At 64.9% G+C, this 57,671-nt stretch carries 44 protein-coding genes (2 of these 44 cut by a window edge); 27 read left to right on the plus strand and 17 right to left on the minus strand.

Features of this window, described 5'->3' with window-relative positions; genetic code table 11:
• The 7 genes from LH390_RS00260 to LH390_RS00290 form a co-directional block, all read left to right on the plus strand.
• Positions 1–169 carry the 3' portion of a transposase gene (locus LH390_RS00260; protein WP_227281146.1) on the plus strand. Its footprint begins 89 nt before the window's first position, so the window shows 169 of its 258 coding nt (coding positions 90–258); the start codon falls outside the window, past its left edge; it ends in the stop codon at positions 167–169.
• A 1,190-nt stretch (positions 170–1,359) separates the two neighbouring features.
• Positions 1,360–2,100 (plus strand): hypothetical protein, encoded by a 741-nt coding sequence (locus LH390_RS00265; RefSeq protein WP_227281145.1) that lies wholly within the window; start codon positions 1,360–1,362, stop codon positions 2,098–2,100.
• A gap of 138 nt (positions 2,101–2,238) precedes the next feature.
• Positions 2,239–5,226, plus strand: coding sequence for a DEAD/DEAH box helicase (locus LH390_RS00270; protein ID WP_227337377.1), 2,988 nt, complete (start codon positions 2,239–2,241; stop codon positions 5,224–5,226).
• A 9-nt stretch (positions 5,227–5,235) separates the two neighbouring features.
• Complete coding sequence (locus LH390_RS11605) at positions 5,236–7,974, plus strand: DNA methyltransferase (RefSeq protein ID WP_346344288.1); 2,739 nt, start codon at positions 5,236–5,238, stop codon at positions 7,972–7,974.
• A gap of 6 nt (positions 7,975–7,980) precedes the next feature.
• On the plus strand, positions 7,981–9,867 hold the full coding sequence (locus tag LH390_RS11610) for an Eco57I restriction-modification methylase domain-containing protein (protein WP_346344289.1): 1,887 nt from the start codon (positions 7,981–7,983) through the stop codon (positions 9,865–9,867).
• Positions 9,864–16,250, plus strand: a complete 6,387-nt coding sequence (locus LH390_RS11555) for a DEAD/DEAH box helicase (RefSeq protein WP_269961713.1) — start codon at positions 9,864–9,866, stop codon at positions 16,248–16,250. The genes LH390_RS11610 and LH390_RS11555 overlap by 4 nt, the downstream gene beginning before the upstream one ends.
• 29 nt (positions 16,251–16,279) lie before the next feature.
• The gene (locus tag LH390_RS00290) at positions 16,280–18,583 is read left to right on the plus strand and encodes a 3'-5' exonuclease (RefSeq protein ID WP_227281142.1); all 2,304 of its coding nucleotides are present in this window, start codon (positions 16,280–16,282) and stop codon (positions 18,581–18,583) included.
• A gap of 359 nt (positions 18,584–18,942) precedes the next feature.
• On the opposite strand, the gene LH390_RS11635 is transcribed toward LH390_RS00290, so the two are convergent.
• Both LH390_RS11635 and LH390_RS00300 read right to left on the minus strand, forming a co-directional pair.
• On the minus strand, positions 18,943–19,428 hold the full coding sequence (locus LH390_RS11635) for a DUF4411 family protein (RefSeq protein ID WP_227281141.1): 486 nt from the start codon (positions 19,426–19,428) through the stop codon (positions 18,943–18,945).
• A gap of 1 nt (position 19,429) precedes the next feature.
• A complete protein-coding gene (locus LH390_RS00300) occupies positions 19,430–20,566 on the minus strand; it encodes an ImmA/IrrE family metallo-endopeptidase (protein ID WP_227281140.1) in 1,137 nt (378 codons plus the stop codon).
• A gap of 216 nt (positions 20,567–20,782) precedes the next feature.
• Here LH390_RS00300 and LH390_RS00305 point away from each other — a divergent pair, with 216 nt between their 5' ends.
• Positions 20,783–21,391, plus strand: coding sequence for a DUF3558 family protein (locus LH390_RS00305; RefSeq protein WP_227281139.1), 609 nt, complete (start codon positions 20,783–20,785; stop codon positions 21,389–21,391).
• Positions 21,392–21,772: 381 nt separating this feature from the next.
• The gene (locus LH390_RS00310; RefSeq protein ID WP_227326832.1) at positions 21,773–23,311 is read left to right on the plus strand and encodes a hypothetical protein; all 1,539 of its coding nucleotides are present in this window, start codon (positions 21,773–21,775) and stop codon (positions 23,309–23,311) included.
• On the opposite strand, the gene LH390_RS00315 is transcribed toward LH390_RS00310, so the two are convergent.
• Positions 23,312–24,364 carry a LacI family DNA-binding transcriptional regulator gene (locus LH390_RS00315; RefSeq protein ID WP_227281137.1) on the minus strand — a complete coding sequence of 351 codons (1,053 nt, stop codon included), beginning with the start codon at positions 24,362–24,364 and terminating at the stop codon, positions 23,312–23,314.
• Between the two features lie 221 nt (positions 24,365–24,585).
• Between LH390_RS00315 and LH390_RS00320 the strand changes: the two genes are divergently transcribed.
• Positions 24,586–25,938: an MFS transporter gene (locus LH390_RS00320; protein ID WP_227281136.1), complete on the plus strand. Its 1,353-nt coding sequence runs from the start codon at positions 24,586–24,588 to the stop codon at positions 25,936–25,938.
• Between the two features lie 2 nt (positions 25,939–25,940).
• Entirely contained in the window at positions 25,941–27,413 is a 1,473-nt protein-coding gene (locus LH390_RS00325) for a glycoside hydrolase family 32 protein (RefSeq protein WP_227337378.1), read from the plus strand.
• A gap of 40 nt (positions 27,414–27,453) precedes the next feature.
• On the opposite strand, the gene LH390_RS00330 is transcribed toward LH390_RS00325, so the two are convergent.
• Entirely contained in the window at positions 27,454–27,891 is a 438-nt protein-coding gene (locus tag LH390_RS00330; RefSeq protein WP_227281134.1) for a hypothetical protein, read from the minus strand.
• A gap of 709 nt (positions 27,892–28,600) precedes the next feature.
• Here LH390_RS00330 and LH390_RS00335 point away from each other — a divergent pair.
• Both LH390_RS00335 and LH390_RS00340 read left to right on the plus strand, forming a co-directional pair.
• Positions 28,601–30,226: an AbgT family transporter gene (locus LH390_RS00335; protein WP_227282676.1), complete on the plus strand. Its 1,626-nt coding sequence runs from the start codon at positions 28,601–28,603 to the stop codon at positions 30,224–30,226.
• Positions 30,227–30,365: 139 nt separating this feature from the next.
• On the plus strand, positions 30,366–31,757 hold the full coding sequence (locus tag LH390_RS00340; RefSeq protein ID WP_227281133.1) for a M20 family metallopeptidase: 1,392 nt from the start codon (positions 30,366–30,368) through the stop codon (positions 31,755–31,757).
• Here LH390_RS00340 and LH390_RS00345 read toward each other — a convergent pair.
• Positions 31,702–32,292 (minus strand): DNA-3-methyladenine glycosylase, encoded by a 591-nt coding sequence (locus LH390_RS00345; RefSeq protein WP_399524751.1) that lies wholly within the window; start codon positions 32,290–32,292, stop codon positions 31,702–31,704. The two genes, LH390_RS00340 and LH390_RS00345, sit on opposite strands and share 56 nt — an antisense overlap.
• 27 nt (positions 32,293–32,319) lie before the next feature.
• Here LH390_RS00345 and LH390_RS00350 point away from each other — a divergent pair, with 27 nt between their 5' ends.
• Complete coding sequence (locus LH390_RS00350) at positions 32,320–32,901, plus strand: nitroreductase family protein (RefSeq protein WP_227281132.1); 582 nt, start codon at positions 32,320–32,322, stop codon at positions 32,899–32,901.
• A 522-nt stretch (positions 32,902–33,423) separates the two neighbouring features.
• Here LH390_RS00350 and LH390_RS00355 read toward each other — a convergent pair.
• The 7 genes from LH390_RS00355 to LH390_RS00385 all read right to left on the minus strand — a co-directional run bounded on the left by LH390_RS00355 (position 33,424) and on the right by LH390_RS00385 (position 39,820).
• Positions 33,424–33,840, minus strand: a complete 417-nt coding sequence (locus tag LH390_RS00355; RefSeq protein ID WP_227281131.1) for a hypothetical protein — start codon at positions 33,838–33,840, stop codon at positions 33,424–33,426.
• Positions 33,841–34,596: 756 nt separating this feature from the next.
• Positions 34,597–34,890 (minus strand): hypothetical protein, encoded by a 294-nt coding sequence (locus LH390_RS00360; RefSeq protein WP_227324328.1) that lies wholly within the window; start codon positions 34,888–34,890, stop codon positions 34,597–34,599.
• Between the two features lie 346 nt (positions 34,891–35,236).
• Positions 35,237–35,638, minus strand: coding sequence for a phage holin family protein (locus tag LH390_RS00365; RefSeq protein WP_227281129.1), 402 nt, complete (start codon positions 35,636–35,638; stop codon positions 35,237–35,239).
• Positions 35,638–36,168 (minus strand): GNAT family N-acetyltransferase, encoded by a 531-nt coding sequence (locus LH390_RS00370; RefSeq protein ID WP_227281128.1) that lies wholly within the window; start codon positions 36,166–36,168, stop codon positions 35,638–35,640. Before LH390_RS00370 ends, LH390_RS00365 begins: the two co-directional genes overlap by 1 nt.
• 19 nt (positions 36,169–36,187) lie before the next feature.
• Positions 36,188–37,471 (minus strand): dicarboxylate/amino acid:cation symporter, encoded by a 1,284-nt coding sequence (locus LH390_RS00375; protein ID WP_227282674.1) that lies wholly within the window; start codon positions 37,469–37,471, stop codon positions 36,188–36,190.
• Between the two features lie 242 nt (positions 37,472–37,713).
• Positions 37,714–38,916, minus strand: coding sequence for an ROK family protein (locus tag LH390_RS00380; protein ID WP_227281127.1), 1,203 nt, complete (start codon positions 38,914–38,916; stop codon positions 37,714–37,716).
• 118 nt (positions 38,917–39,034) lie between these two features.
• Positions 39,035–39,820 carry an NAD-dependent deacylase gene (locus LH390_RS00385; protein WP_227326833.1) on the minus strand — a complete coding sequence of 262 codons (786 nt, stop codon included), beginning with the start codon at positions 39,818–39,820 and terminating at the stop codon, positions 39,035–39,037.
• Positions 39,821–39,875: 55 nt separating this feature from the next.
• On the opposite strand from LH390_RS00385, the gene LH390_RS00390 reads away from it, so the two are divergent.
• Both LH390_RS00390 and LH390_RS00395 read left to right on the plus strand, forming a co-directional pair.
• Positions 39,876–41,558, plus strand: coding sequence for a DUF885 domain-containing protein (locus LH390_RS00390; protein WP_227281125.1), 1,683 nt, complete (start codon positions 39,876–39,878; stop codon positions 41,556–41,558).
• 101 nt (positions 41,559–41,659) lie between these two features.
• Positions 41,660–42,073, plus strand: a complete 414-nt coding sequence (locus LH390_RS00395) for a helix-turn-helix domain-containing protein (protein ID WP_227281124.1) — start codon at positions 41,660–41,662, stop codon at positions 42,071–42,073.
• A 62-nt stretch (positions 42,074–42,135) separates the two neighbouring features.
• On the opposite strand, the gene LH390_RS00400 is transcribed toward LH390_RS00395, so the two are convergent.
• Complete coding sequence (locus tag LH390_RS00400) at positions 42,136–43,176, minus strand: AbrB family transcriptional regulator (RefSeq protein ID WP_227281123.1); 1,041 nt, start codon at positions 43,174–43,176, stop codon at positions 42,136–42,138.
• Complete coding sequence (locus LH390_RS00405) at positions 43,173–43,931, minus strand: hypothetical protein (RefSeq protein WP_227281122.1); 759 nt, start codon at positions 43,929–43,931, stop codon at positions 43,173–43,175. Before LH390_RS00405 ends, LH390_RS00400 begins: the two co-directional genes overlap by 4 nt.
• 32 nt (positions 43,932–43,963) lie before the next feature.
• On the opposite strand from LH390_RS00405, the gene LH390_RS00410 reads away from it, so the two are divergent.
• Positions 43,964–44,785: a TSUP family transporter gene (locus tag LH390_RS00410; RefSeq protein ID WP_227281121.1), complete on the plus strand. Its 822-nt coding sequence runs from the start codon at positions 43,964–43,966 to the stop codon at positions 44,783–44,785.
• 70 nt (positions 44,786–44,855) lie between these two features.
• Positions 44,856–45,182, plus strand: coding sequence for a hypothetical protein (locus LH390_RS00415; protein ID WP_227281120.1), 327 nt, complete (start codon positions 44,856–44,858; stop codon positions 45,180–45,182).
• On the opposite strand, the gene LH390_RS00420 is transcribed toward LH390_RS00415, so the two are convergent.
• The 3 genes from LH390_RS00420 to LH390_RS00430 all read right to left on the minus strand — a co-directional run bounded on the left by LH390_RS00420 (position 45,179) and on the right by LH390_RS00430 (position 50,274).
• On the minus strand, positions 45,179–47,608 hold the full coding sequence (locus LH390_RS00420; RefSeq protein WP_227281119.1) for an ATP-dependent helicase C-terminal domain-containing protein: 2,430 nt from the start codon (positions 47,606–47,608) through the stop codon (positions 45,179–45,181). The two genes, LH390_RS00415 and LH390_RS00420, sit on opposite strands and share 4 nt — an antisense overlap.
• 166 nt (positions 47,609–47,774) lie before the next feature.
• Positions 47,775–49,196, minus strand: coding sequence for a hypothetical protein (locus LH390_RS00425; protein ID WP_227281118.1), 1,422 nt, complete (start codon positions 49,194–49,196; stop codon positions 47,775–47,777).
• Positions 49,197–49,638: 442 nt separating this feature from the next.
• Positions 49,639–50,274 (minus strand): sugar O-acetyltransferase, encoded by a 636-nt coding sequence (locus tag LH390_RS00430; RefSeq protein WP_227281117.1) that lies wholly within the window; start codon positions 50,272–50,274, stop codon positions 49,639–49,641.
• A 37-nt stretch (positions 50,275–50,311) separates the two neighbouring features.
• On the opposite strand from LH390_RS00430, the gene LH390_RS00435 reads away from it, so the two are divergent.
• From LH390_RS00435 to LH390_RS00475, 9 genes are all read left to right on the plus strand, one after another.
• A complete protein-coding gene (locus tag LH390_RS00435) occupies positions 50,312–51,034 on the plus strand; it encodes an SDR family oxidoreductase (RefSeq protein WP_227281116.1) in 723 nt (240 codons plus the stop codon).
• A 12-nt stretch (positions 51,035–51,046) separates the two neighbouring features.
• Entirely contained in the window at positions 51,047–51,688 is a 642-nt protein-coding gene (locus tag LH390_RS00440; RefSeq protein ID WP_227281115.1) for a LysE family translocator, read from the plus strand.
• A gap of 61 nt (positions 51,689–51,749) precedes the next feature.
• Complete coding sequence (locus LH390_RS00445; protein WP_227281114.1) at positions 51,750–52,037, plus strand: RNA-binding S4 domain-containing protein; 288 nt, start codon at positions 51,750–51,752, stop codon at positions 52,035–52,037.
• A gap of 3 nt (positions 52,038–52,040) precedes the next feature.
• Complete coding sequence (locus tag LH390_RS00450; RefSeq protein WP_227281113.1) at positions 52,041–52,862, plus strand: VOC family protein; 822 nt, start codon at positions 52,041–52,043, stop codon at positions 52,860–52,862.
• A gap of 46 nt (positions 52,863–52,908) precedes the next feature.
• Complete coding sequence (locus tag LH390_RS00455; RefSeq protein ID WP_227281112.1) at positions 52,909–53,781, plus strand: hypothetical protein; 873 nt, start codon at positions 52,909–52,911, stop codon at positions 53,779–53,781.
• 1 nt (position 53,782) lies between these two features.
• Positions 53,783–55,132 carry an MATE family efflux transporter gene (locus LH390_RS00460; RefSeq protein WP_283095033.1) on the plus strand — a complete coding sequence of 450 codons (1,350 nt, stop codon included), beginning with the start codon at positions 53,783–53,785 and terminating at the stop codon, positions 55,130–55,132.
• 79 nt (positions 55,133–55,211) lie between these two features.
• Positions 55,212–56,399, plus strand: a complete 1,188-nt coding sequence (locus LH390_RS00465; RefSeq protein WP_227281111.1) for an ABC transporter substrate-binding protein — start codon at positions 55,212–55,214, stop codon at positions 56,397–56,399.
• Entirely contained in the window at positions 56,396–57,469 is a 1,074-nt protein-coding gene (locus LH390_RS00470; protein WP_399524741.1) for a FecCD family ABC transporter permease, read from the plus strand. The genes LH390_RS00465 and LH390_RS00470 overlap by 4 nt, the downstream gene beginning before the upstream one ends.
• Before the next feature lie 4 nt (positions 57,470–57,473).
• Positions 57,474–57,671, plus strand: the start of a protein-coding gene (locus LH390_RS00475) for an ABC transporter ATP-binding protein (RefSeq protein ID WP_227281110.1). Its footprint extends 549 nt past the window's final position; the window shows 198 of its 747 coding nt (coding positions 1–198); it begins with the start codon at positions 57,474–57,476; its stop codon lies beyond the right edge, outside the window.

Here is a 57,671-nt window from a genome sequence, read left to right on the forward strand (position 1 = left end):
CGAGGAAATCTTGGCGCTCTTTGGCACCGGAGCATCCAGCGGTCCCGACGAAGGGATCAATATCAGAGGCGATCACCTGCAGGGAAGCGCCCTAGGTTTCCGAAACATTGGGCACTACATTCTGCTGTCCCTCTTTCACTTCGGAGGTCTGCACGCGGACACCAATTAACTCCAAAAGCCGAAGAACCAATTAAATGGATACTTCTTTCGGGCTAGACTCGAGGAATGACGTCATTCTTTTAATATTCTGGGCCGGAGGCAATCGACTTCGCGGCTTACCTTATTTACCCAAAAAGAAGGTGGACCTTTCTGATGTATGCAGGTGGGAGGAAAAAACGGCTTTCTCCTCCATATCCAGAGGTTCCAAGCCAATCTAGTACGCGCCCCTCAAGGTACGATGCCCATAACTGGCGCGATTCGACAAACTTCAAATGAGCCATGCTTTCCTTTCCTTAACGTAGTTGATTGAAGTAGCAGCGTTAGATAATACAAAAATATAACCTGTTGGATGAACCCAGGGGAGGGCTTACGCCATGAAAACCTATCGTTGTGTGGTTATGGTTCTTGACTGGGCCTAGGATTGCGCCTGTTTGCAGGGGCCGAGCTGCTCCCTCAAACACGGACCTGCTATCGAGGACTTAAAAACTTGCGTCATGTACGCCGTGGGTGCTGTAGAGTATCTGATACAGAACCTGGATCCCCTGCACACACACCTAATCCGTGTAGGTCTTTCTGGGAGGCGACGTTTCGATAGGGGAGACCTGTGAGTGCATTATTTAAGGACGATGAGGGCGCAAAACTCAGTGCAGCCAACGAGAACATTTTCAACGGAGGCATATTATGGGCTTTGGGTATCTTTCTTTTCTTAGGTTTGTTTGATACACTATTTGGGGATCTTTATTCACCTACATGGCGTTCTAAGGCATCCGACATTTTCGGGCCAATGACCCTATGGGTGACGATTGCGGTGGCGCTAATAGGTGCATTTCAAATCTTCTTAAGTCGTGAACTTGCAAAACGTGGCAGCGATTACGGCAATGTGTCTAAAGCAATACTGGTTTTCCTTACGATACTTCTATTTATCCTCATAAGGTACTCAATGGTACGCGAGACTAGGTTAGTCGGTTGTTCTCCATGGGATTTAGCCGAAAGGTACCGGGGTGAATGGGGCACAAGATACGGGTGCTTTATAACACGTTTGCACGAGTGGGATCTTTCACAAATAGTTTGTATATTTGCAGGGGCTTTTATACTTTACACGTCTTTAGAAATGGCACAGGGATATTGGTTTCGAAAATTATCGCTCGATGAGAAAATTAAGCAGGCCGCAAAGGATGATTTTCTGCCATTTGCTACTTTATGTCCTATACTCAGGTTTCGACGATTCAGGAGATTGCGGATATTAACCGCGAGGAATGGAAACGCGTTAAGGCCAAAGCGAGGTTTCTTCAGTCGGGTGGATTGCTCATAAACTGGGATAAACGCTTCCATACAGTGGCAATTCCTCTCATTTTAGGAGGAGCTTTCGTTGTGTCTTTTCTTGTTTTTCTAGTTTTAACATTTGTTTATCATCAAAAGTATGACTTGGGAAGCTTGGCACGGAACGCACTTTTTATATCATCGTTGTGTCTTCTATATTTATGTGCGACACTCTTGTTGTGGCGACCAATAGTTTTGTTCCGGCTCCTCAAAAAAGAGAAGGCGGCCTTGGCCGACGAACAACCAGTTCCGGCGGATGATGTGGCAAGGCTCGGTATGGGCCTACTGATTCGAAACCTAAGAAGTCAGATGTCCGGATTTTGGCTGGAATTTCTTTTGGGAGTAATGATCATCATGGTATTATTGCTGGACATCGGGTCATGGATTTGGTTTTCAAATAATAGAGCCGCTATTGCCGTAGTCTATTTACTACCGATTATTTCTACCGGTATAGCCTTTCATATTGCGGCTGGGCGGTACATAATTAGCGATTCTAAACTCAAGAGGGAAGCGGCATACTACAACATTTTTGTGGCGATCGCAGGAAATAATTGGCCGCACGTTTTGGAAGGATTGATCTCTGATAATAATTGCCAAGGGATAGGTGCAGAATCTGAATAAAATGTTTGCTGTTGCTGCACTTGCATTCCCTAAGTGAAAATTCATTTTGGCGCCTATTCCTGTAAAATTGAAGGACTTCGTCCTGTCCAAACCCCATCCCCCTGCGCCACCAAAGTGTGACCCACTACCCTAGACCGCATGACCCGTGAGACCCCTACAACCAGCTTCCTTGACTCGCTAGCCCCCGGGGCGCTGGTCCTAGCCCGCGACGAGGAATGGATGGTCACCTCGGTGGGCCCATCAGAAGATGGGGGACAGGTGGTGCACGTGCGGGGGATGTCGGAGTACGTCAAGGATCAGCAAGCAACGTTCTACACGGCCTTGGAGCCCACGCTTGAGGTGCTGGATCCGCGTGAGGTGACGGTGGTGGCGGATGAGTCGCCGCGGTATCGCAAGTCGCGGATCTGGGTGGAGTCAATCCTGCGCAACACTCCGGTGCCGCTGTACCAGAGTTACCTTGAGGTCTCGGGGGAGATGCTCATGCACCCGCTGGGGTATCAGCGCGATGCGGTGCGTAAGGCGCTGTCCGTGACTAATATTCGTCCGCGCCTGCTGTTGGCGGATGCGGTGGGCCTGGGCAAGACCCTAGAAATCGGCATGATCCTTGCCGAACTTGTTCGAAGGGGGCGCGGGGAGCGCATCTTGGTGGTCACGCCTCGGCACGTGCTGGAACAGTTCCAGCAGGAACTGTGGGCGCGGTTTGCGCTGCCGCTGATCCGCCTGGACTCGCAGGGCGTGCAGCGCGTGCGCCAGAAGCTTCCGGCCTCGCGCAACCCGTTCACGTACTTCCCCCGCGTGATCGTCTCCCTGGATACGTTGAAGTCCCCGAAGTACCGCGCCCAGCTGGAGAAGGTGCGTTGGGACGTGGTGGTGATGGATGAGATCCACAACGCCACTAACCGCTCTACGCAGAACAACCAGCTTGCTCGGACGCTGGCTGCCACGACGGAGGCGTTGATCCTGGCTTCGGCAACCCCGCACAATGGTGACCCGGATTCCTTCAAGGAGATCCTGCGCCTGCTGGAGCCCACCAGCGTGGGCCCGGACGGGACCATCGACCAGGAGGTGGCCCAACGGTTGATTATTCGCCGGCATCGCCACTCCCCGGAGGTGGCCAATGAGGTCGGCGCGGACTGGGCAGAGCGCGCAGAGCCGCGCAATATCCTCGTGCCCGCCTCCCCGGAAGAAGACGCCGTGCTGGCGGAGCTCAAGCACACGTGGATGGATAACCCAGCCACCACGGGCGCGGACCGGCTATTCCCGTGGACCCTGCTCAAGGCGTTCTTGTCTAGCCCTGCCGCGCTGGAGGAGACGGTGCACAACCGGCTGCGCACCCTGGGGCAATCACGCCCGCAGGAGGCCCAAGCATTACAAAAACTCCAAAAACTCAACGCAGAAATCACGCCGAAAAAGTCCGCGAAGTACCAGGAGTTGCGTGCCTACTTGGACGCGATAGGCGTCGGCAAGCATTCCCCCACGCGGGCAGTAGTGTTTTCGGAGCGCGTGGCCACGCTGCGGTGGTTGCAGGACAATTTGAGCAAGGATTTTGGTCTTGGTGCCGGTGCGGTAGAGATCATGCATGGCGGAATGAACGATCAGGAGCAAATGGCGGTGATCGATTCGTTCAAGCGGGAGGAGTCGCCGATCCGCATTTTGGTCACGGGGGATGTGGCCAGTGAGGGCGTGAATCTGCACGCGCAGTGTCATGATTTGGTGCATTTTGATATTCCGTGGTCGCTGATTCGCATTCAGCAGCGCAATGGGCGTATTGACCGTTATGGGCAGCGCACAAGCCCGGCGATTGCCACTTTGTTGTTGGATCCGCAGAATCCGGATATGCCGGGCGATGTGGGCGTGTTGGCGCGCCTGGTGGAGCGCGAGCATGAAGCGCACAAGCTGCTCGGGGATGCGTCTCCGCTGATGGGGCGGTATTCCGAATCCGGGGAGGAGGCGGTGATCCGCGATGTGGTGCGCGGGCAGCGTGATTTCAACGCGGCAGTGGCCACCCCGCAGGACTTTGCTCATGGTGACTTTGAGGATGAGCTGTTGGCTTTGCTGAATAACAAGGAGCTGGCCAAGCAGAACAATGCGGCGCTGGGGCAACCGGACAGCGCATCAAGCGACGCGCCGGAAGAAGAACTCCAGCGCACCTCCTTGTTTGAGCACCAGATTGATTACCTGACGGACGCGCTAGCGGAGGCCTTCGATGATCCGTCGAGAGGCCCAGACTATGGGGGAGTCTCCTTCAAGGTTCACAGTAATGGCACCGCTAATTTGCGCCCGCCGGTGGATTTGCAGCGCCGTCTGGATTTCCTGCCGCAGGACTACGTGCGCGAGCGCCGCGTCAAGGAGGACTTGGCGCTGGCCACCACGCCTGAGCAGGGGCAACTGCAATTGGACATGGCGCGGGCGGGAAAGTCCTCTACAACCTGGCCGCTGGCGCATTTCTTAGGCCCGCTGCACCCGGTCACACAGTGGGCGCAGGAGCGCGCGCTGTTGTCCATGGGCCGTGGGGAAATTCCCGCGGTCAGCTTGGCCACAAATGAGCATTACCATGGCGAGCGCATTCTCATTGCGCTGGGCACCATCACAAATGTGCGCGGCCAGGTGGTTACGCGCTCGTTCATGCTGGTCAAGGACGATTGGTTTGGCCCGGAGGTGACCGTGGTGGAAAACGCCACCGAAACCTTAGAACAGTTGGGCTTAACGCAGCAGGCAATCAACACCGGGGACACGCAGATCCCGGAAGACACAAAGAAGTGGGTGCGCGATGCCTGCGATGCCGCAAGCGGGCGAATGGAATTGCCCCGGTACGCCGCCACGCAGCAGGCGGATAAGCGGATTAATGATTATCTTCGGCGCGCCGAGCGGTGGGAGGACAGCGCCGAAGGCATGACTCGCATTCCGGGTTTGGTGCGCCGCAGGCAGCAGGTTGAGGCGGGCCGTGCGCTAGCGGAATCGCTCAAGCCCAAGGACACGTTTGTCCGCCCGGTGCTGGTCATCCTCCCGGCAGCCGAAAGCACCGCCGAAAGCACCGCCGAAAGCACCGCCGAAAGCACCGCCGAAAGCACCGCCGAAAGCACGGCAGCCGAGAACACAGCAACAACCCACACGCAGGACTTTTAAGGAACTCTCATGGCGCATTCTGATTCCATCATCAACGTTGAAGAGTTTATTAGCGATTACTACCTCACCACCGATGACAAGGGGAAGTCTTTCGGCGCGCGGGTGGACGCCTGCATCAAGGAGTGGAAGGCGCAGGATCAGCCGGGCGCTTTTGATCGGCTGAAGTCCCAGCGCTCCACGTTGCTTAATGCCATGACTTCGGGTGACGCCGCGACCATTAATGCGCAGTTGCGCGAGGTGTTGGGCTATGGGCAGCCGACTCCGACCACGGTGGAGACCGCCCACGGCACCTTCCTGACCACCCCGCTGTGGCGTGCCCCGGGTGTGATGGCTTTCGACGCCCCGGTGTTGACCTCCGAGGAGGCGCTGTCCGATGAGGCCGCGGCCATCGAGGTGGCGGTGAGCGCGCGCCGCCCCAAGCAAGCCACGTCACCAGAGCCCACGCAGCCCGAGCAGCCACCGCAGCAAGACGAAAGCACCAAGCACGAACCCCGCACCCCCGCCGCCCTGATCGGCGAGCTGTTCCTCAGCGTGGAGGCCCCGCAGCTCATCGTGGTTTTCGCGGGCCCGTTTGTGTTCTTGGCGCATAAGGATTCGTGGCATTTGGGCCGCTACCTGGCCTTTAACGTGGCTCTTGCCCTGGAGCGCGGGGATACTAAGGTGCGCGGCGAGTTGGCGCGCATTGCGGTGGCGTTGAGTCGGGAGAATGTGCAGCGCGGCCCGCAGGGGACGGGTATTGAGTCGTGGTGGCAGGTCACGCTGGATGAGTCGTTGGAGCATTCGGTTCAGGTCTCTGAGACGCTGCGGGTGGCGGTGCGTGAGTCTATTGAGGTGTTGGGCAATGATGTGTTGTCTCGGGTGGCCCGCCAGGGCGGCGATCCACTGAAGGTTGATGGGGCGCAGCTGACGCGGGAGGCGTTGCGCTATTTGTATCGGATTTTGTTTGTTCTTTTTGCGGAGACCCGCCCGGAGTTGGCTATTTTGCCGGTGGGTACGCCGGAGTATGACTCTGGTTATGGGTTGGCGCGGATTCGTGAGTTGATTGTCCATGAGCCGGTGGGTGTGGCTCAGGAGGAGGGCACGCATCTGTATGAGTCGTTGCGGGTGTTGTTCAGGCTTATCGACGCCGGCTCTCCCGAACCCCCAGCTGATCCGGTTGAGGGTGCTGCCCCGGCGCTGCAATTTCGTTCGTTGAAGGCGGATTTGTTCCAGCCGGATGCGCTGCCGTTGATTACCAGTGTGGGCTTGTCTAATCGTGCGCTGCACACGGTGTTGGTCAATTTGCTCATGACGCGTGAGACCCGCGGCCGGGATCGTGGCTTTATTTCTTATGCTTCTTTGGGCGTCTCGCAGCTGGGCCAGGTGTATGAGGGGTTGATGAGTTTCCAGGGTTTTGTGGCAACGCAACCCCTGGTGGAGGTGGCCCCTAATGGTAATCCGCACAAGGGTTCCTGGGTGGTCCCGGAGGCCCAGGTTGATGGCTTGCCGCAGGAGTGTGTGGTGGTGGAGCAGGTGCCTAGCCCGGATGGTGGGACGGTCACCCGCCCGCGCCGGTATGCGCCGGGGAGTTTTGTGTTCCGGCAGTCGTCGCGCGATAGGGAGCGTTCTGCGTCGTATTACACACCGCAGGTGCTCACGGAGTTTACGGTTGCGCAGGCCATTGAGGTGATGCGTGAGGAGGGCCGCCTCGAAAAGCACACGGACGTGTTAGAGGTGCGTATTTGTGAGCCCGCGTTGGGCTCGGGCGCGTTTGCCGTGGAGGCAGTCCGCCAGCTGGCCGCGCTGTATTTAGAGTTGTATCAGGAGCACACGGGTCAGCGTATTGCGGCGGAGGACTATTCTGCCCAGCTGCAAAGTGTGAAGGCCCATATTGCGTTGCATCAGGTCTATGGGGTGGATTTGAATGCCACGGCGGTGGAGCTTGCAGAGATTTCCCTGTGGCTGGATACCATGACCGCCCAGTTGCAGGCCCCGTGGTTTGGCTTGCATTTGCGCCGCGGTAATTCCCTTATTGGCGCGCTGCGTAAGACGTATTCGCCTTCCGAGGTTGCCAATAAGCAATACCTCCTTTCTCCCGCTTATCGACGCCCCGTCGCCGACCTCTCCCGCAGCCTCGCCGCGGGCACGGAGGACCCAGCCGTGGCCGGGCAGATCCATCACTTCCTGCTTCCCGCCAAGGGCTGGGGCGCGGCGGCAAACAACAAGGACGTCAAAGCCATTGCTTCCAGCCAGTCGGCCGCGCTGCGCACGTGGGCCAAGGAGACCACCCGGAAGCTGACTAAGACGCAGATCAAAGACTTGCAGGCCCTGGCCAGCAGGGTAGAGGCCCTGTGGTCCTTTGTGCTGGTGCGCATGCGCATCGCCGAAGACCAGGCCCGCCGGGACATCGCCTTCCCCGGCCACGAGCCGCAGGCACGTGACCGCGTGGTCACCCGCGAGGAGATTGAGCAGACGCTCTTCGGCGACCCGGACTCGGCCTACCAACGCCTGCGCCTGGTCATGGACGCCTGGTGCGCCCTGTGGTTCTGGCCGGTCGACCAGGCACACACGGCCCCGACTATCGACGAATGGATTGCCACCCTCCACGACATCCTGGGCGTGGTGCCCAAGGAGAAGAAGCGTTACGATCCCGCCCAGCTCAAACTGGGCCAACACCCCACGTGGGCGGAGATCACCGCCGCCGAAAACGTGGACCTGACCACCACCAGCGCCAAGCGCCACGCCGCGGTGCTGGACGCGCACCCCTAGATCGCGGTGGTCAAGGACATCGCCGCCGCGCAAGGCTTCTTCCACTGGGACCTGGACTTCGCCGCCGTCTTCGAGCGCGGCGGCTTTGATCTCCAGGTGGGCAACCCGCCGTGGGTGCGCCCGCGTACGGACGTGGATGCGCTGCGCTCTGAGTATGACCCGTGGTTCTCCCTGGCACACAAGCCCACCCAGGCGGCCAAAAAGGAGCGCGCGGACGTCCTCATGGAGGACCCACAGGCGGAGGCGGGCATCATCGCGGGCCTGACGGAAACCCTGGCCACCGCGGAGATTCTAAGTTCCATCACGGAATTCCCATTCCTGGAGAAGCAGCAGCCAGATCTCTACCGAGGCTTCATCGAGCGCACGTGGGAGAACGCCTCCGAGCATGGCGCGGTGGGGTTGATCCACCCGCGCTCATTCTTCACCGAGATTAAAGCGGGCCCCTTGCGTAAGCAGGCCTACCATCGTCTCCGGCGGATGTGGAACATTACCAACAAACTGGGCCTGTTCGACATTAACCGAGACGAAAAGAACTTCGTGGTTGCCGAGTATTCACGACGTCGGCAAGGCGTCAATTTCCTTTCTGCCTCCGGTGTCCATCACCCGCGCACCATTACAGACTCTCTGGTCCACGATGGCAGCGGTCCCGCTCCGGCGTTCCGGGACGATGAGGACAACTGGGACCTGCGCCCGCACCGGGACCGGATCATCACCGTGGACGAGGAAGAGCTGGAGGTCTGGCACTCCATCCTGGAGGATCCCGGCACGCCGATCGATGAGGCCCGTATGGTCTACACCGTCAACCGCCAGGCAGCCGGGGTGCTGGCGAAGCTCGCCGCGCAACCTCGCATGCGGGAGCTGTGCCTGAGCTATTCCCGTGGTTGGGATGAGAGCATAGACAGGAAGAAGGGCTACTTTGACACCGGCTGGGCGGTGCCCGCCACCTGGCAGGACGTGATCCTCCAGGGACCGCACCTGGGGGTGAGCTTGCCGATGCAGAAGGAGCCCAACCCCACGCTGCGCAACAACCAGGACTGGTCCGAGGTGGACCTGGAGGCCCTGCCCTTCGACTTCATCCCCGCCACGGCCTACCAGCCCAATAGGATCGAGCACCCGAGCTATGACGATGACTTCGGCTACTGGGGTGGCGTGCGCGTGGCGCACACTTACCGCATCGCGTGGAGGAAGATGGCCGCGAATACAGGGTTTAGAACTCTGTATTCTGTGATCATCCCGCCGGGATCTACACACGTTGATGGGGTGTATTCCACCGGCTCTTCCAATAGTGAAAGCTTGTGTTTCGCAGGGGCGATAGCTTCTGGGATTTTGAGTGACTTTTTTATACGCACTATGGGTACCGCAAACTTACGTGCTCCTGAGTTTGAATCCCTCCCCCTCGGCCGCCCCAACCCCCTGTGGCACCACATGGCCTACCAATACCTCCAGCTCAACTGCCTGACGGAGGCCTATGCGCCGCTGTGGGAGGAGATGACGGGCACGCCGTGGACGCCGCAGGTGCCGCTGCGCAAGGCCAAGGCGCGCCGGGCAGCGCAGGTCAACATTGATGCCATGGCGGCGCTCTCGCTGGGCATTAGCACCGATGAACTGTGCACGATCTACCGCACCCAGTTCCCGGTGATGCGCAAGTATGACCGTGCGGACCTGTTCGATGCGAACGGTCGGTTGGTGGCGGGGGACGTCGCTAAGCTGGAACGCAAGCTGCGCGCAGGCGAAACCCTGACTCGCGAGCAGCGCACGTGGGTGCACCCGCAATCGGGCGCCACCTACACCTTCGAGTACCCCTTCGCCGTGCTCGACCGGGAGGCGGACCTGCGCGCCGCCTACGCCCACTACGCACCCCTGCTGAACAAGGACGTCGCGGAAGAATCATGACAGCCACCACTGCCACCGGGGCGCTGAGCCCAGCGCACGCCAGCCAGCACCTGTACAAAGGTATTTCTGAATACCTGACCACCAGCTTCTCCCTGGCAGAACCACACACCGCGGCCCGGCTGCGGGGCTTCCTCCAAGACCCGGACCACGGGGTGTTCTACGGGCCCTACGTGCGCACCCGGCTGCCCTACGCCCCGGCGACCAACTGGCAGGACACGCTCGGCTGGCTGCCGCGCGGCTTTGTGCCCTATGACCACCAGGCGCGCGCCTTTGCCCGCCTGGCCAGCCAGGACGCCACCGGGCGGGCGCACACCCCGCAGCCCACGCTCATTGTCACCGGCACCGGCTCCGGCAAAACGGAATCCTTCCTGTACCCCATCCTGGACCACGCCCGGCGCGCGGCGGCTTTAGGAAAACAGGGGGTCAAGGCGCTGATCCTGTACCCCATGAATGCCCTGGCCGCAGACCAGGCGAACCGCCTGGCCGGGCTGATCGCGGGCACGGATGACCCGCGCCTGGGCGGGGTGCGCGCCGGGATCTACACCGGCGACTCCGCCACGGGGTCCGCCACCACAGTGTCTGCGCACAGCCTGATCACGGACCAGGACACTCTGCGCAAAAACCCGCCGGACATCCTGCTGACCAACTACAAGATGCTCGACCAGCTGCTGCTGCGCCCGGCGGATCGGGGCATCTGGAAGGCGTCTGCGCACAGCCTGCAATACCTGGTGCTCGATGAGTTCCACACCTATGACGGCGCCCAGGGCACCGACGTGGCCCTGCTGCTGCGCCGCCTGGGGTTGATGCTGGCGGACATCCGCGGCCAGAAGATCACCAGCGGTGCCGCGCCGCTGGGGGCGATCACCCCGGTGGCCACCTCCGCCACGCTGGGCAATGATGCAGACCCGTCCGCCATGCTTACCTTCGCCGCCACGGTGTTTGGCCGCACCTTTGGCCCGGAGGCCATCATCACCGAACGCCTGCTGGACGTGCCCCAGTGGCAGGGGGCCATGGAGGCCGAATATGGGCGCGAAGCTGCCAAGGTAGCCCACCCCAGCGCCGCGGAGCTGGGCGAGCTGGCTGCCGCGGTGAAGAAAGCCACGGAAGGGAAGGACGCCGAGCCGTACGTGGAGGTGGTGCGCCGAGCGGTCGTCGATAAGCTCCTCGGCGGGAGCGCTGAGCTGGACAGCATCCTCGCGCGCTACCCCCACCACCCGCTGTTTTCCCAGCTGATCACCGCCGGCACCACCATCCGCCACCTCGACGAGCTAGCCACCGCCACCCTCGGCGCGGCGCGCACCCTGCCGCGCGAAGAAGTCATGCGCATCCTGCTGACCTTCCTGGCAGACACCCGCGCGCGCCTCACCGCCCGCAGCGGCTGGAAAGGCAAATCCATCCCCGGCGTGGAGCTCCACCTGTGGGTCCGCGACGTCTCCCGCGTCGACCGCGACACCTCCCCGCGCCCGGACGACACCGCCTTCCGCTGGGCCGATACCGCCGCCACCGCCGCGCGCCCCGACGCCACGCCCACCTCCGGCGAGTCCGCACCCGGCGGCGGCGTGTGGCTGCCCGCCTGCTACTGCCGCCACTGCGGGCGCTCCGGCTGGTCAGTGGCCACCGAACCCAACAGCCCCGACGCCCTGGAACTCAACCCCGCCACCATCCGCGCCCTGTCCCTGACAGACCCCTCCCGGATGCGCCCGCTTATCGACGCCACCCCCGAAGCCCGCGCACGCACCGGCACCGCAGGTGCGGCGAACGGTGCTGCCGGCTTCGCCTGGTTCAACGCCACCCGCGGCACCCTGGAAGACACCCCCGGCACCGAACAAGAACGCGACGCCGCCACCACCATCCCCGTGCTTACCTATGACAGGCGCGGCAAAGACCTCACCGACCACGCCCGCACGCAGACCTGCCCGGCCTGCGGGGAACGCGACGCCATCCGCTTCATCGGCTCATCCGTGGCCACGCTGCTGTCCGTGGCGCTGTCCAACCTCTTTGGCATGCCCGGCCTGGACGCCGCAGAGAAAAAGACCCTGGTGTTCACCGACTCCGTCCAGGACGCCGCCCACCGCGCCGGCTTTGTCCAAGCCCGCTCGCACGCCTTCGGCCTGCGCACCCTGATCACCGGGGTGGTGGATCGCGCCGGGGACCAGGGGCTTAACCTGGACCACATCGTTGACGGCCTGGTTGCCGCCGCGGGCACTGATGCCCGCCGCCGCTTCGAGCTGCTGCCGCGCACCATGGCTGACTACAAGTCCTTCAAGCCCTTCTGGTCTGGGCGCATTACTAAACGAGTGCCCAAGGCCGTGACCCACCGCCTGGCACTAGACCTGGCCCTGGAATGCGGCCAGCGCTCCGACCTGCCGCGCTCCCTGACGCAGACCGGCACGCTGACAGTCGGTGTCAGTGCTTCCGACGCCGTGCTGGATGCCGCGGCGGAAGCGGCCCTGGACGCCGTGGCTCAACAGACCACGCTTTTTACCACCCGGCCCGGTGCCTGCCGCGTTGCTTGGGCGCGCGGCGTGCTGGAACTGATCCGCCTGCGCGGGGGCATCAACACCCCGCTGCTGGGCAGGTTCCTGCGCGGCGGGGCCAACGCCTACCTGCTCAACACCACCACCGCGCGCGCCAGCGGGGTGCCCGCCTTCCCGCCCGGCGGCGCGCCGGAGTTTCCCCGCCGCGGCGGAGGCTCCAAGGACGAGCGCTCCGTGACCAACATCGGCGGCAAAACCGACCGCTACGCCCAGTGGACCGCACGGATCCTGGACATCTCCCCCTACGACGCCGGGGCGGCCGTGGCCAACCTGCTTGACCAGCTGGCCCACCGCGGCATCCTGGATGCGATTACCACAGACGAAAACACCACCCTCTACGCGCTGCCCGCCAGCCGGATTGTTGCCGCACGCAGTGAGGACGGCACCGTGCTGCGCTGCACCGTCTGCTCCGCAACCATGGGGCTCGACCCCCACGGGCACGCCCTGCTGCGCGGCGCACCCTGCTGGGTCGTCGGCTGCACCGGCACCCTCGAGCCCGCCGCCACGGCCGAGGACTACTACCGCAAGCTCTACCGCAACTCCCACCCGCGCTCCGTCGTGGCGGCCGAACACACCAGCCTGCTTGAGACCAAGGAACGCCAGGACTTAGAGGACTCCTTCCGGGGTATCGGCACCCCAGCGCCCGACGCCCCCAACGTCCTGGTAGCCACCCCCACCCTAGAGATGGGCATAGACATCGGAGACCTCTCCACCGTCATGCTGTCCTCCCTGCCACGCAGCGTCGCCTCCTACGTCCAACGCGTGGGCCGCGCCGGGCGCTTGAGCGGCAACTCCCTGATCCTGGCCACCATCCAAGGCCGCGGCGAAGCACTCACCGTGCTGGACGATCCCCTGACCATGATCGCCGGGGCCGTCGAACCGCCCTCGGCGTTCCTGCGCGCCCGGGAAATCCTGCGCCGCCAATTCATCGCCCGGGTGCTCGACACCATGGACATCGGCGATGTGCGCGACGCGCGCGGGGTGTTCGCGCCGGTGAGCGAGGGGGGCGTCGAAAAGCAGGACACCCCGTTGGCCGACCGGATCATCGAGCGGGTGAGCAGCGGAATCCACGACGTCCTCGTCGGATTCATCAGTGCCCTCGGCACAGAAATCACCCCAGAAGACGCCGGAGAACTCAGCTCCTGGGTCCACAGCAACGACGCCGACGGCCTGGCCGCCCAAGTCCGCCGCGCCGCCGACAGGTGGCTGACCGAACTGCGCGAACTCCACGCCCGGCGCGCCGCCCTAGTCACCCACGCCGCTGAGCTTGAACAACGCGTCGAACGCAACGCACGCGACCAAGAAGCCGACCAAGAACGGCGCAACGCCCGCGCCACCCAACGCGCCGTGGGCAAACAAATCAGCGAACTGACCGACAAATACTGGATCAACGCCCTCGAACTCTACGGGCTGCTGCCCAACTTCACCCTGCTCGACGACACCGTCGAACTGACCGTCTCCGTGAGCACCTTCGACCCCGACAAGGGCGAGATGACCATCGACCCCCAGACCTACACCCGCGGACTCGCCTCCGCGATCACAGAACTCGCCCCCGGGGCCACCTTCTACGCCAAAGGCATCGCCGCCCGAATCGACTCCGTAGAAATCACCAACAACAACCGGCCACGCACCTGGCGCATCTGCCCAGACTGCTCCTACGCGCAAGAAGACACCGCCGGGGCTGCGCCGGCGCGGGTGTGCCCCTGGTGCGGCAGCGCCGGATTCGGCGGCGCCGAACAACGACTGCCCGTGCTGCCCATGACCAAAGTCTCCGCACAAGTCCAACGCGACCGGGCCTCCATCACCGACTCCACCGATGACCGCAAACAAACCCGCTTCAACCAAGCCGTCACCCTCACCATCCCCGACGGCGGCGACCGCGGCACCTGGTACACCACCGGCACCGGATTCGGCGTCACCGACCTGCGCCGCGTCAACGTCAGTTGGCTCAACCTGGGCAAACAAGGCCAATCCCCACTCCACATCGCCGGCGGCGAAGTCAACGCCCCACTCTTCGAAGTCTGCGCCGAATGCGGCCACGTGCCCGCCGAACCCTTCGAAGACTCCCGCCGCGGACACCGCCCCTGGTGCTCCCGGCGCACACCCGCCACCGCCCTGGAAGACCCACCCGCACCAGAACACTTCGCCCTCGCACGCACCCTAAACACCCAAGGCCTACTGCTGAGCATCCCGGCGATCATGACCGCCCGCGACACCTCCGCGCTGCCCACCTTCGCCGCCGCCCTGCGCCTAGGCCTGTCCCGCATGCTCGGCGGCAAACCACAACACATCACCATGGCCACCGTGACCAAGCCCAAACCCGCCGGATCCCAGCTGCGCGCCAACCCCCAAGCCCTGCTGATCTATGACGAAGTCCCCGGCGGCACCGGCTACCTCACCCAATTCGCCCAAGCCCCCACCATCCGGAGGATGCTGCTGGCCGCCTATGAGGTGGTATCCACCTGCGAATGCGCCGCCAAAGACCAGCTGTGCTGCCCCAAGTGCCTGCTGCCCTTCGCCCTGCGCGGGCAGGCGGACAAGACCTCCCGCGCGCTGGCGGCGGAGGTGCTCTACAACCTGCTGGCGGATGTGGAAGCTGGCGCTGGTGCTGGCTCCGCTGGTGCTGGCGGTGCTGGGGCTGTGGGCGCTGCTGGGGGCGGCGTCGATAGTCATGGTGCTCCCGGGGAAGCCGATGGCCGGATGAGCCTTGCCGCCCTGACCGAAGCCACCTGGGAGATCAGTGCGGAAGCCCCGAAGGAAAGCGCCGAAAGCGTCCTGGAAATCCGCTTCCGCGAACTGCTCGGCGAAGCGCTAAAAAAGCAGAACTTTAGCGTCGAGACCATCGCCCAAGCCGGCACCGAACAACTGCGCATCACCTCGCCGACCAGCCGCACCGAATGGATGATGAAGCCCCAGGTCCACCAAGAATGGACCACCCCAGACTTCGTCTTCGAAACCATCCGCGGCGGCAACCACAAAATCGCCGTCTACCTCGACGGCTACACCTACCACCGCGACCAACTGCCCGAAGACGCCCAAAGGCGCAACCGGCTGCGCGACAACGACTGGATCGTCTGGTCCCTGACCTGGGACGACCTGGGCCGCTACGAAAACGGCGACGGCGCCCAACGCTCCTGGTACGACCCCGCCACCCCCACCGTGGCCTCCGCACGCAGCCTGGCCAACGCGGACGAACTGTCCTCCGTGCGCAAAGACCCGTTCAGCCAACTCATCGACCTGCTGCGCGAGCCGCGCCCGCAGCGCTGGCAAGGCGTGGCCAAACAAGCCCACGCGGTGCTCGTCCAGCGCGGCGGCTCCGTCATCAGAGGCAACAAAATCCTGGTGCGCATCGCCGACGACTCCGTCTTCCTGGTCGCCGCCCCCACCACAGACATCCACCTCATCTTCGACGCCGGACACAAAGACAACAAAGACAACTGGAACACCTTCCTGGCAGTAAGCAACCTGATAGGCCTGGAAGGCAACCGGGTTGTCTGCGAGGTAGTGACCAACCCGCCAGCGCACATCAACGCGCTCTACGACGCCCCCGCAGCCCCCACGTATGACCCCTACTGGCAGGACTGCCTATCCCAGTTCGACCCCAACGATGAATACGACGCCCAGGTCATCGCCGCCATTGAAGCCCTGGCCCAGGCAAACGCCCCCCACGCCGACGACGACGCCGAAGAAATCGACGGCCTGCCCTTCGCCCTGGTGTGGCCCGAGCAGCGCATCGCCCTGGACTACGGCGACGGCCTGGAACTCGACGGCTGGCAGGTACTCGACCCGGCGGCCGTGGCCCACGGCGACATCCCCGAAGCGCTGCGCGGTCAGGTGCGCGGATAGCGAATTGTGAGCGGATTGTGAGGAAAACCATGAACATCACCATGTCCTGGCTGGACAAAAACAAAATCAAGCAGAAATACGACGGCTCCATCAAAGGCAAGCTGCTGGATTTCATTCTCAAGCTGCAAGCCAACCCGGATGCGCCCGGCCTGCACCTCGAACCCATCGTCGGCTCCGTGGACAAGCGCATCCGCAGCGCCCGCGTAGACAAAGGCTGGCGCGCCCTGCTTTTCGACCTCACCAGCGCCCACACCCGCCACTTTGTCATCGTCGGCGTCTTCCCCCACGAGGAGGCCTACCGCCGCGCGGCCACCATGGTGCTGCGCGTCAACCCCATTAACGGGATTACCAGCCTGCTCGAGGAAGCCGCCGCCGAGCCGATCCCTGCGGCGCCCGCCCCGGCTCCCGCACCTGCTCCCGCTCCCGCCCCCGCCGCGCCCCTGCTCACCGTCACCGCCGCCCAGCTTGAGGCCGAGCTGGGCATCCACCCGCAGGAAAGTGCGGAGGTGCTGGCGGTGACGTCGGAAAGCGAACTCGACGACGCGCTGGCCGGCACGCCGCGCTGGGTGTCCGAGGCCTTCCTGGGGCTCGTCGCCGGCATGAGCTTCGCCGACATCCGCGCCGAGCTGGGCATCGACCTCAACGCCGCGCCCGCGGGTAGCGACGACGACGCCGCCATCATCGCCGGTCTGCACACCCCCGCCGCGCGCATGGAATTCGCCTGGATCGACGCCGGCGACACCGACGAGCTGCGCCGCGTCATCGAAACCGGCGACTTTGCCACCTGGCGCACCTGGCTGCACCCCAGCCAACAAGCAATCGTGGACCGCAACTACACACACGCCGGGCGCATCACCGGCGGCGCCGGCACCGGCAAAACCGTGGTGGCCATCCACCGCGCCAACCGGCTGGCCACCAGCGGATCCGTGCTGCTCACCACCTATACGCGCGTGCTCGCCGAGTCTCTGCGCCGCCTGATCACCGAACTCAACCCCGACTTCCCCGAAGCCACCCACCCCGGCGCCCCCGGCCTGTGGATCGACGGCATCGACCGCATCATCTCCCGCACGCTTATCGACGCCCCCGCCGACCTCATCGCACACGCCTACCACGAAGTCCTGGGGCTCACCGACCCTCTCGAAGCACCCCGCGCGCTCGACGCCACCACCCAACAACGCTGGTGGAAAGAAGCCGTAGACATGACCGGCGGCGTCACCGGCGCGCTGGCCGCACCCCAATTCCTGGCCGAAGAATACGAAGCCGTCATCCTCACCCAGGGAATCACCACCCTGCCCGCCTACCGACGCGCCCCCCGACCCGGCCGCGGCACGCCCCTAGGCCGGGCGCAACGAGCCAGCGTATGGAACGTGATCCAAGCCTTCGAACGCCTCTGCCAGGCCGAACGCCGCTTCCCCTTCCCCGTGCTCGCCGCGCTCGCTGCCAGCGTCCTGCGCGCCCAGGGACCCTTGTTCGACCACATCATCATCGACGAAGCCCAAGACTTCCACGCCGGCCACTGGCTCTTCCTGGCAGCCGCCGCCGCCGACGGGCCCAACAACATCTTCATCGCCGAAGACTCCCACCAACGCATCTACGGCCAACGCCTCAGCTTGCGCGAATACGGCATAGAAACCCGCGGACGCTCCACCACACCGCTGCGCCTCAACTACCGCACCACCCGCGAAAACCTGGCCTACGCCGTCAGCATGCTCGGCGGCACCGACGTCAACTGGGTCGACCTCGACGGCGAAGAAGACACCACCCACGGCTACCGATCCGCCCGCAGCGGCCCCCTGCCCCAAGTCCACGACTTTGACACCGAAGCCGACGAATTCGCCTACGTGGTGGACACCGTGCGCGAATGGTGGGAGGCTGCTGGCGGTGCAGGTGCGGGGAGTGGCGGGGGCGTCGATAAGCGCACCGATGCTGACGGCGACGATGCTGACGGCGGTGAGCGTGGTGACGGTGCTGACGGCGCTGGGCGTGGTGACATCCGCATCGGCATCCTCGCGCGCACCAACCGCACCGCCACTGACCTGCTCGATCGCCTTCACGAAGCCAACCTGCCCGCAGGCACCGGTGACCAAGACAACTCCATCACAGTGCTGACCATGCACTCCGCCAAAGGCATGGAATTTAGCAACGTCATCCTGGTCGGTATGAGTGACGAGCACATGCCCCTGCACTACATCACCCGTGGGCTTGGCGAACACGAAAAAAACGAAAAACTCCAACAAGAACGCGCCCTGCTCTACGTCGCGGCTTCGCGAGCCCGCGACCAGCTGGTCATCACCAGCAGCGGCACCAGGTCGGGGCTGGTGCCGGCGGTGTAGGTGTGGTTGGTTTTGGTGCTGTTGGTTGCCGCAGGGCGGCTGCGCGTTGGCGCGATTCGGTAGCTAACGTTTGTCGTGGCCAACATGAAGACGTCCGATGTCTTCACGGATTTTTGCGGCCCTGCGTTTCCGCAGGTCAGATTTTAGTTTCCGTGGCAGGTTACGACATGTTCGAATGGCGGCGGCGTTTTCGGCGCGGATTGGTGGCCGGCGGGGGCGTCAGGAAAACGGAATGCGGCAGTGGTGTGGGGGAGTGTCAGGAGACCTTGACCTTCGTATTGTCACTCCGACTCGTGGCACCTGGCGCTGGTGGCCACTAAGCGCTCGAAATTATGGCAGGTGAGGTGTGTTTCTATTGCCTAAAAATGCAGCTTGTGGCGCCGCAGTACCTCTAGGAAAGTTGGGCGGGCAATCCCGAAGTGGTCTGCGACGTCGGGAATTTTGACCTTCTTCTTACCTCCGTCTGTTGGCACTTCATACGTCAGAATAGGAAGGTTGTGTTCCTTTGCGGAGGCTAGCGCCCAAGAATCAGCCACGCTGGCAAATTCACGTAAAGCAGATGGCCGATATTGGGGCTCTCTTTCCTGTGCAACCCAATTGAAGATTTTTCCATAACACGTTACTGTGTCTTCTGTTTTTGGAAGAATGTGGTCGGACGTCAAATGTGAGCTCATCCATCCCGCTTGGGGCCCGTACCAGGTACTGATCTCCTTATAGATCTCCTTTGGGTATACGAACACACCGGTATTACAAAGCCTGGATAGTTCTTCCCAAAGGGATGGAAAGACCTCAGCTGGATAGATATTCCAAGCGGTTGCAATAACGTTGGTGTCTAAGACGTACACGTTACACCGCCTCGGCCATAAGATTGGCTAGGCCTTGGAAAGAATCACGGGTTTTGATTCCTAAATATCCAGCCGCGGTCTTTTGCGTAATCAAGCCATTAGTCGCCGCCTCCATGACAGTACTGGTGAAGCGATCGCCCATGCGGTGTCGTGTCAGAACCGCGAAAGAGGGGCCACCATTGCTCGGCGTGCGGGAGCTAGTGGCCGGTTGGAGCTGAGATATAAGTTGCGTCGCTATGGGTCTGCTGATAATGTCCAGGTCAACTAATCGCCAAAGTAATGCCTCTCGGCTCGCTCCGAATTGTTTTGCGGTATTGGCGACTGTTGTTCCTAAGTCGGATTCGTCAAAGGATTGCTGCAGGATTGCAGTACCTGGCATCAGAAGCTCGCCGGCAAATAAATTGCACCAACGTTCAACCCCGGTCGATGACTGTTCGGAACCGGAAAGACCTGGTTGTCCGCATACGATATGGCCTAACTCGTGCGCGAGGCTAAACAGCTGGGCAGTCACTGTATCCCGGGTATTTATGAAAACGAGACCATAATTTCCGTCTCGGAGGGTGAAACCGCGGAACTCGTGAATATCTAAAGGTCTTTTGGTGGAGTGTTCGACAATCGAGTTCCGCATGACGAGCAGACCATGGTCCTCCATAGCCGTAACCAAGGTCTTTAGCTTGTTGGGTCCCGGTACTGGTTTGTCTGATGGCCAACCGAACATGTTGCGAACTTCGCGTGCACAAGGGGCAGGGTCTGAGTCGAGATTAGACATCTCCAGCAGATTAGGTCCCTCGATGCCATGTTCTTCTGCGTATTCGGCATACCAACCAAGTCGAAACTCGGCGTGATTAATGGTGTCGATCAACTCTGGGCTTGGTTTCGACACGCCGCTTCCGCGCACGGTTCTGAAGTCCGGAAGTTGAATCTGGTCGGCAACAGCGGCAGGGTTTTCAAGCAGCAGGTACCCGAATGGCACCTGTGCTGATTGGGCAAGTTTCTGGGCCTGATTGAACGTGGGGCGTGCGGAGCCGTCTATCCAAGCATCAAGGCGTGGAAATTTTTTGCTCAACTCTTCATCGGAGAGCCTGGTGCGGTCGATGGCCCATGCCAGCACCTTGGGTGTGATGGAGACGGTAACCACGGTACGGACCCCCTTCCTCTTGGCCGCGCTCGCAATGGTGTACGTGCTAGGTTACCGGTTTGTCTCTTTCGGTGCCGGCGCGGACACGTAGTCTCCAACAGCCTCAGGGGTGTTGGGAACCGATGGCAGGTCAATCCAGTCATATACGGGGACGAAGCCAGAGTGACCCAAGGCTTTGTAGCTTTCCGATGACTGCCTATCGACGCCGAGGACCCCATGAATAGAGCACTGACCACGCTGTTTGGAACGCTGAGCTTAGTACTGCTGTCTGGCTGCATGTCTGGAGACGATGCAGCTGCGCCCCAAGGTACAACCGGTGTGGCTGGTACTGCATCCACCCCGAAGGGGGGTATGCCGAAGAGCCTCGTAGCCCCGATTGTGTTTGGAAGCTTCGACGCGGAGGCCCCAGACTTCCAGCTGTTCAAGCCATGCGAGGAGATCCCTGCCGAGGTGTATCGGGAGATTGGGTTGGGGGAGAAGCAAGGGGATAACCATGCAATTGGGGTAAGTCAGTATTGCTTTTTTCGACCGGACCCAACTCGTGGAGAATCTCAGGTATATACAGTGGGGGTAGATATCTTAAGAAGGGATGATGCGCCTAAGGGTGAAATATCTGTTCTGGAAGGGCGATTTCATGACAACGTTGAAGTCCATCGAACCATTTTTCCCGATGATCAGGATGACTCCTGTAGGTTGAGTATTTGGACTTCGCGTGGACGATTGGAGATCCAGCGTTTGGATGGTGAAGTAGTCAGTCAAGATCAGATCTGTGCCGACGTATTTGAAAAGTCTTACTCATTAATTGATTTTATTAAGGGGGAATAAATGGAGATGAATGTAAGCCTTTCGGCTTCTAGTGCTAACTGTGAAGAATTGACGGGTCTTCTTACTGTCGCAAAGGGGGCTAGTGGATTCTCACTGACAGCCACGATCAACGGTTCCTTTTCTACTGTCTCCGGCCTCGATCAGCTCGGGGTCAACCATGGAGCAATCTTGAAGGGTGCACCAGGGTCTGCTCTGCGTGTGTTGACCAGCTACGCCGCACAAGTGCGATGGCTGCGGCAAGCCCTGAAGGCCAGTGTTGATGCCCTGGTAGGACAAGACACTCACAATGCACGCGCCCTGAGCATCGCAGACGAAGGCGGCACAGCCGGCCACAGTGCTGTCGGTTTTCCAGCACGTCCGCCCAAGGTCATCGAGCCTTTCGTGTTTACCCCGCCGGTCGTTGCTCCGGCGGTGTCCATCAACCAGCTGGCAGCATCGTTTGCTGCCACGCAGGTGCACCAGGCGGAGCAGTCTGCGGCAGTCTGGGCGCAGATGGCCGCGGAGATCGGCAAAGTGGCTGCTGGGTTGGCGCAGGTAGCAATGTCAGTGACGGCGGTTAATCACGGACTGGTGTTCACCAAGGCCGCAACCCATATTGCTCAGATGGCAGCCACCGGAAAGGTATTTGCCACCAATGCCGCACTCGTCGGGGCGTCTACGCACGCGCTGACCGCCGCAACAGCCGCCGGTAGGGCAGCGGTGGAATCCGCCCGCACTGCTATTAATGCCATTCCGGATGTTGAGTTACGTCTCCAGGCGGAGGCCTCTTTCTTGCAGTCCTTCCCCGGGGCGTTTACGCCCATGTTGGCTGCGGCGATACCTCCGGTGAATAACCTCATGGACTTAGACTCGCACGTTAATGTTCCGGCATTGCTAGGTCTTGGGATGGATGCCATCGGCGGGAATGGGCATAAGCATGATGCCTCCGGGCTTGTCCCGGCTGGTCAGCGTGCGCTTGACCGGCTTGTTGATGCCACCCGTTATGTTGCGGATAATCCAGGGGCCAACTTTGAACAAGTGCACAATAATCTTCAGCATGCCGAGCGCATCGGCGCGAATTCGGCAACAACCACGGCCGCCGGGGCAGAATCGGCGGCAACGCAAGCAACACACGGCGCACAAGGCCTGACCCAACAAGCAGGCCAAACAGCACACCAAGCCGGCCAAGCAGCACAGCAGGCAGCTAACGCAGTCGGGGCCGGCGGCGAGCACGCAGTCCGCCAGGCCGGCACACAACTAGGCGGCGCGCCCGGTACCCAGGCACACCCAGGTGGGGGTGTAGCTTCCCCGCTAGCCGGTATGGGTGGTGCAAACCAGCACGGCCAAACTGGTGGCGCTCCACGAGTAGTCGGCAGCAGTGGTGGGGGACTTGGCGCTCACCAGGTGGGCACACATGCGTCCTCGACAGGAGTGCCACTCGCCCCGATGGGGCCGATGGCCGCAGGTCTTGCAGGTGCTGGTGGTTATCCGGTGCACCGCACACCAGGTGTTGGTGGTGGTGCGATGTCACCGGGGGCTGGTTCGATGTTTGGGGCCGGGCAGGTAGGCCTGCCCGGCGGTGCCGGAATCAGTGGTGCCGGAATGGGTGCCGGGCTGGGTGGCGCCGGGTTGGGTGGTGCTGGCCTGCGGGCGGGGATGCCGGGGGCCGGTGGCTCTTTTACAGGCAGCGCTTTAGGCGGTGGCCCCGGCACCCCGCAGGGAATCGCAGGGGCTGCGGGAGTGGGGGCGTCGAGAAGCGCGAGTGCTGGTCGTGGGATGGTTCCGATGATGGGTGCGGCAAACCCTGGTGCGCAGAACAAGAAGCGCGGCCCGGTTAAAGCGGTGACCAGCAAGGTTGAGCGTAAGGGTAATTTAAAGGCGCTGTTGGGTGACCCGGAGCCGGTGGTGCCCGGCGTGATCGGGGCGTGGGTACGCGACTAGTTAGAGGGGGTGGACGGATTGCCGGGTGACCAGGGGCATATTCACCAGTAGTGCATCGCCGGTGTTTTTGTGGCTGCGCAAAGCGGTGGGCTCCAGGATCAGTGTCGCGGCAATTCGGCCCATTTCTAGGTAGGGAATTTGCACAGAATTAAGCCCGGGATGCAGGTAGGAGGCTAATTCCTCATTGTCAAAGGAAACTACGGACATGGAATCTGGGGCATTCAGGCCGGAGTGGTACAGGCCGAAGGCAATGCGGTCATTTGCGCAGATGACGGCGGTGACGGGGTCGTCGGGATGAGCGGCGTTGAACTCGGCAATCTGGTGGCCGGCGCGGTAGCCCAGATCCGGCTCCCAGGCGGCCCCCTCAACCTCAAAGGCGGTGGTCAGGCCCGCGTGGGCGAGCGCCTGGTCAATGCCGGCAAGGCGGTGGGTGATGGTGACGGAGACCTGCGGGTCCAGCAATTCGGCGGATCGGCCGACGAGCGCGATGCGGCGATGGCCGGCGTCAAGCAGGTGGCTGGCGGCGGTGTGTCCGGCGGTGAGTTCATCGGGAAGCACGCTGGGCAGCACCCAGTCGGTGTCATCGACGGTGGCCGTGCCATTGACAATCACCGCGGGGGTTTGGCGCGGAAGGCGCGGGATACGGACGTGGCGGGAGCGCATGAGGGCGAAAACAAAACCGTCGACGCGGCGTGCCGCAAGAGCATCAATGGCAGCTGGCAGGCCGGGGGAGTCGAAGGGGGTTTCCGCCATGAGGACCAAATGGTCATGCTCGGCGGCAACGTCGAGGGTGCCGCGGATGAGCGCGGAGGCGTAACGGGTGGTGGTGACCTCGTCAGAGATGAATGCGATGGTGCGGGAGCGGCCGGTGCGCAGGCTACGCGCGGTGGGGTCAGCAAGGTAGCCCAGCTCTTGGGCGGCAGCACGAATCTTCTTGGCGGTCGCCGGGGCGATCCGGCTTCCGGGCTTGTTGTTGAGCACCAGGCTCACCGTGGTGACAGAGACCCCGGCTGCCAGTGCTACCTGGGCGATGGTCACCCGTTTCTGCGGCATGGTCTCATGCTAACCGCCTCGGCGGTGTGATAGAAGTCATAGTTTTGGGGCTGTTGAGAGGTGTGGGGGAGTGGTTAAGATGACGGTAGCTAAAAGGTTTTAGCGCAGCGTGTGCACACGACTATGGCGCAGTTAAAAACCCGCCCACGCAAGGGTTTTTCCTATCGTCCGAGGACTCGCCCAGGCACACACTGTTATCAATTTGAAAGGTCCGTGACACCATGACCGCACCACCGCAGGGGGCAAAGCTCCAGGCGCTGCGCAACCCCCACTACCTCCAAAGCTCGGCAACCCTCCTGTTGTTCTTCATGTCGTGGGGCGTGTGGTGGTCGTTCTTCCAAATCTGGTTGACCAACGGGGAATCCGGACTGGGGCTAGCCGGCGCGCAAGTGGGCTGGATCTACTCCGTTAACTCCGTGGTCACCCTGGTGTTCATGCTCATCTACGGCACCATGCAAGACCGCCTGGGCACCCGGCGCACCCTGGCCATCTGCGCGGCGATCATCCAAGCGCTGATCGGACCATTTGTCATGTGGATCTACCGGCCGCTGCTCGAGCACGCCTTCGCCCTGGGCGTGATCATCGGCTCCGTGGTGCTCTCTGCCGGGTTCCTCGCCGCGGCCGGACTGCTCGAAGCGCTGTCCGAACGCCTCTCGCGCCGCCACAACTTTGAATACGGCCAAGCCCGCATGTGGGGCTCCTTTGGATATGCGGTGGTAGCCCTCGGCGCCGGGTTCCTGTTCAACATCAACCCCATGCTCAACTTCTGGGCCGGATCCGCCTTCGGTGTGGCCGCCCTGCTGGTGCTGGTCGCCTGGCGTACCCCCACTTCCGCAGGATCAAGCCCCGCAGGCGCCGCAGCTGGCCCAGCTACTAACGACGCCGCCCCCGTCACCGACGAGCAGTCCACCCCAGGGCTGCGCGACATGGTCGCGCTGCTGAAAATGCGCAACCTTTGGCTGATCATCATCCTGGTGTTCTTCACCTGGACCTTCTACACCGTCTTTGACCAGCAGATGTTCCCGGACTTCTACACCAGCCTCTTCGAATCGCGTCACCGCGGCCAAGAGGTCTACGGCATGCTCAACTCCGCCCAGGTGTTCCTTGAGGCCGCAATGATGGGGTTGGTCCCGCTGCTCATGCGGCGCATCGGGGTGCGCAACACCCTGCTGCTGGGCGTGGCGGTGATGTTCCTGCGCATCGGCGGCTGCGCGATCTTCTCCACGCCGGTGGCAATCTCGTGCGTGAAGATGTTCCACGCCCTGGAAGTACCCCTGTGCATCCTGCCGGTCTTCCGCTATTTCACCTTGCACTTCAACCCGAAGCTGTCCGCCACGCTCTACATGGTCGGTTTCCAGATCGCCTCCCAGCTGGGTGTGGCGCTGCTCTCCCCGGTGCTCGGCCACGTGCGCGATGGCATCGGCTACCAGCCCACCTTCGTCCTCATCAGCCTGATCGTCGCCGCGGCTGGCGTCTACGGGTTCTTTGCCGTGAAGAAGGATGACCAGGACGTCGAAGGCGATCCCTTCGTCCGCGAGGGCAAAAGCCACGCAACCACCACCAAGGAGGCCTAACCATGACCGCCCAGGACAATTCCAATCAGGCAGTGACCCACGCGCAGCGGCTCGCGGCCGCGCAGGAGGGTAACCGACGGGGCGTCGAGAAGCGCAACGATCGCTGGTACCCCCGCCACCACATCGCCGCGCCGGCCGGCTGGATCAATGACCCCAATGGGCTATGCCATTTTCAGGGCCGCTACCACGTGTACTTCCAGCACCACCCGTTTAGCGATCACTGGGGCCCCATGCACTGGGGGCACGTGTCCAGCACGGACATGGTCACGTGGCGCCGCGAACCCATCGCGCTGGCGCCCAGCCTGGAAGAAGACCGCGACGGCGTGTTCTCCGGCTCCGCAATCGAGCGCTCCGACGGCACCCTGGCCGTGTTCTACACCGGGCACCGCTGGCGCAACGGCGTCAACGAGGATGACGGCAACCTCCAAGTCCAATGCCTGGCCACCAGCACCGACGGCGTGACCTTTGACAAACGCGGCGTGGTGGTGGACTGCCCCGAAGGTCTCAAGCACTTCCGCGACCCCAAGGTTTTTGCCCACGACGGCCGCTACTACATGTTCTTCGGCGCCTGCTCGGCCGACAATCGCGGCCAGGTGTGGATGTACGTCTCCGATGACCCCACCCTCGAGCGCTGGGAATTTGACCGCGTGGTCTACCAAGACCCCAACCCGGACGTATTCATGCTCGAATGCCCGGACATGTTCCCGCTGGGTGACCACTGGGTCATCGCCTACTGTCCCATGGGCCTTGCCCCGCGCGGCCATGACTTCCGCAACGACCACACCAGCGGATACATCGTCGGCGACTGGCAGCCCGGGCAGGACTTCCGCCCGCTGGGAGATTTCCAGCCCTCCGACGCCGGGCACAACTTCTACGCCCCGCAAACTTTCCGCGCCCCCGACGGCCGGCGCATCCAATACGCCTGGATGGGCAGCTTCACCCACGAATCCGGCCCCCAACTCGGCGGCGACGGCTGGACCGGACAACTCACCGTCCCCCGCGAACTCACGCTCGACCCGGACACCTTGCGCCTGGTTGCCCAGCCCATCGCCGAGCTGACCCCCACCCGCACGCCCGTCACCCTTCCGCTTGCCGACGCCCCCGTCGCCGACCTCACCTGCACCCTTCAGATCGCAGGCGGCAGCGCCCAGCGCGCCGGGCTGACCATCGCCGGGGCCTACCTCTACTACGACGCCCAAACGTCCACCCTGGGTCTGGACCTGCGCACTACCGGGGCGGGCGAGCGCGGCTACCGCGCCCTCGACGTCGCTGACCTGGTAGAACGCGAGGGGTGCCTGCGGCTGCGGGTGATCATCGATCACGGCAGCATTGAGGTCTACCTGCCCGACGGTCGCAGCCTGACGAGCTGCGTCTTCCCGGCAGATGGGCCACGTCCCATCGACTTCTTGAGCGAAGGCGGCGAGATGGAACTTGCCGATGTGGAACTAGGCACTCCTGTGGGAGAAATACAATAACGGGCAAGAGATGGGCCTCGGCCTGAGATAGGAGTGGGCGCTATTCGTAGATGCACCCCTCGCTTAAAGCGTCGGGTGGGGACATCATGATCGAGCGTGTTCTGCTGGGAAAGCGCGGTGGCCATTCCTCCAGATCGTCGAGTTCAAGATCGTCTGCAATCCGGTGGATAATTTCTAACGCCTCTTCTCCCCCGTTGGGGGTGCGGATAATCGTGCTGAACAAGAACACTGCATACTGTTCTTGTTCCTCGGCGCTGAGTGGATCACCAAAGCCCTTGACCTCATCGATCAGCAGGTCGAATAATATTGATTTTTGATCGATAATGAGTGCTTGCTCAGAAGCGAAGACTACGTTGTGGGACAGACCGATCTTCTCGATATTCTTGCGATATCTCCGCTTGGCTTCCTTCAGTTCGTCGAAACGTGAGAGAAACTGTGTGTTAAAGCAGGAGGTTATTATTTCTGAATGAGATCCCATTATAGTCGTCTCATGGAAGTATCGTAAGCACCGCTTTCGGTGAATTTCTTTTGGGTTTTGCAGTGGCGTTTGGTGACGGCCCCGGGTGTACCATGCTTGAATACGTAAAGGTTGGATTCTGTCTCTGCGAGCTGTCCACTTATTTTACTATTTCCGAAAACGAATCCGAGGACTGGATTTCCAGAAGCATTCTTATGCACCTGACATTTAACGGTAAAATGACCGCGTTCGTTGCGGGCCCTGGGGTCATCAGGCCCAAGAGCGTGGGCAGGAGCTGCTGTTGCACTGCATAGGCAGATCATGGCTGTGAGACTGGCTAGGATCCGTGGGATACGAGCGTTCACCATTGCGGGCTTCTTAAGGGGGTACGGCCCGTTGCGGGCCATTCTATCAAGCACACGCCCCGCGTGGGACGTCATTTCGGGTATGTTGCTCCGCTCCGCGCGGTGCTGCGCGCTGCCGCCCGCATGCCCGCGGTGGCCGTGGGGGAGGGGCGTCGAGAAGCGGGGAGGGCGGTGAGCTGCGCGTGTTCGAAAAACACTACCCCTATATGGGGGTGTATTCGAACACTACATGGGGGCCGATCGGTAGCGTGTCCCTCACTTGCGGGGATCCGGCCCCGCCGAGGATTAGCGAAGGGGCGAGAACCATGGCCGAATCTTCCACGACGCACCCGCAGCCGAGCACCGGCCAGGAGCGCGAGCCCTGGATGCGGCGCGTCGGCGAGCCCATCTTCAACGGCGTGGAACGCATAGGCAACGCCTTACCCACCCCATTTCTGCTGTTCACCTACCTCTTCCTCATCACCGCGCTGGCGTCTTCCGTCATGGCGTGGGCGCACCTGACCGTCACCGTGCCGGGCAGTGAGGAAGAAACGGCCATCAAGGGCCTGTTTACGGGCGAGGGGCTGGTGTGGCTGACGGAGAACATCGGCAAGAACTACATCGGTTTCCCGCCGCTGGTCACCGTCATGCCCATCCTGCTGGCCGTGGGCGTGGCGGAACGCTCCGGCATGCTCTCTGCGCTGATTCGTAAGCTCTTCGGCTCCGCGCGCGCCGGGGCGCTGCCCTACGCGGTGGGCCTGATCGGCGTGACCGCCTCCATCATGGCCGACGCCGCCTTCGTGGTGGTGCCGCCCCTGGCCGCCATGGTGTTCAAGGCCGCCGGGCGACACCCCGTCGCCGGCCTGCTCGGCGGGTTCGCCTCCGTGGGCGCCGGATACTCCACCGCCCTGGTGCCCACCTCCCTGGACGCCATGTTCGCCGGCATCACCAACGCCGTGATGGAAACCCTGCCCGGAAGTGCCGCCACCGAGGTCAACCCGGTGAGCAACTACTACTTCAACATCGTCTCCGCCATCCTGCTGGGCCTGGTCGCCGGCTTCTTGGTGGACAAGGTGCTCGAGCCGCGTATGTGGCGCCAGGACGTTCCCACCGAGCGCCAAGACACCCAACCGGACACCTCCGACCTTGACGATCTTCCCCGCGTGCGCACCGACGGCGACGCCATCATCGCCGCCCACGGCATCTCCGCCCACGACTCCGGCGGCGGAGAACTCTCCCCGCAGCTCAACGCCACAGAATCCCAGGCGCTCAAAGTGTCCCTGTGGGCCACGGCACTCACCGGCGTGATCACCCTGGCGGCCGTGCTCATCCCGGCCTCTCCGTGGCGCAACGAGGGCGGCGGATTCCTGCCCCAGTCCCCACTACTCAACTCGATTGTCTTCCTGTGCTTCCTGTTCTTCATGGTCATGGGTGTGGTCTACGGCCGCGTCGTGGGCAGCATCAAGCGTTTCGATGACTTCGTGGACATGATGGGCGAGGCCATCAAGGACATGATCGGATTTCTGGTCCTGGCGTTCATCCTCGGGCAGTTCGTGGCGCTATTCAGCTGGACCAACATTGGTACGTGGACGGCGGTCAAGGGCGCAGCCGGCTTGCAAGCGATGGGCCTGGGCGGCCTGCTGGCCATCCTCGCGTTCATCGCCCTGGCCAGCTGCCTGAACCTGCTCATCATCTCCGGATCAGCCATGTGGACGCTCATGGCCGCGGTCTTCGTGCCCATGTTCGCGCTCATTGGTATCGAGCCCGGCTTCACCCAGGCCGCGTTCCGCGTCGGCGACTCCGCCACCCAAGTGATCACCCCGCTGAACCCGTACATGATTGTCATCCTGGGCCTGCTGCGCCGCTACGAACCCCACGCCGGCCTAGGCACCCTGATGTCCCGGCTCTTCGTCTTCGTGGTGCCGTTCTGGCTCAGCTGGGTAGTCCTGCTGTGCGTCTGGTACTTCCTGGACCTGCCGCTGGGCCCCGGGGCGGGGATCTTCATCCAGTAACGCGGGCGGCCCGCACGTACACCGGGCCCGCACATCAAGCTGGTCCGCACACTCAGCGGGCAGCCGCACACACCGGGCCCGCACACTCAGCGGGCAGCCGCAACCGCAACGCGAGCGCAGAGAGCATAATGGGGGAGCCATGAGCCTGTCACAGCCATCACACGCCTACATCGATGACATGAACGCTGGGATTGCCCGCCGCGCGGAAGCGGCCAGGCGCGCAACCTCCGCCGAGGAGGCACCCAGCTATGCGGGGCAGGAGGCGCTGTGGGAGGCGGCGTCGACAAGCGCGGATAACCTGCGTGACCAGCTGCGCGAACTTGCCCTTGACCTGCATGACCACCCCGAGGAAGCCTTCGCCGAGCACCACGCCGCCGCCGCGATCGCCGCCCTTGTGCGCGCCCAGGGCCATGAGGTCACCGTCGGCGTTGCGGGCCTGGATACCGCGCTGCGCAGCCAGTGGACGTCGGCGAACTTCCAGGAGGGCGATCCCACGATCGGCATCCTTGCTGAATATGACGCCCTGCCGGGCATCGGGCACGGCTGCGGGCACAACATCATCGCGGCCGCAGGCGTGGGCGCCTACCTGGCCGCAACCGCCGCGCTGAGCGCACACCCTCAGGTCAGCGGGCGAATCGTGCTGCTGGGAACGCCCGCCGAGGAGGGGCACACCGGCAAGGAGTACATGATCCGCGGCGGCGCGTTCGAGGACATCGACTACGCCATGATGGTCCACCCGTTTAGCTACGACGTCGCCGAGCAAGCCTGGAACGGCCGGCGCACCATGACCGCCACGTTCCACGGCCGCTCCGCCCACGCCTCCTCCGAACCGTTCATGGGCCGCAACGCACTGGACGCCGCGAGCCTGGCCTACCAAGGCCTGGGCCTGCTGCGCCAGCAGATCCCGCCGAGCGACCGCCTCCACGCGATTATCACCGAAGGCGGCAACCGCCCGTCCGTCATCCCGGACACCGCCAGCCTCTCGCTCTACGTGCGCTCGCTCATCCCGGAAGCGCTCATGGATCTGTCCGCCCGGGTCACCGAGGTGCTCGACGGGGCGGCACTCATGGCCGGCGTGGACGTTGACCAGCACTGGGACCTCCACCCCGCGTCCCTGCCGGTGCGCAACAACCACACCATGGCGCAGCGTTGGTCTACCACCCAACGCGCCCGTGGCCGCGACGTCCTGCCCGCCGGCGTGCTGCCCGCCACCATCGCCGCCAGCACGGACTTTGGCAACGTCTCCCATCTCATCCCCGGCATCCACCCGCTGGTCAAGATCGCCGACGAATCCGTGGCCCTCCACACGACCGACATGGCCGCCGCCGCCCGCACGGACACCGCCATCACCACCGCCGTCGACTCCGCCGCAGGTCTGGCTCAGCTCGCCATCGACTTGCTTGCCGACGCCCCCCTGCGCCACGCCGCGCGCGCCGAGTTCGAGCAGGCAGGCGGGCGGCAAACGCTAGCCGAATTCATGGCTGCCACGCCCGGGCACGGCTCCGCGGAGACGACACCGAAGGATCATTAGGCACCCAAAACCGCAGCGGCGCATCCGCGTTCTTGGAAATCCCAATCCGCCGGCCGCGCACCCATTCCGGGCGCGCACCGTCTTCCGGGGGCCGCAGCACAAACTCCGGGCCCGTCAGCCGTGCCCCGTTATCGTCAATACGCAAACCCAGCGCCTGGCCCACGTTGCCCGGGCCTTGGGCCAACCGCGCCGCCGGGACTTTGGGGCCGCGCCGCTGCTGCGCCGTGGCTGCACCTGCCACGATCTCCCCGGCGCGGATCAAACACCCCTGGCCAGTACCCTCCGGGCCACACACAATGTTGCCCGCCAGGTGAATGCCATAAGAAAAATACACATACAAACACCCGCCGCGCTCAAACATCGCACGGTTGCGCGGGGTGGGCCCCCGAAAGGCATGGGACGCCGGATCCTTGCTGCCCAGGTAGGCCTCCACCTCCGTAATCCGCAGCGCCACCCCGCGTGCATGGAGCACACAACCCAGCAACTGCGGGGCTACCTCATCGGCGGGAGCGAGGAAATCAGGCAACTGACGCATAGTGCCCGCCAGCGTACACTTGCTGTCATGACAAGTAATTCTGTGGAAGAACTCATCCGTACTCGCCGGGCTACCCGCAAATACACCGACCAGCAGCCCACCGACGAGGTCATCGACCGCATCGCCGAACTCGCCCTGGAAGCCCCCAGCGCGTTCAACGCCCAGATGCGCGACCTCATCGTCGTACGCGACCCCGCCGTCAAGCAAGACCTGTATGAGTCCTCCGGGCAGAAACAATTTGTTGACGCCCCCGTCGTCTTCATTGTCACCGGCCGCTCCGAACTGCTTCCCGACGACGCCGAAGCCATCCTCGGTGCCGGCGCCGAAAAGGTCCGCGGCTTCCGCGAAGGGCGCAGCCCCCAGTACCTGCGCGAACAGGGAATCAAGGACGCCATGCTCGTCGCCGGATTCCTGCTCATTGCCGCCGAGGCCGAAGGCATGGCCACCAGCCCGACCACCGGCTGGGACGAAGAGGCCATCAAGGAGGCCGTGGGCCTGGGCGGCCAGGAGGATCGCTCGGTTGGCCTGGTCATTGCCGCCGGCTACCCGGCAGAGTCACCGGAACACCCGGGCCGCGAAGCTAATCGACGCCACGACGACCGCTTCTAGCAGGCCAGCTCAAGCAAGCGCGCATGCCGGCCGGTGTTAGCGCCGGTGCAGCAGTGCGGTGGTGCGGTGGTGCGGCTGGCGCCGGTGTGGTGCGCGGCGGTCTTGCAGAGCAGATTATTCGAACATGTCGTAACCTGCCGCGGAAACTAAATTCTGACCTGCGGAAACGCTGGCGTCGAAAAATCCGTGAAGACATCGCCCCGCGCGAAGTGTGAAGTGATAGGCATACTGCCGCGCTGGGGCGTACACGGCCGCTCCGGCTGAAGCTGGTTACAACTGATCGGTCTGGCAGGAGATAGCCGGAGCTGTTCGTGGTTCGGTGGCGGTCCCGGTGGCAACGCCGGTGCGGCTGGCTGCATTGCGGCGGTCTTGCAGAGCAGATTATTCGAACATGTCGTAACCTGCCGCGGAAACTAAATTCTGACCTGCGGAAACACCGGCGCCGAAAAATCCGTGAAGACATCGCCCCGCGCGAAGTGTGAATAGATAGACATTACTGCCGCCCCGGGAGCGATCCGCACGCTAACGCCGGCCATATCCGATCTTCTTGAGGTACCGGTAGGTTTCGGCAACCAGCCGGATGCCAGATCCATCGCGGAAGTTCTCTGCGGTGATGTGAATAATTCTGTATCCGCCGTTAGTGATGCCCCGGGAACGGTCTACTTCCCGCCGCGCAGCTTCGTCCGGGGGGATGCCGTAGGCGCCTTGGAGTTTGGCGCGGCCGTCGTATTCAACGCACAGCTTGACGTCTTCGAACAGCATGTCAACGCGTGCCACAAAGACGCCGCGTGAATCCACAATGATGGCCTGTTGTCGAGGTAGTGGTAGTCCGGACTCGACAATCCAGTAGAGCACTTCCGATTCTCTGGGGCTTTCAGAAGCGCCAGCAGCTAAGCGGACGGCGTGCCGGGCATGCGCAATGCCGGGGTAGCCAGACATGTCTGTCAGGCACTGCCTGAGCAAGTCGGGACTCGTCAGCCCTTGCTTGATCAGGTGGTCGACCATGACTACGCCGTCGCAGGGATGGTGCCAGCGTGCGCAATCAAGTGCGGTGCGGGTAGGGCTGGTTACCAGTAGCGGGCGTGGGAAATCAGGGTGTGTCACGCCGGTGACGTGAAAGCCTTGAGGAAAGTGCCCAAGTCGGGTCACGATGTTGGGCGCGCGGCGGGAGCCACGTGGCCGGGCGATTTCGGGACGCGGTTGCGTAATCATCGTGTTGGTTGACAAGGGAAGTTGATAAAAGGCCGCCGCGGAGCGGCCACAAATGATGCTGGATGGGTGGGTGCCAGCCCATCGCATCGCAGCTTTTAGGGCCTGTTGCTCGTCGAGCTCAGCTTGTTCGGCTGAAAAACTTCGACTCAGCGTCAACCCCTCGTGGGGCTGACCCCACCTTGTAGCTCCCGGTATTCCTGCCTGCCAAAATCCCCCCGTCATGTCTGTATTGTCTACGCGCCCATCCCAGAACCCACTAGGCCAAACGGCGCCACGCCTCCGCTCCCTGTGGATAATGGCCTGCTATCCACAGCAGCCGGGTGTGGTGAGGGACGCCGGATTTCTACCGGTCGATCCCGAAGCCAAAGCTGAAGGCAACCCCATCCCCGCCTCCTCCGGCTGGGACGATGAAGCCATGTGCGTCGCCGATCATCATCGGTGACGGGTTTAGCTCGAGTCGCGGTTAATCAACGTTTTGAAGCTCTAGAGAGTTAGCCATTCCATAAATTCTCTTTTGGCCCGCTCTAGTCCTCCGGGATAATTTGCTTCCAGTTCCTCGGAGACGGAGTCGAATATGACTTCCGCTAATTCCTGTGTTTCTTTCTTTGTTATCTTCTCCCTTAATTCATCCAGGGGCATGGAGATCTCCGCGTGTGGAGTTGGCCGGTAGTAGTAGGACCGCAGATCTTCGCTGTATAACCGCACCTGAGCGCCAGTGATCATCGATTCTATGACCACATTTCCAAAGATCAAAGATGTAAGCTTGTGTTCTCTCATAATTCTTACACTACTGCCCAGTGACTCTTGCCGCAATAGAAATGTGAATAGTTAACCGCATGCATCATAGAGGCACGCCCAACGAATATGGGTGATGGTTGCAATACGCCGTTTAGTGGCAGGCGATCGTTCTTTTGTGTGCGCGTTGGGCTGTTTCGCATGTGCTGCGGCCCGCTCGATCAGACAATTCAGGGCCTTTGTTCCACTATTCTGCGCGATCGCCTCGACTAGGCGTGGAGTCTGGTTTCAGCGGTCACCATTCGGTGAGATTCCACCAGGCCAAACAGCGCCACACCCCCGCCCCCCTGTGGACAACCACCCGTTATCCACAGCCAACCAAGAACAGTTACCGCCCGCGTAGCGCCCAGGCCAGGGGAGAGGTGAACATGGAGACCACGCCGAGGATGAGCGTGACAAGCACGGCGGAGGTAAAGGAGGTCACGGCCAGCCCCACGCCGTAGTTATCTGCAATGGAGCTGGAGATCAGCACGATGATGGCGTTGATTACCACGCTGAACAGCCCGAGGGTAATCACAGTAAAGGGGAGGCCAAGCAGGTGCAGCAGGGGTCGGATGAAGGTATTGAGCAGGACGATGATCGCCCCGGCGATGATGTAAACCACGGCCGTCGGCGTGCCGGGTCCCAGTCCGCTGGCCACAACGTGGGCGCTGGGCAGCAGGAGGGTGACTACCCACAGGCCGATGGCGGTGGTGGCGGAGGAGACCAGGAAGCGCCACAGGGTGCGCATTATGCGTCCTTTCCGGGGGCAAGGACCACGGTGCCGGAGGTCGGCGGGGTGGCGTCTGGGGCGATGGTCAGGGTTAACAGGTGTCCGGCATCGTGGGGCGCGCCGTCGAGGTGGAGGTGGGGTTGGCTGTGAAAGCCGAAGCCTTCGTAGAAGTTGTCGTTGCCCAGCACGATGATGCCGGCCGCACCAACGTCGCGCAGGGCTTCCAGGGCGCGGCGCACCAGCAGGGTACCCATGCCGTGGTGGCGGGCTGCGGGGTGGACTGCCAGGGGTCCCAGGAAGTACCAGTGTCCGGGGGCGTCGGTGGTCACGGGGGTGGCGCCGATGTAGCCGATGAAGTCGGCATCGTGGATGGCTACGAGGGAGACGGTGAGGCTATCGGCGTCGCGAAGCGTATCGACGAGCCGGGGCACCATGTGCCACGAATGGTAATCGTCGGCGAGGGCTTGGCTGATCAGTCGGCCGATGATCCCGATGTCGGCGTCGGTTTCCTTGCGGATGGTGGTGGCGGAGGGATCAAAGGCATCCATACGCCACATCCTACGAAATCTAGGCGTGCGCGGGGTGCTCTGCGGCGTCCCAGATTTCCTGGTCGAGGATTCCGGCGCGCTTGGACACCACGGCCGCCACCAAGGCCTGGCCGGTGACGTTGACGGCGGTACGCCCCATGTCGATGATCGGCTCGATAGCCAGCAGCAGGCCCACGCCGGCCAGCGGCAGGCCCAGCGTGGACAGGGTCAGGGTGAGCATGACCGTCGCGCCGGTGGTACCGGCGGTGGCGGCAGAACCGATGACGGAGACGAAGATGATGAGCAGATAGTGGGTGATATTCAGGTCAATGCCATAGAACTGGGCAACAAAGATGGCAGCCACGGCCGGGTAGACGGCGGCGCAGCCGTCCATCTTGGTGGTCGCGCCCAGCGGGATGGCAAAGGAGGCGTATTCGCGGGGCACGCCCAGGGACTCTTCGCTGATGCGCTGGGTCACGGGCATGACACCCATGGAGGAGCGGGTGACAAAGCCCAGTGAGGTCACGGGCCACACGCGGCGGAAGAATCCGGCGACCGGCAGCCCGGCAAACGCGAGCACGGCGGGGTAGATCACGCCGATGACCAGCGCCAGGCCCACGTAGATGGCAATGACGAACTTGCCCAGCGAGCCCAGGGCCTCCCAGCCGTAGGAGGCCACCGCGTTGCCGATCAGCGCGGCGGTACCAATCGGGGCCAGGCGGATGATCCACCACAGCACCTCCTGGATGATCTTGAGGAAGGACTCCGTAAACGCCAGGAACGGCTCGGCGGCACGTCCGGCGCGCACGGCGGCCACGCCGATGGCCAGGGAGAGCACCAGGATTTGCAGCACGTTGAAGTTCAGGCCAATCGCACCGGTGGACTTCGCCGCGGCGGACAGCCCGAGGAAGTTGGCGGGGACGATGGATTGGAGGAACCCAAACCAGGAGCCGGTATGTGACGGCGCGGCGGCGGTCGACGGGTCAATACTCGTGCCTACGCCGGGCTGGAGCAGCAGCGCGACGATGATGCCGGCGATGACGGAGAAGAAGGCGGTGATGGCAAACCACACCAGGGTGGATACGGCCAGGCGGGCGGCGCCGGTGACCTTGCGCAGGTTGGCTACGGAGGTGACCACGGCGGCGAAGACCAGCGGCGGGATGAGCAGCTTGAGCAGCTGGACGTAGGTATCGCCAATCGCGCTGAGCAGGGTGATCAGCCAGTTGCCGTCCTCCGTGTCCGCACCGGCCATCCCGCGTGCGAAGAAGCCGAGCACCAGCCCGACGATGAGTCCCACGATGACCTGGACGCCGAAGTTGGTCATCCAGCTAGGTAGCTGGCGCCGCGTGGGGCTCGGCGCAGTCTGGGTTGCGGTCACGAAAAGTCCTCCTGTTTAGGTAAAGATAAAGGTGCTCGTGGGGTATAACGCGCGCACAATCGCGGGCATGCCGGATTGGGCGCCGGATGTGAGCAACCCGACAAGGCAGTATGTCATGTGCGGACCAAGTAGTCTAGCGGCGATTGCTTATCGACGCCCCCGCCACCAGCGCCCCCGCCACCTGCGGCCTAGGCGGCACGCACCGTGCGCGCCCGCCCGCTGGCCTCAGCATCCTGGGCCACGCGCACGGGCGGCAGATCCTCGGGAACGCGCAGCACGGAGTCCAGGGCCACGGCCCGGGCGATGGTGTGGACGATGTCGCGGTGGGCGGGAATCATCCGCAGGCTCAGCCGGCCGGGGCCTGTGGCGGCGATGCGGCGGGCGAACACGCGCGGGGCGCGCTGATCCTGGCTAAACGCGCTGCCGGCGAGCACGATGGTGCCGGCGCCGTGGCTGCGGGCGAGTGCCCCGGCGGCGTCGGCAAGCAAAAGCGCGCGCTCGTCGAGGAGTTCGCGCACGCGGGCATCGCGGGTGCCGGCGCGCACCGCCCCGGTCAGGGTGGCAGACGAGAATCCGCGTTCGCGCAGCAGCCCCAAAAAGCCGCGGGTGGACAGGCAGTCCTCGCTGGAGCGCCCGGCGGTGGGCAGCAGGCGGCCCTGGGGGGCGGGCAGCGTGGCGATTTGGCGCACCGCGTCGGCGCCAGAGATCGCGGCGCTGACGGAGTCATCAGCAAACAGCGCCAGCGTGGGGGCCACGCGGGTGCCCTTGGGCGGCAAAGCCCCAGTGTGCATCTCCGCGCCGAGGATGGCCGGCACCGCGCCCGTGACGCTGACGGGGACGTCGAAGTGATAGCGCAGCGCGGCGGAGAAATCCACCTTCTCCCAGCCGAGGTTGGCGGCGGTGACCACGCCGTGGTCGCTGACGTGCCCGGACGTGGTCACCCCCACCGAGGCAAGCGGGCGGCCCACGCCGGTGTTGAGCCGGTTGATCGCGGCGATGATGTGCTCAAGGAGATCCTGCGGGCTGGTCCGCGCCACAGAAATGTCCACGCTGGTGGATGCGACGGTGCGTCCGCGCAGGTCATAGAAGGCCACGTAGGTGGCGGTGGTACCGATGGCCACACCGGCATACAGGGGCCCGCCATGGCGCAACTGGAGCGGAATGGTGGGCCGACCGCGCCGCGGCCGACGAACGTGATCGGGGCGCTCCTCAATGAATCCGTCGCGGATGAGAGCGGCCGTCGCGCGCGCAATGGTGGGCTGGGACAGGCCGGTGGCGGCGACGAGTTCGGGGCGGGTGATGTGGTGGCACTGCCGAATCAGGTGCAGGCACATGGCGGCGGGCCGAGTGGGTCGCGCGTACGTGTGGGTGGCTGCGGCGAGTGCTTTCATGGCGGACATGCTAGCGCATCCCAGACAATGCTGTCTAACAAACCCCCGAGAATGCAGACTGAGCGGTCCGGTGGGGGGTCTGCTGAATGGTCCGGTGGGCGGCCTAAAACATCTCGCCCTAGCCCTGTCGCACCTCCCGCACCTCCCGCACGCGTGCGGCCAATCGGGGCAGCACCGTCGCCGCCGTGCCCGCCAGGGGATAGTCCACCAGCGGCGCGAATTCGGTGGGGGAGGGGGTGACCTCCACTAGGTGTGCGCCGGCGCGTGCGGCGAGTACGGGCAGGTGTGCGGCGGGCTGCACCACGCCGGATGTGCCCACAATAATTACTACGCCTGCGCAGGTCATGGCTTCTTCGGCGGCGTCCCATTCGCGGGCGGGAAGTGGTTCGCCGAACCACACGACTCCGGGGCGCACGAGGTTTCCGCAGCGCGGGCAGTCGGGCGGGCGGTCGTCTTCGACCGGTCCGCGCCAGGGCCGTCCGCACAGTGTGCAGCGGTAGGAAAACAGTGAGCCGTGCAGGTGGATGACGCGGGGTGAGCCGGCGCGTTCGTGGAGGTTGTCTATGTTTTGGGTGACCACGTGGAGGTCAACGAGCTCTCCTAGCTGGGCGAGTGCCACGTGCCCGGCGTTGGGTGTGGTGTCGTCGGAGAGGTGTGCGCGGTGGCGGTACCACGCCCACATGGGTAGCGGGTCGCGCGCCCACGCGTCGATGCTGGCCAGCGCTTCGGGGTCGACGTTGTTCCATAGCCCGGTGCCTTCGTCGCGGTAGGTGCCCAGTCCGGATTCTGCGCTGACGCCCGCGCCGGTAAATGCCACTACTCGCTGCGCTGTGGCCACCGCTGCGGCGGCCCGATTAAGGGCCTGGTCCAGGTCCTGTTCCTGGTGTTTGTCCGCTGCGTTCACCACACCCAGCGTAGCCGCGGAAAACACTGCCCGTCGGTGGGTATAGTGGCCAGGCATGACGTCTTTCGATTCCGATAGCGCAGATCAGCACAGTCACCGCGCGCAGTCGCTTCTCGACGCCGCCTGCGAAGCCTATGTTGCCGACCTCGCCGCACTGTGCCCCACCGCCGCCACCGCGTGGGGCATCCCCGGACACGAAGGCGAACTGGAGGACTTCTCCCCGGACCACTTCGCCGCCGTCGCCGAGCGCACTCGCGAAATGGTGATGGACGTTGACGCCTTCGACGAAGGCACTGACGCCTGCGATGACGAGGATGACTTTGACGCCGTCGATCACGTCACCGCAGCCGCCCTGCGCGACCGCCTCTGCCTGGACTTGGACCTCCACCACAGCGGCGAGGATCTGCGCAACCTCAACAACATTGACAGCCCCGTCCAAACCATCCGCGACACCTTCCTTCTGATGGGCCAGGACACCGACGAGCAGCGCGAGGCCATCCGTTCCCGCCTGGACCAGGTGCCCGCAGCTCTTGCCGGCTACCGGGATTCGCTCTCCCAGGCCGCAGCTGGTGGGAAGGTGGCCGCCATCCGGCAGGTCTCTGCTGTGGTCGCCCAGTGCGAGGATTTGGCACGCGAGGGCTCCATGCTGGAAAACCTCGGCCTGGATGCGGATAACCCTCAGGTCGGCGCCGCGAAGGTGGCCTTCGGGCAGATGGCGGACTGGCTCACGGACCAGCTCGCCTCCCACGCCCCCGAGTGTGACGCCGTGGGCCGCGAACGCTACGAGCTGTTCTCCCACCTCCACGTCGGCGACGTGGTGGACCTTGACGAGGCCTACGAGTGGGGCCTCGAGCGCCTGGCGGACATTCGCGCCCGCCAGCAAGACATCGCCCACCACCTCTACGGGCCGGAAACCTCCACCCGGCAGGCCTTCCACCTGCTCAACCACGACGAGCGCTACCTGGTCACCGGCACCGACGCGCTCACCGAGTTCATGGCCACCACCACCGCGCGCGCCATGAACGCGCTGGCCGGCACCCACTTTGACATCCCCGAGCGCGTCCGGGCCATCGAATGCCGCATCGACCCGGCCGGCACCGGCGGCATCTTCTACACCCCGCCCAGCGATGACCTCACCCGCCCCGGCACCATGTGGTGGTCCGTGCCGGAAGGCCAAACCACCTTCCACACCTGGCAGGAGCGCACCACCGTCCACCACGAGGGCGTGCCCGGCCACCACCTCCAATGCGCCACCGCCCTGCTGGACGCGGACGCGCTGAACACCTGGCGGCGCGCCGTGTGCTGGATCTCCGGTCACGGCGAAGGCTGGGCCCTCTACGCCGAACAGCTCATGGCGGACCTGGGGCTCATGGATGATCCCGCCGATCTCATGGGGCTTTACGACGCCCAGCGGCTCCGCGCCGCGCGCGTCGTCCTGGACATCGGTGTCCACCTGGGCAAGAAGGTTCCCGAGGGCACCGGCGTGTGGGACGGGGCGTATGCCAAGTCTTTCCTGCGCGATAACTCCGCGCTTGACGAGGCCAATCTGGCCTTCGAGCTGGACCGCTACCTCGGCTGGCCGGGGCAGGCCCCGTCTTATGCCCTGGGCCAGCGCGCCTGGGAAGACACCCGCGACGCCGCCCTGGAGCAGGGCCTGAGCCTCCGCGAATTCCACAGCCAGGCCCTGGCGCTCGGCTCGGTGCCCATGTCGGTGCTGCGCTCGGAGGTCCTGGACTAGGGGGGAAAGGGAAGGGATCGCTCCACTCCGGATTCGCCTGCACTTATAAGTGAAACCGGGTAGCGTGGGGCCATCCACTGCCTTTAACAAAGGGGGGAACAATGACCCAGAATCTTCTTGTCACTGCACAGCAGGAGCGCAGCGCCGCGGCGTTTATGTCCGGTGACCGGCAGGGCGACGTTGGAAACGAGGTGATGGTGCCGCTGCCTCCGGACCTAGAACACATAGTCCGTGATGTTGTAGCGGCAATTGCCCGAGGGGAGTCGATCACCATCTCGCCTACTCCCCGGGAACTGACGACTACGATGGCCGCCAAGCAACTAGGTATCAGCCGTCCAACGCTGATGAAGCACATCCGGGCAGGTGACATTCCCTTTAGGAAAGTGGGAAGTCACTACCGGGTATTAACGGAGGACGTTCAGGCCTTCGCTGAGGAAGATCGAAACCGGCGCCGCAACGCAGTGTGTGATGGTTTAGATCTCCATGAAGAGATGGTTGCGCGAGAAATCCGATAACGCCTCTCTCGGTCTTCGGAATTAAAATTTGAGTTTTCAGTATTCCACGCCCGCCTGCGCCGTTAGCCCCGCAGCCGTTTGACCCAGCCGATCAGCTGCGGCAGCCACCCGGCCAGCAGGAGCACGCACACCAGGCGGATGATCTGGAACGCCACCACTACGCCGCCTGCCCCGCCGGCGGCGCCGAGGGCGAGCACGGTTTCCAGCGCCCCGGGGCTGGTGGCCAGGTAGGCCTCAAAGTAGGTGCACCCGCTCCAGGCGCTTAATGCCCACCCTGCCAGGGCGCACAGGCCCATGAGCAGGGCGATAAACGCCACGATGGCGGGCAGTTGGCGGGCGAAGTGGCGCAGGGCGGGTAGGGACATTCCGCCGCCGCAGATCCATCCGATGGAGGTAAACGCCAGGATTTGCAGCAGGTGTGGTGGGGTGAGCGAGACGTCGTCGGGAAGCCACAGGCCCACTAGGACGGTGAGTGCCATGGGGCCCAGGACGGACGGTGCGGGCAGGTGGATGAGGGAGCCGGCGGCGTCGCCAAGCAAGGCGATGGCGACGATGATGATGACCGCCCACCAGGTGACGTGCCCTGTGGTGGCGCCTTGCGCTCCGCCGGGGGTGGACAGCAGGTGGGCGACCCCGGGCAGGGTGACGGAGACGAGCACCAGGCGCAGGTATTGGGACAGTGCCACGTAGCGGTAGTCGGCGCCGAGTTCTTGGGCGAGTGCGGGCATCATGGATGCCCCGCCGGGCAGCATGGACAGTACGCCGGTTTGCACGCTGACCGTGGGTTCCCAGCGGGCCAGCACCCAGCCTGCGCCCAGGCATAGTGCCAGGCTGGCGCCGGCGAGGGCCAACCCCGGTATGAGGTATCCGGCCAGCGTGGCCGGGGAGCTGCTGAGCAGGGGCAGGGCGGCGAGTACGCCGATGATGCCGCGGCCGAATCGGTAGTAGTGGTCGTTGACGGGCAGCTCGCGGGACGTCAGAAGGGCCGCCGCCGCGGAGGTGAGGATGGCCGCGAGGATCCACGCGGCGGGGACGTGAACGCGCTCAAAGAGCCACCCCAACACCGCGGTGGCGATGATGACGAGCACCCACCGGCGGCTCACTGGGCGACCGCATAGGAGTCGGGGGTGATGGTCACAGCACCGATGCGCGCCTCGTGGGGCACGGCGGTAGAGACTTGCTGGCCGCCAATGACCACCTCTTGTGCGGGCAGGTCCTGAAAGTCGCCGGGCGGTGTTGCCCCGTGGGCGGCGCCCACATCCGCGGCGGCCTCGTCGACCAGGCCGGAGTCGGTGGCGCGCACGATGAGCCGGTTGGCCTGCGGCCAGGGCTGATTCTGCTTCTTCCAGCGCACGGGGAAGTCCGGCAGGCAGTCGAGGAGGACCTCGTCATCGGTGTTGCCGATGGTGCACAGCAGGTGCTCGTCCGCGGCGAGGGTGAGCCGGTACTGGCCGGCGGGCAGCACAGGCACGCCCGCCTGGCCATTGGCATCAGGGGCATTGGGCAGCGTGGGCGCAGCGGCGGGCGCGGTGGGGTTGGCCTGCGCGGGGTCGCCTGCGGGCGGGGAATCAGGCGTGCCGGGCTGGGTGGGGTGGGGCGCATCCTGTGGCGACCCGGAGAGCTGGGCGGAGGTGGGTGTGGTGGCCGGGTCGTGCGGCGTGCACCCGGTCAGCCCAGCCATCCCGGTCGCACCGGCGAGCGCCGCGGCCGCCACGAGGCATACTGCCGCGGCACCGGGGCGACGGCGCGAGCGGGGCGCGGCGTTGGCCAGGGTGCTGGCTCCCGCCGCCGAAACGCTGGTGCTAGTGCTGGCGCTGGTGCTGGTGCGAGTGCTGGTACGGCCACAGTGAACAACCATGTCTCCTAGTCTAGGAGTGAAGGTGTGCGCGCATGGGCGCGCAACGTCACAGGCATGAAGGGGTAGCAGTGGAGTTAGCGGCCGGAGGCTGGGCCATCTTGATCGCAGGTGCCGGTGTTGCCGGGTGGGTGGATGCCGTCATTGGCGGCGGTGGGCTGGTGCTCATCCCTTTGATCATGGCGGTGTGTCCGCAGTTGGCGTTGCCGGTGGCCTTGGCTAGTAATAAGTTGGCCGCGGTGTCGGGGACGGCGTCGGCGGCGGTGTCGATGGCGCGCCGGGTGCGCCCGCCGCTGCGTTTGGCGTTGGGTTATGCGCTGCTGGCGGCGGTGTGTTCGGGCTGCGGGGCGGCGTTGGTCTCGCATGTGGATAAGTCGATCATGCGCCCGGTGGTCATCGTGTTGATGCTGGCCGTGGGGGCGTTTGTGGCGCTGCGCCCGAGTTTTGGTACGGGCAGTACGGAGGGCCCGTTGCCGGCGGCGTGGTCGAGGCGGCGCATCGCGGCGGTGGCGGCGGTGGCGCTCATCGCGTCGTACGACGGCCTGTTTGGCCCCGGCACGGGCATGTTCCTCATCATGGCGATGACGGGGATTTTGTCCCGCAACTTCCTTACCTCCGCGGCGCTGTCCAAGGTGATTAATACGGCGACGAATTTCGGCGCGCTGGTGGTGTTTATTGCGGGCGGCCACATGTGGTGGACGTTGGGGTTGGTGTTGGCGGCGGCCAATATTGTGGGTGCTCAGTTGGGGGCGCGCACGGTGTTTGCGGGTGGGACGCGGCTGATTCGGGCTGCCTTGTTGGTCATGGTTGTTGTCATGAGTATCTATTTGACCTGGCAGCAGATCAGCGGTCAGTGAGCGCACTGGCAGCGCTTCCCTACGCGGGACGGGGTGTTGCTGCCAGGGGGCATGCTTAGCATCGGCGGGCATGGATCAAGATAGTCGTCCGCTTCTCGACGCCCATCGCGTACTCATCGCGGTCCCCTCCGGCTTGCCTGCCGACGCCGCCACCGCCGCCGCGCTCGTGCGCGGTGCGTGCCGCGCCAGCGCGCTGCTGGGCATCAGCGCCATCGAACTGTGCGCCGAGCCGGCAGACCTGCCGGCCCTGGCTGTGGCCGCGGCGGCCTGTGACTGCGAGCTTCCCGCGGGCTTCCGCCTGCGCCAGGCCCGCGCCCAGGAGACCGCCGGGATCACGCAGCTGTCGGCAGCCGCGCTGGTGCGCTTGGGCGCCCCGCAGCCGGTCCAGGTGGGTTAGCCGCGCCGCGCGCCGTGGCGGGACTGGGCGCGGGTGGTGCGTGCCGTGGCCTGCGCGGTGCGCGGGTCCTGCGGCCACGGGTGCTTGGGGTAGCGCCCCCGCATCTCTGCGCGAATCTGCTGGTAGGGGGCGTCAAAGAAGGAGTCCAGGTCATCGGTGATGGCCAGTTCGCGCCCGGCGGGGGATAGGAGATGAAACTGCACCGGCACCCCGGCGATGCGGGGGCTTTCTTCCAGCCCGAAGCATTCCTGGAGCTTGACGCGCACTACGGGGCGCCCGGAGGAGTAGTCGATGCGCGGGTGGTTGCCGCTGGGCACCGCGAGGCGCTGCGGGGCAGCCTCATCGATGCTCGCCCCGGCGTGCCAGGGGATGAGTCGGCGCAGGGCGGGCAGCATATCCACGTTCCCGATCGTCGCGCCGCGCGCCACCTGGTCGAGTTCCGGGCCGAGCCACGCGGCAGGATCGGCGGCGTCCGGGTCGGGCCAGGGATCCCCACACTGGCGGTGCAGGAAACGCAGCCGGTCGGCCAGCTCGCGCGCGGCGGGCGAGAATGCGAACATGCCGGTGCCGCGCTCGGCAATCAGGCGGGCCAGCGCTGGGCCGGCCTCCGCTGGGGTGACCGTGCCGGGCGTCGTAGACAAGACGATCGCCCCAGCGCGGCGCACCCGCCGCGCCCGCAGCCGCCCGTCGACCAATTCCACCTCGGTATCGTCCGTGACGCCGATGAGCTCCACGGCGCGGTCCTGCTCAATCCGGGCAGCCGCCCGGATGGTCGCCCCGGCGCGGTTGGTCGAGCGGGTGGCCTGCGCGATGGCCAGCCAGGGCGCGCCGGACAGTGCGGATCCGGGCGGCAGGCTCGCCCGCGTGCCGGAGGCGAGCAGGTATTCCCCGGGGTTGCCCGTGGCGCGGGCGATGGCCTGCGGAAACGCCGTGCCCACCACCACCCCGGCGGGCACGGGGGCGCTCTCCGCGCTGGCCAGCCGGCGCAGTCGGGCAACCTGGCGGGCGGGGACGGCCTGTGCGGCCGCGGGGGCGGCCAGGTCGCCGCTGGCGCCCTCCGCAATCAGGGCGAGGGTTTCTGCGGCGCCGGCGCCCAAGGTCAGCAGCGCGGAGCCCAACCGGGGGTCCAGTGGCAGGCGGGCCAAGGCCTGCCCGTGGGCGGTGACCGTGCCGCGGTCTGTGAGCGCGCCCAGGGCGTGCAGGGTGGCCTCGGCGGCGTCGAGAGCGGGACCATCGGGGGCGTCGATAAGCGGCAAACCCGCCCCCCGCGGGGTGCCCCACGCGGCGGTGACCAGGGCAAAGTCCGTCAGATCGGCGGTGTGGATCTCCGGGGTCGGCCACGCGCGCAGCTGCGCTCGCTGCTGCGGGCTCAGCGCCACATACGCCCGGCCCGGCCCCAGGCGATGGGCCCGGCCCGCGCGCTGCTCCACCTGGCTGGCCGCAGCGCTGACCGTGACCAGGCCGCCGAACCCCCGGGCGGCGTCGCGGCGCGGCTCGCGGGCCAGGGCACCGTCGACCACCGCGCGCACCCCCGGCACCGTCAGCGACGTCTCCGCAATCGCCGTGGCCACCACGATGCGCGCCCCGCCGTCGCCGTCGAGCACCGCCGCCTGCTGCGCCGCCGACTGGCGCCCGTGCAGCTCCACCACCGGCACCTCCGTCAACTGGCGCGCCACCGCGGCCGTATCGGCCACCTCGCGCACCCCGGGCACGAACACCACAACACCCTGCCCGTGGGCGGCCACATCGCCAGCCGCCAAACCCGCCAGATGGCGCGCAAACGCCAACCGCTGGGCGCGGGTATGGCCCAGCCGATCCGGATGCGGGTGATATGACCACTCCACCGGGTAAGCCGCCCCCGGAGCACACGTGACCACCGGCGCCCCGCCCAACACCGCCGCCCACTGCTGCGCCGCCAACGTGGCAGACATGGCCACCACGGCCAGGTCTTCGCGCACCGCGGCGACCTCCGCAACCAGCGCCACCGCCAGGTCCGCCTCCAGGTGGCGCTCGTGGACCTCATCAAAGACCACCGCGCCCACCCCCGGCAGATCCGGGCTGGACAGCACCATGCGCAGCAGCACCCCCGGGGTGACAAACTCCACCCGCGCGCCGGGGGTGGAGTGGCCCCGCATGCGCAGGCCCACCGCCTGGCCCAACCGCGTGCCGGACAGCTGGCACAGGCGCGTCGCCGCCGCGCGGGCAGCCACCCGCCGCGGGATGCACACCAGCACCTTCGACCCGGTGAGCAGGGTGGCCACCAGCGGCGGGATGAGCGTGGTCTTTCCCGTGCCGGGCTCGGCGGTGAGCACGACGGCGCGCGGGGTGCACTCGGGCGCCAGCGCGGCGGCCACCTGGTCGAGGACCCCGGCCACGGGCAGGCCGGCGCCCATGCGGGTCAGGTCAAAGGGTTCGGAGGCAGTCATGATCGATGGCCCAGTGTAGTGAGTGCGGGGCGGGGCCCACAGGCTGCAGCGCGGCGGCGCAACGGGCAGGGCAGTACTGGACAAAGAAAACCGCGCGCCCCGCCGGTAGTGGCGGTGCGCGCGGTGTGAGCGGTGGGGGCGTTGGTGCCCTCAGCGATCAATCAGATCAGAAGATACCGGCGTTCTTGCGGCCCAGGTGATCCCAGGTGAAGTCGCGGGAATCCACGTCCTGATCGTTGTCGGTGGTCTCGTCGCCGTCGATGCGGCCGATCTGGGTCACCGTGATGTAGTTCTTCAGGCGGCCTTCCTTGGTCAGCCCGTCACCGAAGTTGAGGTTGGCAATGAGCTTGTCCTCGCCAGCGTTGATCGGGTTGGACAGGGTCACCTCGAAGGAACGGGTGGAGGTCTCCGGGTCGAAGCCCAGGTCGCGGGTGTAGGCACCGTTGAACCAGCCGGGGGTGATCAGGCGATCGACGCCCTCGGGGCCATCGGCGGTGTGCACGTCGATGCGGAAGCGGGTGGACATGTCGTCCTGGTAGTAGCGCTTCTCACCCACGTTCTTCACGCGGACGGCAACCAGTCCGGCAAAGCCCTTGGCCTTGCCAGCGGCGACCTTGTAGTAGGGGGTCAGGTCGTAGGGCTGCTTGGTGTCCTCGATCTCAACCTTGGACTCGCGCTTGGGCTCCTCAGCAGCCTCAGCCTCGACAGCCTCGGCCTCATCGGCGTCGGCCTCGGTGGCGGTGTCGGTGTCCTCGTCAACGTCGGAGGTAGCGGTGGGCTCGGCGTTCTCGCCGTCCTGCACCTCTTCGGCGGCGTCGTCGGTGACAACCTCGGGCTTGGCAACCTCGTTGCCGTCCTCGTCGACCTCGCCGGCGGCCTCGGTGTTACCCAGCCAGGAGTCGGCCGGGTCGGAGTACATCTTGACCTGGACCTCGTTCTTCAGCGGGGCGATGACGCGCCACGGGGTCGGGGTGGACCAGGTGCCGTTGGGGCGGCAGATCTGCTGGGTGCCGTCCAGGTGGATGGTGCGGAAGCCGTAGGTGGCTTCGCCGGTGGTGTTGGCGGGCACCTTGTAGGGGCCAATGGTCTGGCCGGCCTGCCAGGTCAGCGAGTAGGAAATCGACGCGCCGATCTGGTTGGTGATGGTCTTGGTGATGCCGAAGGAACCGGTCGAACCATCCTGGGAGTGGGAACCACCGAAGTTGAAGGAGGTGGTGTCCGTGCGGTCACCCTTGATGGTGATGGAGATGGTCTGAGACTTGCTCAGGTTCTGCGACAGCGGGATCTCGGTGTTGGACTTGTTGGTCGTGGAGATCGTGCCGGCCGGAGTGAAGTTGTCCTTGACCTTGTAGACCACGGTGCGGTAATCCTCGCCCGAGTTGCACACGGGGTGCGGGTTGAGGATGTTGGCCTTGATGTGGTCGGAGCCGTGGGTCGTGTTGACGATCGGCAGCTTCGGGTTGAGCTTCGGGGTCTCCGGGTAGACGTCGTGGTGAGTCTCAGCGTTGGCGACGACCGGAACGGTCGCGGCCGACAGAGCCACAGCGGCGGCAGCGATGATCCCCGAGATGCGACGAGTGGCGCGCATATGCATTCTCCTTCGGTGGATAACTGTCGGATTATTCGTGAATTTCTTCGATGGTGTGGCGTCCCGCGGTGCGGGGTGGGCCGCGCCCTTCAGGCCGTGGCACATAAAGCGGAGTGCAATCCGAAGATTGTTCTCTTGTGTCCTACGCCGGAGCCGGTGAAGCGTGATGCCCCTTGATTTTCGTGGCCTTCAGACGACTCAAGGATTAGTCTTTTGCCGGAGAATAGCAAGGCTTCCGTGTCCAATAAAAGAAACATAAACTAGGTGACACGTCCCCAAAAATGCCTGCTGACCTGCGCCGATGATGCACTTTCCCCCCGTTAAAGGAAAATTTTCTCAGGGGGGAAAACGGGTGGACTCCTTCGGACCTTTGCCGGGATACTTTCGTATATTGAAGGTATCTTTCGGCCCTTAGGTGTCTTACTCAGGTCACTTTGACTACCTATTTGTATATAGCATCCATAGGGGCGTCCGGTGGTAATTCCTCCCGCTCACGGCGCAGCTGCGGCGCCTGCTGCCCCAGCCGCCGCACCACCCGCGCCGGCGTGCCCACCGCCAGGCAATCATCCGGCAGATCCCTGGTGACCACCGAACACGCCCCCACCGTCACCCGGTCCCCGATGCTCACCCCGGGCAGCACCGTCACCCCCGCGCCAAGCCAACAATCCCGCCCAATGCGCACCGGGGTGCCGCGCTCCCAGCCGGCGGCGCGCATGGCCACATCATTGACCGGGTGGCCCACGGTAATCAGCTGGCAGTTCGGCCCCAGCATCGTGCCCTCCCCAATACTCACCGGGGCCGTATTGAGGATGGTCACCCCCGCATTAATAAACACGCCGCGCCCCAGCGTGAGGTGGCACCCGTACTCGATGTGCGCGGGGGCGAGCACGGAGACGTCGCTAAGCGAACAGCCGCACAGCTCATCGAGGAGTGCCCCCGCCTGCGCCGAATCCGTGTTGGCCAGCGCGTTGAAGCGCGCCATCACCCGCGCCACCCGCTCGCGCTCAGCGGTCTCCTCCGGGCCCCACGGCAGATGCCACTGCCCCGCGGCCATGCGCTGCAATCCGTGAAAATTCATAGTCACCATTGTCGCGCATAATGGCACACTAGAAAGCATGACTAAAACCGCACTGATCACGGGGGGCTCGTCCGGAATCGGCGCCGCCAGCGCCCGCGCCCTGGCTGCCGACGGCTGGCGCGTCATCGTCGCCGCCCGGCGCAAGCAGCTTATCGACGCCGTCGCCGCCGAGACCGCAGGCATCGCCCACGAGCTCGACGTCACCTCTCAAGACTCCGTCGACGAGCTGGCCGCCTGGGTGGATGCTGAAATCGGCGCCCTCGACCTGCTGGTCAACAACGCCGGCGGGGCCAAGGGGCTCGACGCGGTGCGCGACGCGGACATCGCCGGCTGGCGGTGGATGTATGAGACCAACGTGCTGGGCACCCTGCGCGTATCCAACGCCCTGCGCCCCGCCCTGCTGGCCGCCCCCGCCGGGCAGATCATCACCATCGGCTCGATCGCCGGGTTGGAACCCTACGTCGGCGGCGCCGGCTACAACGCCGCGAAGTTCGGCGTCCGCGCGCTCACCCGCGTCCAACGCCTCGAGGAGGCCGCCGACGGCGCCCGCCTGCGCGTCACCGAAATCGACCCCGGCCGGGTGCACACGGACTTCTCGCTGATCCGCTTCGACGGCGATGCCGAGCGCGCTGCCGCCGTCTACGAGGGCCACCTCAACCTCACCGCCGAAGACATCGCCGAATCCGTGCGCTGGGTGGCCAGCCTGCCCGACCACGTCAACGTGGACCGCATCCACATCATGCCCCGCGACCAGGTCTAGCCGGTAGCGCCCATGACCCTTGCCTCCCTGACCACCCTGCTCGGCGTATGGATTGTGGCGTTGCTCAGCCCCGGCCCGGACGTGGTCGCCGTCATCCGCACGGCCCTGCGCTCCCGGCGCGCCGGGGTCGCCTGCGCCTGTGGGGTGATGACCGGCAACGCCGGCTGGATCACCGCCAGCCTCGCCGGGGTGGCCGCCCTGATCACCGCCCACCCGCACCTGCTGGCCTGGGCCCAGGTCATCGGCGGGGCCTACCTGGCGTGGCTGGGCTACCGGGCCCTGCGCGGCGGGCTGGCCGCCCGGGGCACAGAGGCGGTCGACCTGACCGGCGCCAGCCCGGCCGCCCCCAGCCTGGCCGCGGCCTGGCGCTACGGGCTGTCTGTCAACCTGGCCAACCCCAAGGCGCTGGTGTTCTTTGGCGCCGTGTTCGCCCAGTTTGTCGGCCCGGAGATGGGCTGGCATTGGGGGCTGGGGGTGGCCGTGGCGATGGTGGCCATCGGGCTGGCCTGGTTCGCCGGGCTGGCGCTGGCTGCCGGGGCGGCCGCCGCGCGCATCATACGATACTGGTGGCTCATGGATGCGATCGCCGGGGCGATCTTCCTGGTGCTCGCCGTGGCGATGATCCTCGGCGGGCTGCGCGTGGTGGTGGGCTAGCCTGCACACCGGCCGCAGTCCCTGCCCGGGCCCCGGCTCCGGCCCCGTAGACTTGGCGTCCATGCAGTCCTTTGAGGTAGCCATCCGCGATGAGTCCATCAAACTGGGCCAGTTTCTCAAGCTCGCCGCCCTGGCGGCCACGGGCGGTGAGGCCAAGGCGGCCATCGCCGCAGGCGAGGTCCTGGTTGACGGGCAGCCGTGCACGCAGCGCGGCCATGTGCTGCGCCCGGGCGACGTGGTGGAGTTTTCCGGCCAGCGCGCCACGGTGGTCGCGGAGGATGATCAGGACTACTTCGATGAGGCCACCGCCAATGATGACTTCGACCCGGAAAAGTGGAGGAACCTCTAGCTCATGCCCGCCTTCGACGCAGAATTTGGCATGCCCATCTGGTGGGAGCTGCTCAGCTCCTCCCCGCGGCGCTCCACGCACTTTTATACGCAGGTGTTGGGGTGGTCCATCAGCCCCCACGCGCGCCATGAGGACTACCTCATCGCCCGCGCCGGGGGCCTGCCCGTCGCCGGGATTGTGGCCCAGCCCGCCGACGCCGCCGGTCCGGATACCTGGGTGACGTATTTCCGGGCGCGGGACATCTCCCGGGATCTGCGCCGGGTAGAGGAGCTGGGCGGCCGGGTGCTCTCGGGCCCGCACCGGGTGGCCATGGGTACGTCTGCCGTGGTGGCGGATCCGGCGGGGGCGCTGTGCGGGCTGCTGCAACCGGCGGGCCCGGAGCACTTTGTGGCCGCGGGGGAGCCGGGCACCCCGGTGTGGCACGAGCTGACGGCCACCACGAATTTTGAGGCCGCCGGTGACTTCTACCACTTCCTTTTTGACTGGATGATCGCCCAGGCGGACGGCTACGCCACGGCGGTGGCTGGCGGGGCGGCGTTCGCGGGGCTGCGCGACGCCTCGGGCACGGGCGCCCAGGTGCCGAGCTTCTGGCAGAGCTTCGTGGGCGTGGCGGACCTAGCGGCCGCGGCCGCCGCGGTGCCCGGCCTGGGCGGCGAGGTGCTTGCGCGCCCCCAGGACACGCCCTTTGGCCGGCTGGCGGTGGTGGCCGATTCCACCGGCGCGGTGGTCACGCTGTGCGAGGTCGCCCCGTACACGGACCCGGACCCGCAGGCGGACGCCGGTGCAGAAGGCCAAGACATTTTGGGCCTGTTGGATCAGGATTAGCCGATTGTGGCGCCGCGCGGCGGTTGTGGGGCCCTATACTGTGGCAATGACTGCTGTGACTTCCTGCGCGTCGGCCCTGGCGCGGCGCGCGGCCCTGGGTGCCGGCGCGGTGGCGCTGGCGGTGGCCGGTGTGGCCGTTCCTGCTTCGGCGTTGACTCTTGATCCGGCGGCGGTGCCGCCGCGCACGCAGCTCACCCTCCGGGTCGAGGGTGGGCCCACGGTGGCTACCGCTAATGCGGATGAGTCGCGCCCCGCGTTGTCCTTGGCCAAGCTGTACTTGGGCCATTGGGTGCTGCATCATGGTTCCCCGGGGGATGCCGCCCGGGTCGAGGACATGATCCGCTATTCCCAAGATGGGACGGCCACGCAGCTCGATGCCACCTACCCGCAGGCCATCAGCGCCACCGCCGCGGAGTTTGGGCTGGCGAACACCCACTACAACGGCTTTTGGGGGCACACCACCACCTCGACGAATGACGTGACGGCCTTCCTCAACGCGGTGCGCTACAACCCGGTGGATGCGCCCCTGATCCGCGGCATGGAAACGGCCGCCCCGGTGGCTGCGGATGGCTATCGGCAGGACTACGGCACCGCCACGCTGCCGGGGGTGACGGGGACAAAGTTCGGCTGGTCGGATGACCACACCATCAACGCCACGGCGTCGATTGGCCCGGGCTTTTCCGTCGCGGCAAGCACGTACGGTCCGCCGGCGCAGCTGACCCAGGACGTCCAGGGGGCGCTGGTCCCGGACGCCCCGGCGGTACCGGCTGCCCCGCTAGCGCCGGCGGGTCAGCCATCGCTTCTCGACGCCCTCCTGCCCCCCGCGGGCTCGAGCCTTCCGGTGGCACCGGAGTCCTCACAGCTGCTGCCGCAGCTTCCCCAGCTGCCCCAGGTGCCACAGCTACCGCGGCTGTGGTGAGATGACCCGAAGCGGCGGCTACCGGCAGGTATGCGCGCTGTCCGTGCCGATTGCCGGGGTGCAATTGGCGGGGGTGGCGCTGACCACCACGGACGTGGCGGTCCTCCAGACCTTGGGGGTGGTGGTCATCGCCGGCGGGGGGCTGGCCATGCAGCTGTATAACCAGATTCGCACGATGTGCGTGGGCATGGTCACGGCCTGCTCGAACCTGGTCGCGGAGGCCACCGCGGCGCCGCAGATTCGCCAGCGCGTGCGCGCCTCTTTTGCGGTGGGCACCGCGACGGCCGTGGGTGGGGGAGGGGTACTCATGGCCCTGGCGGGGCTGGTTTTCGCCCTGCCGGTAGACCGCGAGGTGGCGTGGGTGTGCCTGGCGGTTGCGGGGGCACTGGCCCCGGGGCTGGTGCCCATGATGTGGATGAACGTGCTGCGCCAGACGGCGGTGGGGATGGGGCGTCCGGGTTCGCTGGTGGTGGTGACGGTGGCGTCGATAGTGGTCAATGGCGCGCTGGACGTGGGCTTTGTTGCGCTGGCGCCCACGCCGCTGTGGGGCGCGGTGGGGGTGGGGTGTGCCACCAGCTGCGTGCAGGCGGTGACGGTGGCGGCCTACGTGGCCATGGTGCGTCGAGACGCAACGGTGGCGCCGGTGGTGCAGGTGTGGCCCCGGCCTGGCGACGCCCCGATGATCCGGCAGGTGGTGCGGCTGGGCATCCCGGTGTCCCTGACCTACGGCTCGGAGGCGGCGCTGACCACGGTCGCCGCGGTGACCATGGGGGCGCTGAGCCCGGAGCTGCTGGCGGCGCACACCGTGGTCAACCAGATCGCCTACGTGGTCTACCAGGTCTGCATCGGGTTTTCGCACGGCGGTTCGGTGTTGGTGAGCACGGCGCTGCGGCAGGGTCGGGCGGCCGTGGCGGGGGTCTCGCGGCGGGTGTTGGTCTGTGTTGTGGTGTATCTCACGGTGATGGGTGTGGCGTGGGTGCTCGCGGGGCGCTGGGTGGTGGGGGTGTTTCTGGCCGGCGCGGACGCGCACACGGTGCATAGTGCCGCGATGTTGCTCTACTTTGCGGTCGCCCAGCAGTACGCCAAGGGGCTCGGCAACGTGCTGGTGGGGCTGCTGCGCGGGGTGCGCGACACGGTCTCTGGACTGCGGGCGACCACTGTGGGTTATTGGGTTGTTGGGGTGCCCGCGCTGGTGGTGTTGGGGGTGCCGGTGGGGTGGGGCGGATACGGGGTGTGGGCCGGTCTGGTCGCCGGGTTTGCCACCACGGCAGGTTTATTGGCGCGGACGTATCGGCGCCGAATCTCAGCGTTGCCTGAGACCGGTCTGGGAAGTGAAGGCAGACTGGGCTAACCTCGGCGGGCGGACGGTGCTCGGTGCCGGCCGGGCCCCGTGTCGCAGGGTCCTCGCATAGTGGGAAGGTATACAGCACATGTTTGCTCTTCATAGCGGGTGGCGGGCCTCGGCGCGGGCTGTCGTGGCGGTCGCCGCGGCCGCGGGCCTGGCGTTGACGGGGGCGTGTAGCTCCGCGGATTCGCATTCGGCGCGCGATAAGGGGCCCATGCATTCGGTGACGGATGTCAAGGGCCGGACGGTGGAAGTGCCGCAAAACGTCACCCGAGTATTCCTCGGCGGGCAGCGCCAGATTTACACCACGGCGTTGCTGAATAAGGCCAACCCCATCGACCGGGTGGTGGCCTGGCCGGACGACCTCAAGGAAAATGACCCCGGCACCTATGACGTCTACGCGCGCGCATTTCCGCAGCTCAAAGACATCACCACCACCGGAGAGGTCTACGATGGCTCCCTCTCCCTGGAACAGGTCCTTGACGCCGACCCGGACGTCTTTGTCCTATCCGCGGCCAATTTTGACGCCGCCGACGAGGCCGGAATCATCTCCGGATTGGACGACGCCGGCATTCCCACCGTCACCATCGATTACTTTGTTGACCCGGTGAAAAACACCGTCCCCAGCATCACGCTCATGGGGGAGATCCTGGGCAAACAAGCAGAAGCCAAGCAATTCACCGACTACTACCAGTCCAAGGTGGATCTGGTGACCTCCCGGCTAGAAAAGGCCCACGCCCAGCCCACCCCCACCTTCCTGTGGCGCGCGCCGGGCTACTTTGACTGCTGCTCAACGTTTAACAAGTCCAACCTCGCGCAGATCGTTGCCGCCGCCGGCGGGCAGAACCTGGGCGACGGCATGATCGATAGCAAGCAGGGGCAGGTCAGCCCGGAGGCGCTGGCGGATAAGGATCCCGCGGTGATCATTGCCACCGGCGCGGCGTGGGACCCGGCCAAGACCCCGGCCAAGGAGGGCACCTTTGTCCCGCTGGGCTACGGGGAGCCGCTTGACAAGGCCGCCCAGGATCTTAAGTCCGTGGTGGACAAGCAGACCGTGGTCCGCGAGCTCAAGGCCGTCAAGGACAAGCGCACCTTCGCCGCCTGGCACCCCTTCTACGACTCGCCCTATAACTTCCTGGCCATCGAGTTCTTTGCCAAGGCCATGCACCCGGAGCTCTTTGCAGACATTGACCCCCAGGCGGAGGTGGCGCAGCTGCATGAGAAGTTCCTGCCGGTGCCCGCGGACGGGACGTTCTGGACCGCGCTTCCGTGACGGCGGCGCACCCCCGCCAGCAGCAGGCGCACGCCTCCCTGGCGGCCTTTCGCCGCGCCGGCAGGCGCAAGCTGTGGATCGTCGTCGCCCTGGCGGTCCTGCTCGTGGCCGCCGCGCTGGCAGACTTCTTCATCGGCAGCGGCCGGATGAGCCCCGGCCAGGCGCTCTACGTGCTCACCCACCGCGGGCAGGTCGCCCCGGTGGCGCGCCAGATCGTCTTTGACATCCGGCTGCCCATGACGCTGACGGCGGTGCTCGTGGGCGTGGCGCTGGCGGCGGCGGGCGCCCAGATGCAAACCATCCTGGGTAACCCGCTGGCCGAACCCTACACGCTGGGCATTTCCGCGGCGGCGGGCTTCGGCGCGGCGCTGGCGGCGGTCACCGGTTTCGGGGCCACCGCGGTGGGCGCGGCGCTGGGCATGGCGGGCAGCGCGTGGGTGTGCGCCATCGGCGCGTGCGCGCTCATCGTCATCTTTGCGCGGATGCGCGGCTCCGGGGCAGAAAGCATGATCCTGCTGGGCATCGCCCTGGTCTTCCTTTTCGACGCCCTGCTCGCCCTCATGCAGTACGTGGCCTCAGAAACGCAGCTTGAGCAGGTGGTCTTCTGGACGCTCGGCGCCCTGACCCGGGCCACCTGGGCCCAGATTGCCACCCTGGCGGTGGTCACCAGCTGCTGCCTGGCGGGCTTCTACGCCAACGCCTGGAAGCTCACCGCGTTTCGCATGGGCGATGAGCGCGCCCGGGCGCTGGGTGTGCGCGTGGACCGGGTGCGCACGCTCACCCTCGTGGGGGTCTCCCTCATGGCCGCCACCGCGGTGTCCATGGCCGGAACCATCGGGTTCATCGGCCTGGTGGGCCCGCACGTGGCGCGCATCCTCGTCGGCGAGGAGCAGCGCTACTTCCTCACCGCCTCGCTGCTGTCCGGCGGGGTGCTGCTCACCAGCGCCTCGGTGGTGTCCAAGCTCATCCAGCCGGGCGTGATCCTGCCGGTGGGCATCATCACCGCGATCGTCGGCGTGCCCGTCTTCATGGTCATCATCATGTCCACTCGACGCCGGAACTGGGGGTGAGCACATGGGCGAACAACTCTGCGCCACCGGACTGGGCGTGCGCCTAGGATCCACCGACATCCTCACGGCGGTCACCCTCCCGCCGCTGCGCCCGGGTGAGGTCACCGCGCTCATCGGGCCGAACGGCTCCGGCAAATCCACCCTCCTGCGCGCCCTGGCCGGCCTGCACCGCCACACCGGCACCGTCACCGGGCCCCAGCCG

Origin of the sequence: Corynebacterium uberis, assembly GCF_020616335.1 — a bacterium.
Classification (GTDB): domain Bacteria; phylum Actinomycetota; class Actinomycetes; order Mycobacteriales; family Mycobacteriaceae; genus Corynebacterium; species Corynebacterium uberis.

Excerpts from the sequence above, each read along its gene's own strand:
- LH390_RS00340 (WP_227281133.1), top strand. The coding sequence starts at position 30,366 with ATGAGCCTGTCACAGCCATCACACGCCTACATCGATGACATGAACGCT.
- LH390_RS00390 (WP_227281125.1), top strand. The coding sequence starts at position 39,876 with ATGACGTCTTTCGATTCCGATAGCGCAGATCAGCACAGTCACCGCGCG.
- LH390_RS00425 (WP_227281118.1), bottom strand. The coding sequence starts at position 49,196 with ATGCGCGCCACTCGTCGCATCTCGGGGATCATCGCTGCCGCCGCTGTG.
- LH390_RS00410 (WP_227281121.1), top strand. The coding sequence starts at position 43,964 with ATGGGCGCGCAACGTCACAGGCATGAAGGGGTAGCAGTGGAGTTAGCG.
- LH390_RS00415 (WP_227281120.1), top strand. The coding sequence starts at position 44,856 with ATGGATCAAGATAGTCGTCCGCTTCTCGACGCCCATCGCGTACTCATC.
- LH390_RS00430 (WP_227281117.1), bottom strand. The coding sequence starts at position 50,274 with ATGAATTTTCACGGATTGCAGCGCATGGCCGCGGGGCAGTGGCATCTG.
- LH390_RS00315 (WP_227281137.1), bottom strand. The coding sequence starts at position 24,364 with ATGCCGCAGAAACGGGTGACCATCGCCCAGGTAGCACTGGCAGCCGGG.
- LH390_RS00360 (WP_227324328.1), bottom strand. The coding sequence starts at position 34,890 with ATGAGAGAACACAAGCTTACATCTTTGATCTTTGGAAATGTGGTCATA.
- LH390_RS00375 (WP_227282674.1), bottom strand. The coding sequence starts at position 37,471 with ATGACCAACTTCGGCGTCCAGGTCATCGTGGGACTCATCGTCGGGCTG.
- LH390_RS00305 (WP_227281139.1), top strand. The coding sequence starts at position 20,783 with ATGAATAGAGCACTGACCACGCTGTTTGGAACGCTGAGCTTAGTACTG.
- LH390_RS00355 (WP_227281131.1), bottom strand. The coding sequence starts at position 33,840 with ATGTCTGGCTACCCCGGCATTGCGCATGCCCGGCACGCCGTCCGCTTA.
- LH390_RS00270 (WP_227337377.1), top strand. The coding sequence starts at position 2,239 with ATGACCCGTGAGACCCCTACAACCAGCTTCCTTGACTCGCTAGCCCCC.
- LH390_RS11605 (WP_346344288.1), top strand. The coding sequence starts at position 5,236 with ATGGCGCATTCTGATTCCATCATCAACGTTGAAGAGTTTATTAGCGAT.
- LH390_RS00455 (WP_227281112.1), top strand. The coding sequence starts at position 52,909 with ATGACTGCTGTGACTTCCTGCGCGTCGGCCCTGGCGCGGCGCGCGGCC.
- LH390_RS00265 (WP_227281145.1), top strand. The coding sequence starts at position 1,360 with ATGTCCTATACTCAGGTTTCGACGATTCAGGAGATTGCGGATATTAAC.
- LH390_RS00435 (WP_227281116.1), top strand. The coding sequence starts at position 50,312 with ATGACTAAAACCGCACTGATCACGGGGGGCTCGTCCGGAATCGGCGCC.
- LH390_RS00395 (WP_227281124.1), top strand. The coding sequence starts at position 41,660 with ATGACCCAGAATCTTCTTGTCACTGCACAGCAGGAGCGCAGCGCCGCG.
- LH390_RS00460 (WP_283095033.1), top strand. The coding sequence starts at position 53,783 with ATGACCCGAAGCGGCGGCTACCGGCAGGTATGCGCGCTGTCCGTGCCG.
- LH390_RS00325 (WP_227337378.1), top strand. The coding sequence starts at position 25,941 with ATGACCGCCCAGGACAATTCCAATCAGGCAGTGACCCACGCGCAGCGG.
- LH390_RS11555 (WP_269961713.1), top strand. The coding sequence starts at position 9,864 with ATGACAGCCACCACTGCCACCGGGGCGCTGAGCCCAGCGCACGCCAGC.
- LH390_RS00380 (WP_227281127.1), bottom strand. The coding sequence starts at position 38,916 with ATGAAAGCACTCGCCGCAGCCACCCACACGTACGCGCGACCCACTCGG.
- LH390_RS00465 (WP_227281111.1), top strand. The coding sequence starts at position 55,212 with ATGTTTGCTCTTCATAGCGGGTGGCGGGCCTCGGCGCGGGCTGTCGTG.
- LH390_RS00405 (WP_227281122.1), bottom strand. The coding sequence starts at position 43,931 with ATGGTTGTTCACTGTGGCCGTACCAGCACTCGCACCAGCACCAGCGCC.
- LH390_RS00370 (WP_227281128.1), bottom strand. The coding sequence starts at position 36,168 with ATGGATGCCTTTGATCCCTCCGCCACCACCATCCGCAAGGAAACCGAC.
- LH390_RS00290 (WP_227281142.1), top strand. The coding sequence starts at position 16,280 with ATGAACATCACCATGTCCTGGCTGGACAAAAACAAAATCAAGCAGAAA.
- LH390_RS00440 (WP_227281115.1), top strand. The coding sequence starts at position 51,047 with ATGACCCTTGCCTCCCTGACCACCCTGCTCGGCGTATGGATTGTGGCG.
- LH390_RS00345 (WP_399524751.1), bottom strand. The coding sequence starts at position 32,292 with ATGCGTCAGTTGCCTGATTTCCTCGCTCCCGCCGATGAGGTAGCCCCG.
- LH390_RS00365 (WP_227281129.1), bottom strand. The coding sequence starts at position 35,638 with ATGCGCACCCTGTGGCGCTTCCTGGTCTCCTCCGCCACCACCGCCATC.
- LH390_RS00420 (WP_227281119.1), bottom strand. The coding sequence starts at position 47,608 with ATGACTGCCTCCGAACCCTTTGACCTGACCCGCATGGGCGCCGGCCTG.
- LH390_RS00330 (WP_227281134.1), bottom strand. The coding sequence starts at position 27,891 with ATGGGATCTCATTCAGAAATAATAACCTCCTGCTTTAACACACAGTTT.
- LH390_RS00450 (WP_227281113.1), top strand. The coding sequence starts at position 52,041 with ATGCCCGCCTTCGACGCAGAATTTGGCATGCCCATCTGGTGGGAGCTG.
- LH390_RS00320 (WP_227281136.1), top strand. The coding sequence starts at position 24,586 with ATGACCGCACCACCGCAGGGGGCAAAGCTCCAGGCGCTGCGCAACCCC.
- LH390_RS00335 (WP_227282676.1), top strand. The coding sequence starts at position 28,601 with ATGCGGCGCGTCGGCGAGCCCATCTTCAACGGCGTGGAACGCATAGGC.
- LH390_RS00350 (WP_227281132.1), top strand. The coding sequence starts at position 32,320 with ATGACAAGTAATTCTGTGGAAGAACTCATCCGTACTCGCCGGGCTACC.
- LH390_RS00445 (WP_227281114.1), top strand. The coding sequence starts at position 51,750 with ATGCAGTCCTTTGAGGTAGCCATCCGCGATGAGTCCATCAAACTGGGC.